The following is a 40,732-nucleotide window of genomic DNA, read 5'->3' as shown; positions in this document are numbered from 1 at the left end:
CACGATCTGGCCCTTGCAGGAGCCGCACGCGCCGTTCTTGCAGCCGTACGGCAGATGGACGTTCTGGCGCAGCGCGGCCGCCAGCACGGTTTCATCCGACTCGACCTGGAATTGCCGGCCGCTTTGCGTCAGTGCGACTTTGAATGTCATGGTGTGTTTGACGGCGGTGTGCGGACACCGGTGTCGCCCGATCACACCGCGCGTCCGCACGTCAGAAGAAGGTATCAGGCGGTGCGGACGACCGCTTGCGCGCGGATCCGCCAGCCGAGCGCTGCCGCAATCGCGGCGAACCCCGCCAGCGCCCACATCGGCAACGACAGCCCGAGAATCGGCGGATACAACGTTTCGCACAACCCGCCGACCTTGAAGACCAACGGCAGCCAGTGTGCCGGCGGCAGGCCGTCGACCACCGGCTGCAATGCATCGAAGCCGCAACTGAATCCCGGGTGAGCCTGCACGTAGATGTGCCGTATGGCGACCGCCGCGCCGGCCAGTGCGGAGGCCAGCGAGAGTCCGCGCAGCAACGCAACGCGGCGCCCGCCTGCTGCCCCTACGAGCGCGAACAGTGCGATCAGCAGGAACAGATAGCGCTGGATGATGCACAGCGGGCACGGATCCTCCTGCCACGCCAGCTGGATCCACAGTGCGCCGGCGACGAGCGCGAGGCTGCCTGCGCCGATTGCCAGCAGCGTCCACCGTTCCGCGCGCGTGGCGTCGATCGGGGCGCTCATCGCACGGCTCCGAGTGCGCTGACGAGCGACTCGAACACGCGGTCGACATCGCGCGTGTCGGTCCGCCAGTTGCAGAACGCGGCGCGCAAGCCCCACGTGCCCGCATGGACCGTCGTCGTGATGAAGACGTCGCCGAGATCGCGCACCGCGCGCATGTATGCGTTGACGCGTGCCTCGTCGGGCTGCTCGGCGAGCGTGAAGCAGACGACGTTGACGCGGGTCGGCGCCAGCAACGCCAGGCCCGGCTGCTCGGCGATCTGCCTGCCGAGCCGATGCGCGAGCGCGATGTTGCGCCGGACGATTTCCGCATGGCCGTCGCGGCCGTACGCGGCAAGCGCGAACCAGGTCGACAGTGCGCGCAGCCGGCGCGAATTCTCCGGCGTGAGGTGGACGAAGTCCGGATTGTCGGTCGGCACGCCCAGGTACGCGGAGCTGTTCTGGAAGACCCGCACCTGCAGGTCGCGCCGGCGGCTGAACTGCACCGCGGCGTCGTACGGCACGTTCAGCCACTTGTGCAGGTCGATGCAGATCGAATCGGCGTCGTCGAGGCCACGCACGAGCGCGGCGTGGTCGGGCGACAGCGCGGCGAACGCGCCGAACGCCGCGTCGACGTGCAGCCAAAACGGATAGCGCGACCGGAGCGCGGCGATCGCCTGCAACGCGTCGTAGTCGACGGTATTGACGGTGCCGGCGTTCGCGACGACGATCACCGGCTCGCCCGCGAAACGCTGCAGCGCGGCCTCGAGCGCGTCGACGTCGATCGCCTCGCGGTCCTTCAGCGTCGGGATCTTCTGTACCGCGCGACGCCCGATGCCGAGCACGGAGAGCGCCTTGTAGATGCTCGAGTGCGGGGTGCCGGACAGCACGCGGATCGGCGGCAGCATGCCCACGCCATCCTCCGCGATGTCGACATGCTCCGGGCATCGTTCGCCCAGCCATTCGCGGCCGATGGCGAGCCCGACCAGGTTCGACATCGTCGCGCCGCTGACGAGCACACCCTGCTGCGCATCCGACAATCCGAACAGCTCGCGCAGCCGTGCGACGGTTTCGCGCTCGAGATCGGGGGCCGAGCTGTCGATGCCCGCCGTCGGGTTCTGGTCATACACGCTGGTCAGCCAGTCGCCGGCGAGCGCGGCGGGCGTGGCGCCCCCTGTCACGAAGCCGAGGTAGCGCGCGCCGGCGCTCCCGGAGAAGCCGGGTGCCCAGCGCGCCAGGAAATCGTCCAGTGCCGCGTCGAAGCCGGGGCCCTGGGCCGGTAGCGGGTGCGGCACGGCAGCGGGCGGCGCGAGCGCGGCCGGGCGCTCGTCGATGCGGTCCAGCACGTCGAGCGCGTGATCGAGGGTACGCTGCAGAACCGCTTCGATGCGGACGAGGTCGTGTGAGAGTTTGGCGTCCATGCTGTCAGTGGAGGTGGGTGGAGGAAAGAGACGGACGTCACGCACGCGGGCGCAGCGTCGCATACCAGAACAGCAGCGCGAGCGCGCTGAACGCGGCGCCGAGCGTACAGACGCCGTCCCAGCCGAAGCGCGCATACACGTAGGTCGACGCGATCGAGCCGGACGCGCAGCCGGCGGCGTAGAGCAACATGTAGCCGGCCGTCAGGCGGCTGCGTGCGTCGGGGCGCACGCCGTAGATCAGGCTCTGGTTGGTCACGTGCACCGCCTGCAGGCCGAGGTCGAATGCGACGACGCCCACGACGAGCGCCACGAGCGAATGCGTCATGAGCGCGGTGGGCAGCCATGACACGAGCATCAGCGCGAGCCCGATGCCGGACGTCCATTGCGCCAGGCCGCGATCGGCGAGACGGCCGGCGCGTGCGGCGCCGAGCGCGCCCGCCGCGCCCGCGAGCCCGAACAGCCCGATTTCCGTATGCGACAGCGACAGCGGCGGCGCGCTGAGCGGCAGCACCATCGGCGTCCACAGCGTCATCGCGGCCGCGAAATGCAGGAAGGCGATGAATGCGCGCACGCGCAGCACGCGCTCCTGCGCGAAGAGGGCGAATACCGACGCGATCAGGCGCGGATACGGTTCGGCGACACCCGGAAGGCGATGGTGCGGGAGGACACGCGACAGCACGACGGCGAGCAGCAGCATGACGCTGGCCGACGTGAAATACACCGCGCGCCATCCCGCAAGGTCGGCGATCGCGCCCGAGAACGTGCGCGCGAGCAGGATGCCGAGCACGATGCCGCTCGTCACGGTGCCGACCACCTGCCCGCGTTCCGCCGGTTCGGCGAGCCCCGCCGCGAACGACACGAGCACCTGGGTGACGACGCTCAGGAAGCCGATCAGCGCCATGCCGGCGAACAGCACGGAGGCGCGCGTGGCGGTGGCGATCGACAGCAGCGCGAGCGCGCAGACGACCGACTGGATCAGGATCATCCGGCGCCGATCCCACAGATCGCCGAGCGGAACGAGGAGCAGGAGGCCGAGCCCGTAGCAGATGCTCGTGATCGTCATGATGCCGCCGATGGCGGCGCGCGAGATGTCGAACTGGTGCGCGAGCGTGTCGAGCAACGGCTGCGCATAGTAGACGTTGGCGACGGCGAATCCCGCCGTCGTCGCGAACAGCAGCGTGACAGGGCGCGTCAGCGTGGCATGGGCGGGCGCCGCGTGGGCTTGCGGGGCGCGCGGTAGCGGAGACAGTTGTTCGAGGCTCATGATGGTGACGGGGTGCGAACCGGCATGAAGAAAGCAGGCGGGGCGGCGCACGCGGGTTGCGCGGACCGCCCCGGGAAACGGCTCGGCGCGTGGGGTAGCCCGCGCCGCCGCGTTACTGCAGCGACTGGCGCATGTTCTCCATCACCTGGCCCGCGCCTGCGTAGTAATCCTTCTCGACGTTGAAGCGGATCAGGCAACCGATGCAGATGTCCCGGATCGCGGCCGGGTTTTGTGTCGCGAGCGGCAGCAGCACGCGCTTCACCAGGCTATTGCCGTGCACCACGTCGATCTTCGTGTGCAGCACGTGGTAGGCGATGACTTCCTCGGGCACCTGGTGGCGGCGCATGCCCTTCACCATCTTCGAGAAGCGGTACGGCACCGTGTCCTCGAGCAGCGTCAGCGTGCCGAGCAGGCGGACCACGTACCAGCGACGCAGCGCGTACATCGACAGCAGGTTGCCGTTCTTCAGCGCGAGGGCCGACGACAGGATCGACGGGTCGAAGCGCTGCAGGTACTGCCGGAAATGCGGCTCGGCCTTTCCGAACAGCAGCGTGTGCATGCCTTCCAGCTCGCCGAGCCCCATTTCGTCCCAGAAGTTCTCTGCGACCGCGAGCTTCATGTCGCCCAGCATGCCGATCTGCGACAGCGCGATCGTGTCGTCGAAGCGTCCGTCGACCTGGGCTTCGAGGCAGACGTAGAACGCGAGCTGCTCGAGCGACGCTTCCTCTGCGAGAAAGCGGAAGAACGGCGCGACGGCTTCGCGATTCGTGCGACGCAGCGTGTAGTACCACTCCTCGAGTTGTTCGGCGTTCTCGGGCAGCCCGGACAGGTCGAGGCGCGATTCCTCGTGGAGATTCCACTCGCTTTCCAGCGCCAGGATCTCGTCGTATTCCGCCGGTTGCGGAATCGTGTCGTATGCACTCGGCGGCGCGAGTTCGCGCAGGTAGAACGCGTTCAGGCGCTTCTGTGCGTCCAGCGTATTGCAGCGCGGAACGTCGGCCGTTTCGGGGCCGGGTGCCGCGTGGATCAGGTGATGTGCTGCTGCTTGAATCGCTTGCGTTGACATGCTTGTCGCTCCAGTCTCGGGATGGGAGGGATTGCGGACCATACGACTCCGCTGATGGCGGATACCGGCGCCAGGGCCGCGCTGCGAAGCCGACGATGATGGGAAATGTACTGAACGCGATGCGCGGCGGTTAGCCGGCGCGTCTCAATGGATTGACAGTGCGTCCCATCCCGCACGGCATTCGGTGCGGGCGGATGCACAGAAACGAATCGTCGGTTTGTTGGGACAAAAACGCTAACGGTGACGGCCGCGCTTTTCATACATTACGTGCACCGGGCTCGCTGCTGCGTTCGCAGGTGACGGCGGCCCGGATGGACACGGAGGATGAAGCGATGCACAGACTGACGTTGCTGCCGCAGGGTATCGAAGTGTGGCTTCCGGATCGCGCTGCGTTGACGGAGCTCGACTTCGAGCTGCACGGACAGGAATCGATTCCGTTCGGCTGCCGGGCGGGTGCGTGCGGTGCCTGTGTCATCGAAGTGCTGGACGGCCTGCCCAATCTCGGCAGCCGGCAGGTGGAGGAAACGGCCTTTCTCCGCAGGCTCGGATATCCGGACGAGCGCTTCAGGCTCGCGTGTCAATGCCGGCTGACCGGCGCGGCGACCGTGCAGGTCGTCACGTCAGACGGCTGAATCCATCAACGTTGCGTTCCATGCCTGTCTCCACGTCATTTATATAGGATTTCTTATGAGTAATCGTGTGAAAAACGCCGGTCTCGAGCACCGTACGCCGTTCCTGAATGCAGCCGCATCCGCACAGTTGCGCGGCGAGATCGATGCACTGATCGATCGTCAGATCGACACGTGGTACGACACCGTGCCGTACGCCGCGCACCTCGAAGGCAAGACCGTCGACAGCGAGTACTACCGTCGCCACCTGATCGAAACGGCGTGGCGTATCCGGCTGCTGCGCGTGTCCGAATCGAAGGCGCTCGCCGAGATCGCGAAGCGCAGCCCGGAAGCGGCGCAGATCTGGGCGAACTACGAGCGCGAGGAAATGCTGCACGACGACCTGTTCATCCAGGATCTCGAGCGCGCCGGCGTCACGCGCGACGCGTTTCTTGCGACGGAGCCGTACCTGTCGACGAAGCTGCTGACCGGCTATTTCTCGTATCTGCTCGATCACGAAGGCCCGCTCGGCGTCGTCGCGTACTCGTATCTGGTCGAGTACGTGAACGTGAAACTCGAGCCGCGCAAGATCGAGGCGCTGAAGGATTCGGTCGGCGAGCAGAACATCGGCGGGCAGATCGCGCATTCGCACACCGACATCAACGACGACCATCCGGGCGAAGTGTGGGCGGCGATCCGCTACCTGCTGCGCGACGACGATGACATCGCGGCGCTGAAGCGCTATCTGGGCGAACACCAGACGGTTCTCGCGCTGTATTTCAAGGAACTGTACGACGACAAGATCGCGTCGACGCTGAAGGCGGCAGCCTGACGGGAGAGCCGACATGCTGGCTGATGGCGTTCTGATTCTGAGTCACTGCGGTTATTCGTTCGTCGAGGATCTGGTCGCGGCGATCGGCCAGCGGCAATTGCACGCATACGTCGTGTCTTCCCGGCCGCTGCCGGAGCACGCGGGGCGCCTCGACGCGCTGCGCGCGCTGGCGGCCGGCGTCCATGCGGGCGACGCGCACGAGCTGTCGGAGGAGGATGTCGACCGCACGCTCGACGCGTTACAGGCGCGCGGCGTGCGGGTACGCGCCTGCATTTCGGTGTGGGAAGGCTACCGCGGGCTGATGGCTCATGCGAATGCGCGCCTGGGTGTCGCGGATCTCGCACCGGCGCAGGTCGAATCGCTGCGCGACAAGCTCCAGGTCCGCAACGCGCTGCATGCGGTGGGCCTCTCCAGCCGAATCGCGCACACGCTCACGCCGGACGTGCTGCGCGCGCTGCAGGCGACGGGCGGCGACTATTTCGTGAAGCCGGTGCAGGGCATCGCGTCGTACGGCGCCTTCCGGCTCACGCACGACACGACCTGGGCGACGCTCGAGGCGATCGCGGCCGAAGCGCGGGCGGACACGGTCTATGCGTCGGTGCTCGGCGACGGTGTCCGGTTCATCGCGGAAGAGTACGTGAGCGGGACCGAGTGCAGCTTCGAGGTGCTGGTGGTCGACGGACGTCTGCATGTGGTCGCGATCCACGAGAAATGCGAGCTGACCGAAGCGAACGGCACCGTGCTGGAAGACAGCTGCACCAGCCCGCCCGTCTCGATCGCCGCGCACGAATGCGCGGCCGGCATCGCGTGGCTCGGCAAGGTGTTCGCGCACCTTGCGCTCGACTGGGGCTGCTTCCATGTCGAGGCCCGTTTCGACGGTGCACGCTGGGATCTGATCGAGATCAATCCGCGCGTGGGCGGCAGCCTGATTTCGCCGAGCGTGAAGGCGCTTACGGGCGCGGCGAACCTGCTCGACATGTGGCTTGCGGTGCTGCTGCTGGATGCCGATGCCGCGCGCGCGTCGCTCGCGCACCTCGCCTATGGCGCCGACGGCCGGGCACCGGGGCCGAACGCGACGGTCTTCCGCGTCTACTTTGCGTCACCGGGCCGGATCGAGTCGATCGAACTCAATCCGCTGCCGCGCGCACCCGTGGTGACGCAGGTGCTGCTGAAGTCCGGTGACGAAGTCGATCCGGCATCACGCGAAGTCTTTCTCGGTCAGCTGTTGTGGTCGATGAGCCGCGCGGAACGCGACGCCGAACTCGACACGCTGCTCGCGGCTTCCGCGGATGCCATCACTGTGCACTACCGGGTCGCCGAACCCGCGCTGGGAGCCTGATCATGACTGCTCGTTCCGCATCGACGCTGTTGATCGTCGACTACAACCTGAGCCGGGTGGAAGACGTCGCGCACCTGGCGCGCTACGCGCGCGAGCGCTACGGCGCCCGGACGGTGCTGATCCGTTCGGGCCCGAGCGAACGTGACTGGCGTATCTGCGACGACGTGATCGATCTCGACCCGCTCGCGGACGGCTTCGTCGACGCCGCCGTTGCGCAGCTCGCGGGTATCGCGGGCGACCTGCGGGCGGGTATCGTGTTTTCGGACAACGCAGTCCAGCAGGGCGCCGCGCTGCTGGAACGGCTCGGCCTGGCGGTCGATTCCGCGTCGCTGGCGGCCGGTGCGTTCAGCAAGCACGCGTATCGGGTCGCGGAACACCGCGTGCGCGCCCTGCTCGAAGCGCAGCGCGTGATGGTGCCGGACTATGCGGAGGCAGCGTCGGTCGACGATCTGCGACGCTTCGCCGCCGCGCATCCGGGCGGCTTCGTCGTCAAGCCGTCGTGCGAGGGCAATAACCGCGGCGTGGTGGTCGTGCGTGACGGCGACAGCCTGGAAGCCGCGTTCAGCGAGGTCGCGCCGTACGTGTCGCGCGGCGTGATCTGCGAAGCGTTCATTCCGTTCGCGCGCGAATTCTCGTTCGACGGCCTGGGTGCGCTGGCGTTTACGACCGAGAAGGTCAGCGCGACAGGCCGCTATCCGGTCGAGGTCGCGCAGATCCTGCCGTCGCGGCTCGCCGATCACGAAGCGGACACGCTCACGCGCGCGGGCCGCCTCGCCAATCTGCTGGTCGGGCAACGCGACGGCCCGTTTCACAACGAGATCAAGCTCAGCGACGACGGGTTGCAGGCCGCCGTCGTCGAACCGAACCGGCGCCCGGCGGGCATGAAGATCTGGTGGCTCGCGCGCTGGGCTTATGGCGTCGACCTGTTCCACGCGTGGATCGACACGGTCTGGGGCGTCGCGCCGCCCGTGACGCTCCCGGCGCCCGCGCGCTTCGCGGCCGCGGTGATGCTGGGGGTCGCATACGACCGGCAGTTTTCGCCGCAGGACGTGCGAGCCGACGCGGACCCGCTCGGCGACGCAATCGCCGACACCGTGCGCACGCTCGGCTTGCGCGACGGCGCGCTGCAATCACAGGGCTTCGAATGGCTGCATGCGGACCGGCGCTTCGTTCACGCGATCGCGCGCGACAACGCCGATTTCGTCGCGCTCGCCTGCATCACGCTCGAACCGGGTGACGCCGATATTCGCGACGTCGTCGCGACGCTGCGCGCGCGCTGGCCGGCTGCGCTCGATGCGGCCTGCGAAGTGCGCGCGGCGGCGTGACGCCACCGTCAATCCATTGGTCCGGAGACCGCGATGAACATTCTCGTATTGCACCGCGTGCCCTATCTGCGCATCGACTATGCGCGCGGTATCGATCACGATCGGCATGACGTCACGTATTTCGGCAAGCGCGACATTCTCGACACGATTCCGGCGGAGCTGCGCTGCTCGCGTGTCGAGCGGGCCGGCCTCGCCTCCGCGTTCGATGAGGCGAGTGCGTGGCTCGAAGCCCGTCCGCAACGATTCGACGCCGTGATTTCCTTGTCGGAGTACGAATTGATCGACGCGGCAAAGCTGCGGGCACGATTCGGCATCGCCGGCAAATCGGTCGAAGACGTGATGCTGGTGCGCGACAAGGTGAAAATGAAGGCGGCGGTGCACGACGCCGGTGTGCGCGTGCCGCGCTTCCTGCCGTTGCGCGCATGGATCGACGCGCAGGGGCACACGCCGTGGCACGGCAAGACGGTGCTGAAGCCGCACAGCGGCGCGTCGAGTGCCGACGTCGTCGTGTTCGATACGCCCGCCGCGCTGTTCGATGCGTTGGCGGCGCGTCGCACGGGCGTCGCCGCGCTCGATTCGGACGCACCGGGTATCGAGGATTTTCAGCTGGAGGAATTCGTCGACGGCCCGATTCTGCATTTCGACGGCGTCGTCGCGGACGGCACGCCACGCGCGGTCACCGCGAGCCGCTATGTGGGCACCTGCCTCGGCTATGCGGCGGGCCAGCCGCTCGGCTCGTTCCATTTCGCGCTGAGCGACACGGCCCGGCGCTGGGTCGAGCGCGTACTGGCCGCGGTGCGCATCGACACGGGCAGCTTCCACCTGGAAGCGATCGAGCAGGATGGCGAACTGGTGTTTCTCGAAGTCGGCAACCGGGTCGGCGGCGCGGACGTGGTCGCGACGTTCGAACTTGCCACCGGCATCCACCTGCCGTCGGTCGAACTGCGGCTGCTGATCGGCGAGCCGGCCAGCCTGCCGGCGCGCACCGCGTTCGCGCAGCAGCTCTGGCATGGCTGGTTCGTGTTTCCGGGCCATCACGTGCAAGGCGGCCGCTTCCACGGGTTCTCCGGCATCGAGCCGTTCCGCACGAGCCCCGCGGTACTCGCGTGGGCCGAACTCGAGACGGGTCGCGCATTCGCATCGAATGTCACGTACTCGGCGCGCGAAACCCCGCTTGCGGGAATTATCGGCACGCCGAGCCCGGACGAGACGCGCGAGTGGATCGAGCGGCTGTTCGCCTCCGCGTCGCTGTGCGTTTCCGTGCCGGCGTCGTCCTGACGCAAGGGCCTTTCGACAGGAGCCGAACATGGCACACGTGATCACGGAGAACTGCATCAAATGCCGCTACACCGATTGCGTCGAGGTGTGTCCGGTCGATTGCTTTCACGAAGGCGCGAATTTTCTGGTCATCGATCCGGACGAGTGCATCGATTGCGGCGTGTGCCGTGCCGAATGCCCGGTCGGCGCGATCTTTCCCGCCGACGAAGTGCCGGCGGTGCAGTACGCGTTCGTCGCGTTGAACGCGACGCTGTCGAAGACGTGGCCGAGCATCACGCGCAGCCAGCTGCCGCCGGTCGACGCGGCCCGCTGGGCGAATGTCGACGGCAAGATCGCGCTGCTCGAATCCTAGCCGTCGACACGACGATATACCGGCATCGCGGCGGGAGCCGGTCTCGACAATCCCGCTTTGCCATTCACCATTCATGGAGGTTTGTATGGCACTCAATCCGCTGCAACAGTTCTTCTCGAAGGTCGGCGCCGGTGACGTACCGGGCGCGCTCGCAGTGATCGACGACGCGACGGTGTTCGAGCCGCAGGGCCCCGAGAGCCTGCCGATCTACGGGCGCTTCGTCGGCAAGGCCGGTGTCGAACGCCTGCTGGGCACGCTGGTCGAGCAGTTCGAGACCGAGCAGTTCGAGATCCGCAAATGGGCCGAAGCCGACGACTATGTGTTCGCGTACGGCTACATGCAGCATCGCGTGCGCAAGACGGGCCGCACCTTCAAGAGCGAATTCGCGGTCGTTGCACGTATCGAGGGCGACGTGATCCGCCACTATCGGATCTTCGAGGACACGGCTGCCGCCGTCGAAGCGTTCGCCTGATTGTTCGGCCGCATGCGCATACGGCCCGGTGCACCGCACGCCGGGCCGTCGTGCGCTGTGTGCGCCACGACGTTCAGCGAATCTGCGCGAGCCAGCCGTTGTAGTCGGTATCCGTGTGTCGTTGCAGGCGATGCTGCGGGCTTCCTGCGACGACGCGTGTCTCGCTCGGCGCGTGACCGAACTCCAGTTTGAACGCGCGACTGAGCTGCGTGTTGCTGTTGAAGCCGTATCGGTATGCGAGATCGCCGATCCGGTGACGCGGGCTCTCGGGCGACATCAGCGCGCGGTGAATCGCGAGCAGACGGCGTTTGCGGATGTAATTCGCGACCCCGCCATCCTGCTCGAACAATCGGTACAGACTCGAGCGCGAGATGCCGATTTCCTTGCAGATTCGATCCGGCGACAGGTCCGGCGATTCGAGGTTCTGCCGGATGTACTCCTTGATTTTCACGTACAGGGCCGACAGCAACTCGTTGCGCGCATTCGAGATCTCTTGCGCGGTCGGGCTGAGCATCGCCTTCACCAGGCTCAGCGTCGCCTGCTCGGCATGCAGCGCTTCCGACTGCGACAGCGTGCCGATCTTGTCGAGCAGGCTCCTCAGGTAGCTGTCGAGGAGCTGGCTGATTCCGCCGCTGAAGATGGTGCCGTGGACGCTCGACGGCAGGCTCGGCAGCATGTCGCGCGCGACCAGCAGCGTGACCGCGTCGCCTGCCTGGATTTCACGGTGATAAGGACGCGCCTGGTCGACGACGAGGATATCCCCGGGCTGCACGAACACCGGCCGTCCGTCGATCTCCCCGCGCACGCTTCCCGCGTCACGCAGGTTGAACGAATAGTTGTCCATCCCGTCCCGCCGAATGAACGCCGCCGAACGGTTGAGCGCGTACGAGAGCGGAACGGCCGGGTTCCCCGGATGATGGTAGGTCCATTTGCCGACCGAGATGTTGCCGAGCGTGTAGCCGATAAACTGATAGTCGATTATCGGGTCAATCGGCGTGGTTAAAGCGAACTCCGCAATCGAATACTGGGTCTGCCATGCCTCGAGACGTTCGGCAGGTGAATAATCCTGTAGAGAGAAACGGAAAGGCGGATTGGTCGAGCTGCTCATCTTGTGGCCCTCAATATCGTATTTTGGTTTGCTAAATTATAGAGGGGTTTCTTAAGGGAATGGGATGGGCGGAGGGGCACGTTGCTAGATAGATTTTCTTCTATCTATATAAATTATTTGGAGGTTTGGATTGCGTCTGGATTGAGGGGGGTTCTGTAATTTTTAGTGGGACTCAATCGTATGGAATGCCTGGTGGGCAGCCGTGCTCTTCAAGAGAGCCTGATAGTGAAACGATGATTGCAATTTTTTGAAATTTTATCGGCTATTGGGTGTTGATATTTCTTTCGATTATCTTTCGTCGGACGTGTTTCTCGCTTCTCGGACGCCGCACCTAGATGATTCGGTTCCATGAACCGTTTTCAGCTTTCTCGGGCTCGACGAATGCCCAGATCGCGCGGCAGCAGGTGCAGCGACAGTACATCGCGGAGCCTGCCGAATCGGCGCCTTCGGAAGAGAAATGAGGTTGCGGAATGTCGGAGAGGACGCCGTTTGCGATGGCTGCGTCACGACGGTGGGTGTACTGCTGATACTCATGATGTGACGCGAATGCTTTGGGCTCGCCGACACTGAGACAGCGTATGCACGCGGGAAGCAGACGCGCGATCGCACCGTTGCTTTGCGCTTCACTGCCTCGCCTCAGTTTCAGCCATTCACCGCGGGGGATGTGTGCGTCCACACGCGTTCTTTCGCCGTCAAGCCACACGCGCAACTGATGCAGGTCGATCTCTCGTTCGCGATAGCGGCGGAGCATGTTCTGAATATCGGGGTCCATCAGTCGCGCCGCCTCACGCCCCGTCACGCATAGCCATCGCGAGCGGCATCATCGCCGGCCCGATCGAGGCGAGCAGGCGCTCTTTCGATACCCCGTCGCGGGATTGAACGGAAATGCCGTGCAGCTGCGTCGCATAGAAATCGGCCAGCGCCTTGATGTCGGTGTCCCGCGCGAGCTGCCCCTGTTCGGCTGCGCGCTGCAGGCGCTCGGCGATCGACTGCGTGCGGGCGCGCCGATGGGCGGCCAGCCATTCCATGACCCCTTCGTTTTCGGCCGAGTAATTGGTGGCGGCGGACACCACCATGCAGCCGTGCGGCTGGCCGCGCCGGGTATAGGCGGCGACCGCATCGCGCAGCATCCGTTCGACCGCCGCGCGGACATCCGTTTCCTCGGCGAGCGCACGATCGGCGAAACCGCCTTCGCCTTGCTCGTAGAGCGCCACGGCTTCCTGGAACAGGGCTTCCTTGCTGCCGAAGGCGGCATAGATGCGCGCTGACGCGATCCCCATCACTTCGACCAGATCGGACATCGACGTGCCTTCGTAGCCGTGTCGCCAGAACGCCAGCATCGCGCGTTTCAGCGCCATGCCGCGATCAAATTCTCTCGGTCGTCCCGCCATTTCCCTTTCGTCCGTCGTCACATCGTGCGCCGATTCTATCGCGCGCCGTGTTGACACGCGCCGTTCCCGTATCCTATTCTTTGTCGATCAACCAACAATAGGAGTTGATGATCATGCGTACCCTCAAGGGCCCCAGTCTCCATCTCGCGCAGTTCGCCGACGATGCGGCACCGTTCAACAGCTTGCCGAGCATCGCGCAATGGGCGGCCGGCGTCGGCTTCAAGGCGCTGCAGATTCCCGCATGGGATGGCCGGCTGTTCGACGTGGAGACGGCCGCGGAAAGCCAGGCCTATTGCGATGACATGAAGGGCATGCTGGCCGATCACGGGCTGGCGATCAGCGAACTGACCACGCACATCTTCGGGCAACTGGTCGCCGTGCATCCGGCGTACGACGCGATGTGCGACAACTTCGCGCCCGCAGCCGTGCGCGGCAATCCGGCCGCGCGCACCGCATGGGCGCTGGATCGGCTCACGCTCGCGGCGCGGGCTTCACGCCGCCTGGGGCTGGCCGACATGGGCACTTTTTCGGGTTCGTTCGCGTGGCCCTACCTGTTTCCGTTCCCGCAACGGCCCGCCGGCCTCATCGAGACGGCTTTCGATGAACTGGCGCGCCGCTGGCGGCCGATTCTCGATGTCTGCGATGAAAACGGCGTCAACCTCTGCTACGAGATCCATCCCAGCGAGGACCTGCACGACGGCGTCAGCTTCGAGCGCTTCCATGCGCGGGTCGGCGAGCACGCGCGCTGCAAGATGCTGTTCGATCCGAGCCATTTCGTGCTGCAGCAGCTGGACTATCTCGCGTACATCGATATCTACCGCGACCACATCCGCATGTTCCATGTGAAGGATGCCGAGTTTCTGCCTTCGGGGCGTCAGGGCATCTACGGCGGCTACAGTTCGTGGCTCGAGCGTGCCGGCCGTTTCCGTTCGCTCGGCGACGGTCAGGTCGACTTCAAGGCGATTTTTTCGAAATTTGCTCAGTATGACTACGCAGGATGGGCCACCCTCGAGTGGGAGTGCTGCCTCAAGGACCAGGAAGACGGCGCGCGCGAAGGGGTTGCGTTCATCAACGACCACATCATCCGGGTGACGGAGCGCATCTTCGACGACTTCGCCGGTGCCGCGGTCAATCAACAGCAAATCCACGACATGCTCGGCATCGCCTGAGCCGGCCCCGTTGCGAGGAACCATCGATATGTCCGCTCAACTTCAGTCGTCGTCAGCCGACGCTCAACGCTTCGATCATCAATATGTGCGCGTCGACGGCCAGCGCATTCATTGCGTCACGGCCGGCGCGGGCACCCCGGTCTTGCTGATTCCGGGATGGCCGCAAACCTGGTACGCATGGCGTCATGTGATGCAGGCGCTCGCCGCGCGCGGCTTCATGGCCGTCGCGGTCGATCCGCCCGGCACCGGCTATTCCGACCGGCCGCTTGCGGGTTACGACACGGGCCACACGGCGGCCACGTTGCATCGCGTGATGGTGCAGCTTGGCTTCGATGTGTACCAGGTGGCCGGCCACGACGTCGGTATGTGGGTGGCCTATGCGCTCGCGAGCGATCGGCCCGAGGCGGTGAAGTCGCTGGCGCTCACGGAGGCGGTGATCCCCGGGCTGGCGCCCGCGCCGTCGATCTTCGCTCCGCCGGAAGAGAACATCTTCCTGTGGCATTTCATGTTCAACCAGCTGGCCGATCTGCCCGAGACGCTGATTGCGGGACGTGAACGGGCCTATCTGGAATTCATGTTCAACCGCTGGTCGTTCCGGCGCGATTGCGTGGCCGTCGATGTGTATATCGACGCGTATTCGGCACCGGGCGGCTTGCGCGGCGGCTTCGCCTATTACCGCGCGATTCCGGAGACGATCCGGCAGAATGAGGCGCGGGCGAAGCACCCGCTGACGATGCCCGTGCTCGCCATCGGTGCCGAACATGCGACCGGCGATGCACCGCTGGTCACGATGCGCGACAACGCGAGGGATCTGCAGGGCGCGGTCGTGCCTGATTGCGGCCACTTCATCATGGAAGAGGCGCCCGACGCATTCATCGGCCATCTGCTGCCGTTCCTGGAACGGAGCCGCTGACCATGCCGATCGATTGCGTCGTGCTGCTGGGGATGATCCATGCGTGCATCCATATGGCCGGCGTGACGCCGGCAGCCCGCCAGGTGTTCGACGTGGCCGGCGCGCAGATGCGCAGGGCGTTCCAGCGGTGAGCGCATGGCCGGAGCGGGACGTACGGTCCGGCGGCCGCACGGGATCAGAAAGACCGACGCGTTTTCCGTGACATCGATGAACTTCCTGTCCGACCGGCGACGCAGTCGACGTATTGACGCCCGACAGCAGGTTGACTAGATTCCTCACATGAACGCACTTTTCGTCACGACCACGACTACCACCACGACCGCCAATGGCGGGCCGGGAGGAGGTCGCGCGTCGTAGGTCAGTGTATCGAACCCACCCCAAGCCCCGCCGGAAACGGACGGGGCTTTTTTCATGCTCCGTCTGGCCGGCATCGAACGTCAGTGGAGAACATGATGGATGATTGCGATCGCCGAGTGTCCGGCGACAGAGTCGACCCGTTGCGCCAGAAGCACAACAACCCGGCCGCCTGGCTCACCGGAATCGCGCAAGGCGTGCCGACGTCGACGCGGATGCTGCTGATCCTCCAGTTCCTGGTGAATCTGTCGGTGTTCGGATCGCTGCCGCAGCTTGCCGCGTTCCTCGACATGGAGCGCCATCTGGACGCGGGCAGCGTTGCCAGCGTGCTGCCGCTGGTGCTGGGGGCGTCGACGGATCGCTTCAGCAGCCGCGTGCTGACCACGCTCGGCCTGCTTTGCCGTGCGGCGGGGTTCGTCGGATTCGCATTTGCGCGGTCGCTTCCGGGCCTGTTGACGTGGGCGTGCCTGTCCGGGCTCGGGGCCGCGCTTGACGAAACGACCGCGTATTCGATCTTCGGCTCGCTCGACGGCGCCGTGCGTCCCCTGCTCGCATTCTGCCGGCAGCGGCCGGCATAGCCGGGGCTACCTGTGCCGCTGAACCCGCGCCTTCGCACACTTGAACCAGAGCCGCATCGCACCGACGCCGCCCGCGACCGCAATCCGCGGCAACAGGAACCGATCGTCGTACACGTCGGCGCAGCCGCGCCGGGTCGTCGTCGCGTTGTGGTAACCCGCGGCGGCGACCTGGTCGCGCACGCGCGGGTCCAGATCGCCGTACGGGTAGCAGAACGATTCGACGAGCTGGCCGCTCAACGCTTCGAGCCGCTGCTTCGATTCGGTAATCTGAACCTCCGACACGTGCGCCGGCACGTGCGACAGCGCGACGTGATCGAGCGTATGCGAGCCGATTTCATGACCGTGATCGCGCCATGCGAGCATGTCCGCGTACGTCATCAGCGGGGAGCGTGCGGTATCGGCGGCCGCATCCCAGTCGTTCTCGCCGCCGAACCGGCCGGCGACGAAGTAGCAGGTCGCGGTGAAGCCGAGCGCGTCGAGCACGGGCATCGCATGCGTCAGCACGTTGAGAAAGCCGTCGTCGAACGTAATGCCGAAGACCTTCCCGCTGCGCTCGCCGCGCAGGTACGGCTGCAGTTCGCGCACGCTCAGGCCGCGGTAGCCGAGCCGCTTGAACAGCGTCATCTGGCGGCGGAACGCATCGGGCGCGACGCTCAGGCTGCGCAGCCGGTCGGGCGGTGGCGGCGGCGTGCGGACCTGGTGATACATCAGGATCGGGTAGCGCGTGGCGGGCAGCAGCATGAGCGGGTCGCGAGAACGGGGAATTACGCGGCCTTGCGGAAAATCCGCAGGGTCTTGAAGTCGCCGATTTCGACGAAATCGGCATTCGCCGCCCATTGCTCGATGATCGGCTCGGCCTTCCGGTATGCCGACGAGCCCTTGTAGAACAGCAGGTGGCCGTTGCGCGCGGTATGGCGGGCGAACAGGTCGAGCACGTCGGCGTCGGTCTTCGCACCGTAGCGGCTGTTCGTCTCGTCGCGGAATTCGCACAGATGGAACAGCGTGACGACGTCGAACGCCGGCAGCAGGTCCGAATTGCTCGTATAGATGTCGCCGAAATAGGCCAGATAGGTCTTGCTCACCTCCGGTTGCCGCGTGACGAGATCGACGTACGACTTGTATTCCTTCGGCGACGCCGTCACGCCGAAGACGGTGTTGTTCAGGTGCGGCCGCGCGCATTCCACGCCGACATGATGATGGCCGCCGGTGCCGAAGTGATAGATGCGGATGCCTTTGAGGCGCGCGGCTTCCAGCCATTCGACGAAGTGCACGTCACACGGGCACTCCTGCGTGCGCAGGTCCCAGTACTTCTTCCAGATATTCATTGCCATTAAACGGACCTCATGGATGTCACCCGACGATACGGGTTGTGGCGAATCGAGTTCTGATAGACGGACAGCGTCGCGTCGATGAATCGTTCGAACGAGAATTCACGCTTGCCCTTCAGCCGCGCGCTGCGCCCCATCGCGCGCACGCACCCGGGCTCGCGCATGATCGCGCGCAGGATGGCCTCGATCGCAGCGGGTTCGCGCGGCGGGACGACCCAGCCGTCCACGCCCGGCTCGACGTTCTCGGGCAGCCCGCCCACGCGCGTCACGATCGCGGGGCAGCCGAGCGCCATCGCTTCACGGCACGCATACGACAGGCTCTCGTGGTACGACAGCACGAACGACACGTCGATGATCGAGAACGGTGTCCGCACGTCGTCGAGCCGGCCGGTGAAAGCGGTGCGCGCGGCCATGCGGTGCAGCGCGATCTGCTCGCGTTGCTCGGCGGTCGGCTCCGCGCCGACCAGCAGCACGCGAAACCGCTCGCGCTCGTGTTCGGGCAGGCGGCCCAGCGCCGCGATCAGGTCCATCCAGCCTTTTTCCGGCGCGGTGCCGGCACTGCTGCCCAGCACGATCGCGTCCGCGCCGGACGGCCCGAACAGCGCGATCTTGCGGCGGCGGATTTCATCGCTCGCGAGTCGTTCCGCGGCCTGCCAGCGCACGCCGTGCTTGACGACCGTGACGTTCCCGTACGGCGACCGGAGCGCGAGCATGCCCGCCACGTAGTCGCTGACCGCGATGGTGTGGTCGGTGGCGAGGCGTGCGCGCAGCAGGTTGCCGAAGCTGTCGGCGCGGTAGGTGTTGTGCTTGGTGAGCACGACCGCGGGCCGATACCGGCAGCCGAGCAGCGCGAGCATCACCTGCCGGTGATCGGCGGACCCGTTCACATGGATGACGTCGAAGCGCTCGGCGACGATCAACTGGCGCAGCCGGAGGATTTCCTGGCACAGCCGGTTCCAGCGCGGCTTGAATTCCATGTCGAAGATGGCCACGTTGGGACTGTCCTTCAACAGTCGCGACAGGCGGCTACCCTCCGGTGACGCGACGGTCACGCGATGGTGCCGGCTCATCGCGGCGGCAAGATCACGGACGTAGGTGTCCTGGCCGCCGCCGTAGTCGCCGTGGAAGTTGGTATACAGAATGTTCATCACGATGCCGCCTTTCCTCGATCATTCATTAGGCAGGACTACTGAGAAAACAAGCGCGTCCGCCTAGTGAAAGCAATGACTCGAACCGGGGCCCGCGTTGTCGATGCGTGATCGCGCATCGACGCCCCGGCGGGGCGCCACCGCGAATCGTTTCCAAATATTACAGAAGCATTACGTACCGTAGTGTCAAGGTCTGCGCATCTTTGTGAACAAGTGTCACGATCGTTCACCGTGTCGTCACGCGGTGCGATGCCGCCGGGGAGGAGGGGGAGTTTGGCGATACGGTTCCTGTCGCCGGCGCGTGAACCGTGGCGAGCCTGCGCGATGGGAGACGCGGCCCGATTACCCCCGCCGACCGGGCAGGAACCAGGCAGGAACCAGGCAGGAACCAGGCAGGAAGCGGGCTGGATCGCGACAAAACCCGACTTTTCGACGGCATCCGGACGCAGATCAACCCGTTTGACTTTCAGATTTGAAAGCCGGACGGCCATTTGCGTTAGAATGCCCCCCCTGTCCGCCATGGCGACTGCCAAAGGCGGACTCGTCGCACCCAGAGAGACGTGGGTTTCGATTTGTAGCCGGGCGCGAAAGATGTGCCAGCCGTTAGCAACATACGATTTGTGATTTGGATTACTAATGAAGAAGAAGCACAACATCACCAAGTACATCGTTGTCGCGATGATTCTTGGTATCGCAGTGGGTTACGCCTGTCATAGCGCGTTTCCCGACCCGAACATGGCGAAGGAGGTCGCCGGCTACGTGTCGTTGCTGTCCGACGTATTCCTGCGCCTGATCAAGATGATCATCGCGCCGCTGGTATTCGCGACGCTGACCGTCGGCATTGCGCAAATGGGCGACGGCAGCGCCGTGGGCCGCGTCGGCGTCAAGGCGTTCGGCTGGTTTTTCATCGCGTCGTTCACGTCGTTGCTGCTCGGCCTGCTGACCGCAACGATCCTGCAACCGGGCAGCCATCTGAGCCTGCCGCTGCCGGCGTCCGATGCATCCCTCGGCCTGAAGACGGGCGCCTTCACGCTGAAGGACTTCGTGGTCCACCTGGTGCCGAAGTCGATCGCGGAAGCGATGGCGAACAACGAAATCCTGCAGATCGTCGTGTTCTCGATCTTCTTCGGCACGGCGCTGTCCGCGCTCGGCGAGTCGGGCAAGCGCCTGACCGGCGTGATCGACGATCTCGCGCAGGTGATGCTGAAGGTGACGGGCGCAGTGATGTGGTTCGCGCCGGTCGCGGTGTTCGCGGCGCTGGCGTCGACGATTACCACCCAGGGGCTCGGCATCCTGCTCACGTTCGCGAAGTTCATGGCGAGCTTCTATCTGGCACTGGCGCTGCTGTGGGGCGTGCTGACGCTCGCCGGCGTGACGTTCCTCGGCAAGCGTGCGTTCACGCTGATCCGGCTGATCCGTGAGCCGTTCCTGCTGTCGTTCGCGACGGCGAGCTCCGAAGCCGCGTACCCGAAGCTGCTGGACGCGCTCGACCGTTTCGGCGTGAACCGCAAAATCTCGAGCTTCGTGCTGCCGATCGGCTATTCGTTCAACCTCGACGGCTCGATGATGTACTGCACGTTCGCGGTGCTGTTCATCGCGCAGGTGTACGGCATTCATCTGCCGCTGGGCACGCAGATCACGATGCTGCTGATGCTGATGGTCACGTCGAAGGGGATGGCGGGCGTGCCGCGCGCGTCGCTGGTCGTGATCGCGGCGACGCTCAACCAGTTCAACCTGCCCGAAGCCGGGTTGCTGCTGATCATGGGCGTCGACATGTTCCTCGACATGGGGCGCTCGGCCACCAACGCGGTCGGCAACTCGATCGCGGCGGCCGTGGTCGCGAAGTGGGAAGGGCAGCTCGACGCCCCGCGCGACGACAACGATCCGGACAATGGCCGTGCGATGAAGGTGAAGGTGCCGGAGACCTCGGCATCGGCATGACGTGCAGCAATGCGGCAGCGCAGCGATAGGGGTGCGTTGCCTGCTTTCCGGTAGTGGATAATCGCCGGCCTGGATTCGAAACGGATTCAGGCCGGCGATTTGTTTTGGGACGATGATGCCGTCTTGAATGCGGTCGTTTTCCCTGATTCCATGATTGATACTTGGCGCTCGCCGTTTCAATCCGTCGTCGTTGAATACACGGCGATATTCCCGCGGACACGCGCAAGCCTGATTTTCCCGATCCCCGATTCGACGTGTAAGTGACCATTCACTGTCGCGCAGTCGCGCTCGCCGTCGGCGCGCCTAGGTGTCACGGGCAATGCCATCAAAGCCGAACCCGTGAAAATCGCAATGACGCGAGCGATTCGCAATTTTTTTCGATTTATATAACGCTATTCTCGCGCTGCGCATTATCGAACGCATGCTGCACGTAATACCGACTGCGCCGGATGATTCAGGGGAAGAATTTACGCATTACGGTTTTCAAGCCATCCGGCCTGCCCTTCATGTGAATGTTCCACCATTCAGGAGCACATCCGTCATGGTCGCCAGACAACGATTTCAGGCTGCGCTTCTCGCCGCAGCGATCGCCGCGATGACCCCCGCCGTTCACGCAGGCAACACCACCGACTGGCTGGCGAATACGTACGGCACGCTCGCGGCCCACGTCGGCAACGTCGCGCGCGCGATGTGGGTCGCGCCCGAAGGCGTGATCTATACGGCGTCGATGTGGGACGAGGACGAAGGCGGTGTCGCGATCTACCAGAACGGCAAGAGCATCGGCTCGATCGGCACGCACTCGGAGTTCCAGGGCAGCGCGATCACCGGTAACGCGACGTCGCTGTTCGCCGCGCTGCAGCCCGGCAAGACGTACGGCAGCGGCGCGGTGGGGCGCTACAACCGCGCGACGAAGTATCGCGACCGCGTCATCCAGGTCAGCGCGGCGACCAACCAGCCGCGCATCGATGTTGTCACCGGGCTCGCAACGGCCGGCTCGCTGCTCTATGCGAGCGACTTCTACGGCAATCGCGTGCGCGTATTCACCACCGACGGCGCGTGGCAGCGGGACATCAGCGTGTCAGCACCGGGCGCGCTCGCGGTGGACGGCGCGGGCAACGTGTGGGTCGCGCAGAAGAGTGCGGGCGCGATCGCCGGCTTCAGCCCGGCCGGTGCGCTGCTGAACACGATCCGGATGCCGGCCGGGTCGCAGCCGTCGGCGCTGGTTTTCGATGCCACGGCCGGCCAGTTGCTGGTGGGCGACGAAGGCCCCGACCAGAACATCAAGCGCTATACGGTGTCGGGACGGCCCGCGCTGGCCGGCACGTTCGGCGTGCGCGGCGGCTATCTCGACACGACGACGGGCATCAAGGGGCAGGTCGGTGCGCAGCGCTTCACGCGCATCGTCGGGCTCGGCAAGGACACCGGCGGCAATCTCTACGTGCTCAACAATCCATGGGGCGGCAGCTGGGACCTCGGCCGCAACGGCGCGACCGACATTCATGCGTACAGCAGCACCGGCAGCCTGCGGTGGACGCTGCAGTCGCTGAACTTCGAAGGGATCGCCGCGCCGGACCCCGTCACGGACGGCGCGCTGTTCTATGGCGGCACGCATGTGTACAGCGGCAGCGCGGGCGGCAAGTTCGTCGCGAACACGGTCGACCCGTTCACGTATCCAGCCGATCCGCGCATCAACATGAGCGACACGCAGCGCGACGAGCATTTCGGGCTGCTCACGTCGGTGGGGGCGAACCGGATTCTCGTCGCGGCGGGTCAGAACCCGCCGATTTTCTACTTCTTCCACTTCAACGCGGCGAACGGCTATATCGCGATTCCGGACGGCTCGATCCCGGGCCCCGCGTTCAACACCACGCGGCGCGTGACGAGCGGCTTCAGCATCGACAGCAAGGGCGATGTGTGGGCCGGCCTCGACAAGACCGGCGCGATTACCCACTACCCGCTGACCGGTTTCGACGCGAGCGGCAAGCCGTCGTGGGGGCCGGGCGTCGCGACCCGCGTGCCCGACAGCATCCAGCCGCTCACGCGCATCGTCTATCTCGCGGACAGCGACACGATGGTGCTCGCGCAGGGCGCCATCGGGAGCAACGACTGGACGTCGATCGGCACGCGCATCGAGGTGTATCACGGCTGGAGCGCGGGCAACACGACGAAGCCCGACCCGGTGATCACGCTGCCGCACAGCGGCGCGAAATCGATCGACGCGGTGGGCAACCATCTGTTCGTCGGCTACTGGTTCAGCAGCAGCGGGCCGCTGTGGCCGAACGTCGACGCATTCAACCTCACCACCGGCAATCTCGACACCACGCTGGTCAACGCGAGCCCCGCGACCGTGGATACCAGCAGCGCGATCGATGCGATGTACAGCATCCGCGCCTACCGCCGATCGAACGGCGAGTACGTGGTGATGAAGAACAACGTGAAAGGGAACAGCATCACCGTGTACCGCTGGACGCCCTGACTTTGACGACGCACGCGCGACCGCCTCGACCTCGGTCGGCGGCCGGGCTCGCGACGCCATGACGTGATTCATCGCGGTTTCGCGGGATTTCCATGCCGCTTCCACAGAATTTCCACATCACGCGTTCGTAATGACCGGCGTGCGCAACGCGCGCCTCGCCGCCCGCCGGGCGGCTGTCCCCAACCACACGACGCGGAAAATCGGTTACGGGCACAATGACTGCGGCACCGGCAGGCACTGCGCGTGCTCATGACGATGACCCGAATCGACTGACTGGTTGCGCCGGCGCATTGCAGTGCCGGGGCATTTGCGCGGCTTCCCATGCCGCGTTTTTTGAGCCGAAGTGACGAAAAGATGAAGACGAAACCCACACCGAACCGCCTGTTGCTGATTGCTGCGCTGGCCGGCGCACTGAGCGGTACTGTCCATGCAGAGACGGCGGCGACCACGGCGACCGTTGCGACGGTCAATGGCACGCCGATCACGCAGGCCGACGTCGATACGCTGCTGCGCGCGTCCGGGCAACCCGACTCGCCGCAGATCCGCCAGGCGATCAAGAATCAGCTGATCACGCGCGTGCTGGTTCAGCAGGCCGCCGAGAAGGCGAACTATGCCGACAAGCCCGAGGTCAAGGCGGCGGTGCAGCAGGCGAAAACGAATGCCGAAGTGCAGCTTTACCTGCGCGACAACGTGAAGCCCGAGCCGGTGACAGAAGAACAGGTCAAGGCGCGCTACGACGAACTCGTGGCCGCGCTCGGCAAGAACGAGTACAAGCCGCGCCTGATCATCGTCAAGGATCCGGTGACGGCCGCGACGGTGCTCAGCGAACTGAAGGCGGGCAAGTCGTTCGAAGGGCTGGCGCGTCAGTACAGCATGGCGCCGAGCCGCGATGCCGGCGGCGAGCTGCCGTGGGTGAGCTTCCACACGCCGGCGACGGAAGGCAAGACGTCCGGCCTGCCGCTGCCGGTCGCGCAGGCGCTCGAGAAACTGAAGGTCGGTGCCGCGACGAGCGATTCGATTCCGGTCGATGGCGTGCGAGCGATCGTGAAGCTGGATGCGAAGCGGCCGACGCAGGTGCCGGGTTTCGCGACCGCGAAGCCGGGGCTTCAGCAGCAACTGCAGGCGGCTGCGGTGGAGAAGGCGAGTGCGCAGATGATCGGCAACCTGCTGAAGGACGCGAAGATCACGCAGTAATGCGGCGGTATCGGAACGCGGGACGTCACGCGCGCCAGATCATGCTCGCGCTCGTTTCGGTTTCCGATTCGCTGCGGAAGCCGAGCCGTTCGTAGAGCCGCCGCGCCGGGTTGCCGTGCAGCACGCTGAGTGACACCGGCACGTGCGCGCGTGCCGCGTCGTTCAGGAGTGCGCTCAGCACGGCTTCGCCGATGCCCTGGCCCTGGTGCGCCGGGAGGATCTGGATCTGGTGCACGTGCCACTCGTCGGCGGCGCGTGTCACCTTCAGCAAGCCGATGGTTTCATCGCCTTCGCAGACGATCATCGCATCGTCGAAATGCGCGCGGATGCGCCGGTCGTGCGCGTCGTCGTCGGACGGCATGCCAGCGCGTTGCAGGTGCTCCGTCATCGTGAGCTTGCGCAGCGTCAGCAGGAACGGCAGGTCGGCGGCAGACGCCGGGCGCAGGCGGATTGCGTGTGTCATCGGGCGGACTCGTTCGTTCGGGAAGGCGGGAGCGTCGACGGGAAGGTCGAACCCCAGCGAATGATTGCCGAATGAGGAGGGCCGGTCAAAGCCCCGGCAACTGAATCTGCAGGCCGGCCGGGCGATGTTCGAGCACATCCGTCACTTCGTATTCGGTTTTTGCTCCGTCCGAGGTTTGCCACTGCTGCATGCGGACTTTGCACACGAGCACGTCACCCTTGCTGAAGCTGATCTGACTGTTGTTCACGCGCGACAGGAAGCCGGCATCCGAGATCGCCGCGTGAATCGTCGACGTGCCGTCGTACAGCCGCCACTTGTTGTCGTCCTTGAATGCGAGCGACACGATCGAGAACGCCATCTTGCAATGCTCGTCGAGGATGAGCGAGTCGGCGGGTTCGGGCGCGTGAAACCACGCGATTTCGCTCCGGGCGACCGTTTCGACTATCTCCGTATCGGTGCCGACCGCAAACACCACGATGCCTTCGCGCGCGAGCGGTGCAAGCACTTGCTCGGTAGCGCGGCGCACGCCGACGTCGCGCAGCAGGGTGAGGACGGGCAGGTCGATTTCGAGGATGTCGCCTTCGACGTGCAGGATGGCGGTGTGGTCCTGCATTTGCACCTGCCGGATCTCGCGCCCGCGCAGCCATTTGAGGACGGCGAAGAGCCCCTTTCCCGCCTTCGGCGCGGCGATGCCGAGCGCGGTCAGGATCGTGACCGCATTGGCGAGCGCCGTGCCTTCGTTGCCGCTCAGCATGTCGCGCATGCGGCCGAGCAGTGAGGTCGCGAGCGTGAAGTCGATGCCGAAGCTGCCGGTCTTGAAGCTGCCGCGCACGTTCACCTGCGGGCGCACCTGATTGCCGCACAGCGCGCGGGTCGATGCGTCGAGCAGATCCCCGATGGCAAGCAGCGCGGGCGCGAGTTCGCGCACGTCCATTTCCGACGATTCGAGCGCGGGCCCGTCGTATGTGGCGCGAAAGCGGCTCATGGCGCAGAGGGGGCCGGGATCGGCCGGGCCGGTACGGTTTTCATGGCGTATGGTCATGCGGAAAGTGGGCGGATGACGTGGACGATACCGGAAGCGCATGCTTTCGGATGTCTTTCATGCTAGATGCGATCCACCGGCCGCGGGCGATTTTGGCCGTCCGGCCAAGACGACGTTCTGACGTGTCCCGACCGTACCCGGCACACGCCGAACTTTTCCGATCCTTGCCCGGTCACAACCGCCAGCGCGCGGGCGCCCGCACGCGCTTCCGGCCCCGGTATTCCCCGGCCCGCCCCGTCCGCATATCATTCGCACATCGCGCACCTGCCGACCGCAGGCGCAGCACACAGGGATTCTCGATGGACACCAAACGATCGCGGCCTGGCCTCGTCGCCGCGCTGCTCTGGGCGGCGCTTTATCTCGCGACCGGCTACATCTCGCACCAGTTCAACGGCCCCGTCCGGCTGACGGGCTATATCTGGCTGCCGGCCGGCGTGACGGTCGGCGCGTTCATGCTGCGGCCGATGCGCGAATGGCTGACGCTGGCCGGCGCGTTCCTGGTCGGGCAGCTCGCGCTGAGCGGCATCGAACACGGCAACCTGCTCAACGCAGTGCTGTTCACCGTCGACGAGGTCGGCGCGGCCGCGCTCGCGGTGTGGCTCGTCCAGCGCGTGCGCTTCTCGCTCCAGGGGCTGTATTTCCTGCGCTCGGTGATCCTCGCCGGCCTGATCGCGGGCGTGGTCGGCGCGATCGGCGGCGCGGCCTGGTACACGGTGGTCAAGGGCGCGCCGTTCTTCGACGTGTGGTCGGTGTGGGCCGCGTCCGATTTCGTCGGCGTGCTGCTGGTCACGCCGGTGCTCGCGTCATGGTCGCGCTTTCGCGCGCACCGCTCGGGCGATCACGAGCGCTTCGACCTCGTGCTCGGCATGGTCTCGTTCGTGCTGGTCGTGGGCGTCGCGCTCGTGATCTTCGACGGCGACACGTCGCAGAAATTCGGCACCGGCGCCGGCTTCGCGCTGACGTATATCCCGCTATTCCTCACCGTCGCGGTGACGCTGCTGCTCGGCGGCCGCGCGGGCTCGTCGTCGGTGCTGGTGCTCGCGCTGATCGTGATCGAGCAGACCGCGCAGGGCGACGGCCCGTTCGCGTCGTTTCACGAGCATTACGGCAGTGCGTTGCTCGAGGCGCAGCTCTATCTGGCGGTCGCGTCGCTGCTGGTGCTGGCGGTGAGCACGCTGAAGACGACCCGCGAACGCGTGCATGAACATGCGGCAGTCCTGCAGAACAACATGGAGCTCGCGCTCGCGAGCGCCGGCCAGATCGCATACGTGCTCGACCCGGAATCGGGGCGGATCGAGTGGAGCGGCGACGTCGAGCGTGTGTTCGGCGTCGGCGTCGATGCTGCACAGATCGCGAGCGTGCCGCTCGTGCTCGAACGCGTGCAGCCGGGCGACCGCGATGCGCTGCGCGACTACTGGGATGCGGAGATCGCGGGCGAGGATCGCGCATCGCTGTCGCTGCGCATCGTGCAGCGCGACGGCGGCACGCAGACGGTCACCGATCATGGCGCGCCACTGCTCGATTCGAATGTCGACGTGACGGTGGTGGCGGGCGTCTGGCAACTCGAGCGCGTGTGGCCGGCGGCGGACGAATGAGCGGACGCACGTCATGACGGGCCGCACGGGCGTCCTGCTGATCCATGGACTCGGCGGCACGCAATACGATCTCGGTTCGCTGCACAAGGCGATGCGGCGCGCGGGCGCCAACACGCACATGATCACGCTGCCGGGGCACGGCACGCGCCCCGAGGATCTGGTCGGCGTGCGCGCGGAGGCGTGGCTCGATGCGGTGACCGAGCAGTATCGTGCGCTGGAAAACGAGTACGACACGCTGCATGTCGCGGGCATGTGCATGGGTGCGCTGGTCGCGCTGCTGCTGTGCCATCGCGTGCAGCATGCGCGCGGCCGGCTCGCGTTGCTGGCCACGCCGGTGTTCATCGACGGCTGGTCGACGCCGTGGTACCGCGCGCTGCGGCACGTGCTGTACCGCGTGCCGGGTGTGGCGGAGCGGATGCGTGTGGAGGAAGGCGATCCGTTCGGCATCAAGAACGCGACGATCCGCGCGATCGTGAAGAAGAAGTTCGAGCGCGAGGACAATTTCCACTATGCGTGGGTGCCGCTCGCGTGCGTGCGACAGGTCGACCGGATGCGCGACTGGGTGCTCGAGGCCGCGGCCGGCACGCCGTGCCCGACGCTCGTGCTGCATGCGCGCGAGGACGAACTGACGAGCCTGCGCTCGGCCGATTTCCTGCTGGAAACGATGCCCGACGCGCGCGGGATCGTGCTGGAGAACAGCTATCACATGATCTGCGCGGACAACGATCGAGACGACGTCGCGCGCCACGTGCTCGACTTCTTCGGGTTCGATCCGGTGCATGCGGTCAGCCCGGCGATGGCGCGCCGGATGGGACGGCTGGAATCCTGACGGCGACCTGCCCGGCCCGGGATGCCTTATATCCGCTGCCCCCGGTCCGCATCGGGTAACGCATGCGTACCGGGGCTTGGCGAATTCATGCCGTTTCCGTCGCGCGTCGCGCCAGCAGGGGCGATGCGGCCAACTGACCGCGTACCGCATCGATGGCTGCGTCGCTCGGCGCAATGCCTTCGAGGTAGATGAAATCGACCGTCGACAGGCCGATGACGGCCAGCACCTGCTTCAGGTACGGGGTCAGGAAATCGGGCTGCCGTGCCGCTGCGCCGGTGCAGATGCCGCCCGAGCGTACCAGCACGAGCACGGGTCGATCGGTGAGCAGGCCGAACTTGCCTTCCGGCGTGGCCGTGAACGTGCGGCCGATACGTAGCACGAAATCGATCCACAACTTCAGCGCGGCAGGCACCGTGAAATTGTGCATCGGTGTGCTGATCAACACGCCGTCGCTGTGTTCCACTTCCGCGATCAGTTGTTCGGAGTACGCCAGTGCGGGATCGGAATCCGGCTGCCTCGCGACCACCGCATGCGCATAGTCGGCCGATAGCGAAGGCAATCCGGGTTGACCGAGGCTGCGCGACACGACCCGCGCATCGGGGCGGGCCGCCTGCCATTGCGCGATGGCTTCGTGCGCAATGCGTGCGCCCAGCGAATGACTGCCATGCGGACTGGCATCGACAAAAAGAAGGTTGTTCATCAGAGCGCCTGTAGAGACTGACTGAAATGCATGCCGCGGGACAGCAGCCCCTGGCGGAAATAGAAACGCTGCGCGAGCGCGTTGGAGAGCCCGGTATCGAGTACCAGATGCGGGCAGCCGTGTTGCCGCGCGTCGTCGCGCACCGCATCGAGCAACCGCTCGCCCAGCCGTTGACCGCGCGCGTGTTCGGTCGCGACCAGATCGTCGACATAGACGAAGCGCCCGTACAGCGTGTTTTCGAGGTGACGGTATCCCGCCAGCGCGACGACCGCGCCGTCCGGGTTGCCGTGCCGTGCGGTCAGCAGCACATAGCCTTGTTCGGCCTGGCGGCGCATCTGCCGCACGAACGCATCGGCATCGGCCAGGTGCGGGCGCAGCTCGCGCATCACGTCGAACGTCGACCGGTAATCCGCGTCCGTCTCGGCACGTTTCAAATGGATCTCTGGCATCACGATTGCTCCACGGTAACGTACGTTACTGTACGAATCGGATGGCGTATCCTGAAGGTCCAAAAAGTGACTATTTGACTGGGACATGAAAATCGACGATCTGATGCCGGACCGTCATCTCGACATGCCGGTCTATCGGCAACTGGTCCGGCGTTTCCGCGATGCGATCGAGACGGGCAAGCTTGCGCCGGGCAAGCGCGTGCCGTCGGTACGGAGCCTGGCCAGCGAACTCAATCTGGCACGCGGCACCGTCGAAGCGGCCTATCAGATCCTCATCGGCGAAGGGTACCTGGTCGCACACGGGCCGGCCGGCACCGTCGTGTCACCCCAACTGCCGGATGGCCGGCAGCCGCGCGCCGCGGCGCCCAGGCCGGACGAACCGCCGCGCGGCGATTCGACGGCGAGCGGGCCGAAGCCGTTCCAGATGGGCATTCCCGCGCTCGATGCGTTTCCGCGCATGCCGTGGATACGGCTCACCGGGCGTCATGTGCGGGCGATGGCGACCCCGTCGCTGGACTACGCGCCGCCTCAAGGGCACGACGGGCTCAGGTGCGCGCTGTCCGCCTATCTCGGCGTGTCGCGCGGCATCGACTGCTCGGCCGGGCAGATTTTCATCACCGCGGGGTATCGCGGCGCGCTGGACCTGATTTGCCGGACCTTGCTGCGTCCCGGCGACACCGGCTGGTTCGAGGATCCCGGTTATATCCACGCCCGCCGCCTGCTCGAGCACGCGGGGATGCGGCTCGTGTCCGTGCCGGTCGACGACGACGGCCTGTGCGTGGAAGCGGGGCAGCGCCGGGCGGCCGATGCACGTTTTGCCGTGGTGACGCCGACCCATCAAAGCCCGCTCGGTGTCGCGCTGTCGCTGCCGAGACGCCTCGCCTTGCTCGACTGGGCCCGTCAGCAGCGGGCCTGGATCGTCGAGGACGATTACGACAGCGAGTTTCGTTACCACGGCCGCCCGCTGCCCGCGCTCAAGAGCCTGGATCGCCACCACCGCGTGCTTTACACCGGATCGTTCAGCAAGGTGCTGTATCCGGGCTTGCGGCTGGGGTATCTCGTCGTTCCGGAGGAGCTGGTCGCGGCCTTTCGCGACACCGCCGGCTGGTTCGGCGGCAGCGGCCAGATGCTGATGCAATCCGTCGTCGCCGATTTCATGGAGCAAGGGCACTTCGCGCGCCATCTGAAGAAAATGCGTGCGCTGTACGCCACTCGCCGAGCGTGGTTGATCGATGCGTTGGGCAAGGTGTTCGGCGATACGCTGCACATTCCGCCCCGCGCGGGCGGCCTGCATGTGGTGGCCTATTGGCGCACGGCAGTCGACGATCGCGCCGTCGCTCGCATGGCCGGGCTGCAGGGGTTTTCCATCCAGCCGCTGAATGAGTGGAGCCAGGGCCGCCGGATGCCGCCCGGCATGTTGCTCGGGTTCACGAACCTGATGTCGGCGCAGCAGGCGTTGACGCTGGTGCGGCGCCTGTATCGGCTCATGCGTGCGTGAACCGTGTGTGGTGGATTGCGCACCCGTGGAGCGCCGAAGTGTGTGCGACTGGTGCCACGGCTTTGCGATTGTTTGACTGAGTTACTGCGACTGTCCTGCGCATTGTCGATATCACCCGGTGACGTCGCTGTCCGGATTCATACCTCATAGGTCAGTCAGATCCGTCACGATCTAGGCCCCGTATACGGCAGGCTTGGGATGTTGCTTCAGTCATCGGTTTGGCTTGGGCAAGCAGACGCACGTACCCCAGCGAAAATCACATAATCCCGCTACGATTGCGTGTCCGAATAAAAACGGGGTGCGTACATGTCGCGTGGAATGTTTGAATTCATCAAGAATGAACCTTCGTACAAAAATGCCGATAAAAAGTGGCAAGTCGAACTTTCAAAATCAGATCGGTTTTGGTATGACCTGGTAATTGACCCGCCTGATGGCTTTGATGTAAAAAAACAGATAACGGATTATTTTAAGAACTTGCAGGCAGTATTGAAGTCGCAAATCGACAAGAGATTTGTATATTTTCTTGGTGCGCGGAAAAGGGTTAGATTTTCCATGAAACGAAAACCTCGATATTCGTTTTTTGGAAGTCGATTGAATTTTTACGTAACGATCGGCCGAAGCGATAAGCCAATAAAGGTCACAACAAAGATACGTGATTATCAGAGCGGCAAGGCGATCAAGCCACGCGTCGAAGTTTCCGAACGACTGATAACGATCTTTGTTTCGGATGTTGAAAAAGTTTCGATGCCCATACACGATTTTCTGCTTCAGTGCGGTATCGATCTCGGCATAGATACCGAGGTACATTACGTCGGTTCAACACAAAATCCAGCGACGAGGCCGTTAAATCGCATTCACCGTGGATTTTCGGACATGGTGTATCGAGTTCCCAATGAAGAGTACGATTACTTCGTTTATTATAATTTGTTTAAGGTAACGTCTATAACCGAGGCTAGCGATAGTCCGCTTCGCTACGCTGTCGCAAATTCTATGATCGACGAGATTGGCGTAAAGGAGGAAGGTAAAATTATCGAAAATGTTATAATAAAATATTTCGGAGCAAAATCTCAAGAAGAGAACAAGGAGGCGGAGGAGGGGGGGCTGAGAAACACGCTGCTACTTCTTGCCAATAAACACAAGATAAAATCTATTTCCGTTCTATTGGAGATGGAAGAACCGACAGAACATTTTCGATTTTTCTCTCGCTCAGTGCCGCCGTCGGATCGACACAAATTTGTATGTCGAATCCAAGATAGCACAGTGGAACTAACGGCGGAGGATTGAACGTTATAGAAGCAATGACCGGAGATCGGCCACCGCGTAATCTGCCGTCAGTGGTTCTGGGCTATCCAGGGACGATTGCCGACAATCGATGCCGTGAAATAGCCGCGGTAGCCGACATGTTCGAGTAGGCTGAACGTTCGCTTCGGGGCGGCAGCAGTCAATCGCGCACAACGAAATGCCACTCGTTAGGCGCCGCAGTAGACCAATTGCACTAACTCTGACGCCCCGCCCCCGTCCCGGCACCGGCGGCGCGACTGGACGTAAGTCGCTGATTTTCTGCACACACTGCTGCCCATACTCTGTCGCCCTACGGCATCGGCTGCCCGAGCCGCACACGCCGGCCATCGTCGACCGTGACGCCAATCCGCAGCGATGCCGCTACCCCGCCTCCGGCAGCCGCGCGATCCGTTCGCGGGTGGCAGGCGACGCAAGACAGGTGGCCACCGCTTCGTAGCCCGGTGCGCCGGGGTACGGTGCGACGCGGGCCGGCGGGCTATGGTTCGCGGGACACAGAATGATCGCTTCGTCGGGTCCGACGGCCGACAGGTCCAGCATCGCCGACGAGCGGGTCAGCATGAACAGCGGCCGCATGCCGTCGGCTCTGGCACGCTGGCGAAGGCACGCAATCAGCGCCGCCTGCGTCGGCTGGTCGAGATCCTGTTCGATCATGTCCACGACCCGGGCGCCGGCGCCATCCGCCTCGAGGCCGGCAAGCAGCACGGTCAGCGCCGCAGACGCCGTGGCACCTTCGTCAGCGAGCCATGCCGACGTGCGTTCGACCCGCGCCTTCAGCGCCGGATCGGCCCGCAACGCGGCGAAGGCAGCTGCGCCGCCGTCTTCCAGCCGGTCCAGCCCGATGAACGCGGCACCGGGCAATGCGTCGGCCAGCCGATGCGCGAGACGGGTCTTGCCGCTGCCCAGCGAACCGATGATGTAGTTCAGCGGACGGATATCGCGAAATTCGAACCATTCGCCGTCCCACGGCCAGGGAAGGCTGAACGCAACGCCCGCGGCGGCCGGAGCGAGCAGACGCGTCAATTCGCCGTCGTCGGGCATGCGGCCGCGTGCGAGATCGGCGCGGATCGCGCGAACCTTGTCGACCTTGCCGACCAGATCCTGAATGTCGCGCCCGAGCGCCGCTTCATGCGTCGCCAGGGCGTCGCTCAGGCTGCGGGCGTCGCCTCCCAGCACGTTCGCGGCCTGAGCCAGGCTCAAGCCGAGCGCGCGAAGCGCCGCGACTTCGGCCGCACGCGCCAGATCGTCCGGGCCGTAGGCGCGATATCCGGCCAGCGTTCGCCCGGGCGTGACCAGTCCTTGCCGCTCATACAGCCGCAGCGCCTTCACCGATACGCCGAGCCGCGTAGCGGCTTCCGATGCGCTCAGGCCGCGTGTGACATCGCTCATGGGTCACCTTCGGGTCGTCGATTCGTGACGACCAGCATAAAGGCGATCCCAAGGGCCGGGTCAAGCGCGATCGCGCGCGAATTGATGAAGACACAGGCCGCGCCGCGCGTCAGTCGGCGGCCGCGAACTCGTCGCGCAGCGCGTGATACAGCCGCCGATAGCGCGCCAGCCGCCCCGCCAGCAGATCGGCCGTCGCAGCATCAGGCGCGACCGTCTCCGTGACGGGCGGCGCGACGCAGACTTCCGCGAGCGTGTCGTCCGTCGCGGCGAGGCGTGCAAGCCGCGCGGCACCCAGTGCAGCCCCGACCGCGCCGTCCGCATGGCGCTGCATCGCGAGCCCGGTCGCATTCGCGCACAGCCGCGCCCAGAACGCGCTCTTCGAACCACCGCCGATGAACGACACCGCGTCGAGCGTCGTGCCGGCCGCGCGCAGCGCGTCGTAGCCGTCGGCCATCGCGAACGCGACGCCTTCCATCACCGCATACGCGAGGTCGTCCGCGGCGTGCTCGTTGGACAGCCCGAAGAACACGCCGCGCGCATGCGCGTCGTTGTGCGGCGTGCGTTCGCCACCGAGATACGGCAGGAACAGCGGCGCACGCACCGGCGCCGCGCGTTCGGCGCGCGCGGCCAGCTCGCCCGCGGTGGTGCCGTGCGCGCGGGCGAGCCAGTCGAGGCTCGCCGCAGCGGACAGGATCACGCTCATCTGGTGCCAGCGCCCTTCGACGCAGTGGCAGAACGCGTGCACGGCCGCATCCGGGTTCGGCGCGAAGCGGTCGTTGCCGGCGAACAGCACGCCCGACGTGCCGAGCGACAGGAAGCCGCTGCCGGCACCCGTGACGCCCATGCCGATCGCCGACGCCGCGTTGTCGCCGGCGTCGCCGGCGATCGTCACGGGCCCCGCGATGCCCCATTCGCGCCGCAGCGTGTCGCGCAGCTGCGCGGCCGGAGCATTGCCTTCGACGAGGCGCGGCATTTGCGCACGCGACAGCTCGGTCGCGGCGAGCATCCGGTCGGACCAGTCGCGGCGCGCGCAGTCGAGCCACAGCGTGCCCGACGCATCGGACATGTCGGACACGAATTCGCCGGACAGGCGCCAGATCAGGTAGTCCTTCGGCAGCAGCACCTTGTGCACCGCGCGGAACACGGCGGGCTCGTATTTCGCGAGCCACAGCAGCTTCGGCGCGGTGAAGCCGGGCATCGCCATGTTGCCGGTGATCGCACGCGATTCCGGCACCAGCGCTTCGAGTTCGACGCATTCGGTGCCGGCGCGCGTGTCGTTCCACAGGATCGCGGGGCGCAGTACCTGGTCCGCGCGATCGATCAGCGTCGCGCCGTGCATCTGCCCCGAGAGCGCGATGCCGCGCAGCGCGGCGAAGCCGGCAGGATGCGCGGCGCGCACCGCCGCGATCGCATCGAGCATCGCGTGCCACCACGCCTGCGGGCTTTGTTCCGACCAGTGCGGATGCGGGCGGCTGATCGACAGCGCGGCCGAGCCGGTCGCGAGCGGGACCGAACGGGAATCGGTGAGGAGTACCTTGACCTCGGACGTACCGAGATCGATGCCGAGAAATGTCACGTGTGAAGCATCCTGTCTGGGGCGCGCGGCGGCGCACGCCGAAGCGGCGGCGCGTCGTCGCGGCCGTGCGGTTCGTTGAGCCGGTGCAGCGCGCGGAACCTCGACGGCGGCACCTGCTTCATCGCGAGAAACTGACGGTTGAAATTCGACAGGTTGTTGAAGCCAACCCGGTAGCAGATGTCGGTCACCGTCAGGTCGGAAAACATCAGCAGCTCGCAGGCCTCGTTGATGCGCAGCCGGTTCAGGTAGCGCACGAACGACGAGCCGGTATGGCGGCGGAAAAACCGCGTGAAGGTGCTGACGCTCATCCCGGCGAACGCGGCGACATCGGTCTCGCGCAGCATGCCGGGCAGGTTCTGCTGCAGGTACGACAGCACCTGGTTGATGGTCGACGACATGTAGTGCTGCGCGTCGCTGCGGTAGCCGGGGCCGGCGAGCACGCGCCGCTCGCGGCACGACGACAGCCGGTCGAACAGCGACATCAGGATCTCGACGCGCCGGCAGCCGTGCGCGTTCGCGAGTTCGAGCATCAGCGGCGCGACGTCGCGGCCGACGCGGTCGGGAAACTGCACGCCGCGCGCCGCATCGTCGATCAGCTCGATCACAGGCTGCAGCTCGCTGAACGCGCCGACCATCTTCTCGATCGCGTCGCGCGAGAACTGCAGCACGACGTCGCGCGACGGCACGCGTTCGCCGTCGGCGAGTTCGCTGACCCAGTTGTGCGGCAGGTTCGGCCCGGTGACGATCAGGTTGCCGGGGCCGAAATCGCCGATGTGATCGCCCACGAACATCTTGCCGTGCGACGACTGGATCAGATGGATCTCGTACTCGGGATGAAAGTGCCACTTCGCGACCGAGTGCGGATAGTCGTGGATCCACGCGCGGAACGATTCGTCGCGGTGGGTGGGAACGATCTCGAGATCCGGGTTCATCGTGTGCTCCGTCGGGGGCGTGCCGGCGTGCTACGAACGGGACATCGACCAGCCCGTCGCGGCGGGCGGCGTGGTGCGCGTCGCGGCCGCCGGCGGCGCCGCGTGCGCGATCGGGTTCGCGTCCGGCAGCGTGACGTTGCGCTCGGTGCCGGCGTCGAACAGATGCAGGGCTTCTTCGTCGAAGCGGAACGCTACCACGGCCCCCGGCGCCGGGGCCATCGGGGCCGGCACGAGGGCCGCGCACGGCTGGCCGCTCCAGTCCAGCGTGACGAGCGCCTCGGCGCCGAGCAGCTCGACGAGTTCGACCGTGCCGGTCAGCGCGAGCGTGCCCGGGGTCGGATCCGGTTCGGTGACGAGCCGCAGGTGGTTCGGGCGGATCGCGACTTTCACCTGCTGGCCGTCGTGCAGCCGGGCGAAGCGCGGCGACGCGAGCGGCCAGCGCGCGCCGTTGCAGTCGAGCAGCACGTTCGCGCCGAGGCGCTCGATCGTGCCGTCCGCGAAGTTCATCGCCGGAGTGCCGACGAAGCCGGCGGCGAACACCGTGTGCGGTTGCCCGTACAGCTCGGCCGGCGTGCCGATCTGCTCGATGTGGCCGCCGCGCATCAGCACGACGCGGTCGGCCAGCGTCATCGCCTCGAGCTGGTCGTGCGTGACGTACAGCGTGGTCGTTTTCAGCCGCCGATGCAGCCGCTTGATGTCGCCGCGCAACTGCGTGCGCAGCTTCGCGTCGAGGTTCGACAGCGGCTCGTCGAACAGGAACACGGCCGGCGTCTTGATCATCGCGCGCGCGATCGCCGCGCGCTGCTGCTGGCCGCCCGACATCGCGCGCGGGCGGCGGTCGAGCAGCGCGTCGAGGCTCAGGATGCGTGCGACGTCGCGCACGCGGCGGTCGATCTCGTCGGCCGGCACCTTCAGGCGCCGCAGGCCGAACGCGATGTTGTCGTACACCGTCATGTGCGGATACAACGCGTAGTTCTGGAACACCATTGCGACATTGCGCTCGCGCGACGGCAGGTCGTTGACGACCGCGTCGCCGATCACGAGCTCGCCGCCGGTGATCGCCTCGAGGCCGGCGATCATTCGCAGCATCGTCGACTTGCCGCAGCCGGACGGGCCGAGCAGCACGATGAATTCGCCGTCGGCGATCTCGAGGTCGAGCGGGTGCAGCACGGCGGGGCCGCCGTCGTAGTGCTTCGACAAAGCCTTGCAGGTGATCTGGGCCATGGCTCAATCCATTTCGATCTGAATCTTGACGTCGCGCGGGTGGCCGCTCGCCGCTTCCTCGAACGCGCGCACGCCTTCGGAAAACGGGAACGTGCGCGAGATGAACGGCTTCACGTCGATTGCGCCGGACGCGATCAGCGCGAGCGCGCGCGGAAAGATGTTCGCGTAGCGGAACACCGATTCGATGCGGCCTTCCTTCGCCTGCAGCGCGACCACGTCGAGCGGCACCGGGGCGACCGGCATCCCGATCAGCACCGCGCAGCCGCCCGGGCACATCAGGTCGACGAGGCCCGCATACGCGTTCGCGCTGCCGCTCGCCTCGAACACGACGTCCGCGCCCCAGCCGCCGGAGGCTTCGGCCACCGCGTCGGCCAGCGGCCGCGTCCGCACGTCGACGGTCGTGACGGCCGGGTTGCCGGCGAACAGCGCGAGCTTGTCGGGCACGACGTCCGCGAGGATCACGCGCGCGGCGCCGCCGGCGAGCGCGGCAAGTGCCGTCATCGCGCCGATCGTGCCGGCGCCGATCACGACCGCGAGGTCGCCCGGCTTCATCGCGGCCTTCTTCGCGGCCTGCAGGCCGATCGACAGCGGCTCGACGATCGCGCCTTCGGCGAACGACACGTTGTCCGGTAGCCGATACGTGAACGCGGCCGGATGCACGACGAACGGCGTCAGGCAGCCGTGGATGGGCGGTGTCGCCCAGAAGCGCACGTCGGGATCGAGGTTGTAGAGCCCGCGCAGCGTCGCGGGCGAATCGAGGCGCGGCACGCCGGGCTCCATGCACACGCGGTCGCCGACGCGCAGGTGCGTGACGCCGGCGCCGGTCTCGACGACGGTGCCGGATGCTTCATGGCCGAGCACCATCGGCGCGTCGACGCGGAACGGGCCGATCCCGCCGTGAACGTAGTAATGCACGTCGCTGCCGCAGACGCCGACGGTATGCACCTTGATCCGGACGTCGCCGGGGCCGACCGCTTGCGGCAGGTCGATATCGCGCAGCGCGAGCTCGCGCGTGCGTTCGAGTACGAGTGCTTTCAACGTGTTCTCCTTATTTTCCCTTGACCATCGAATTGAGCAGGCGGCTCAGCATGCCGACGAAGACGAGCGGCGGCAGCGCGAGCAGCACCGTCGACGCGTTGATCACGCCCCACGGCACTTCCTGGCCGAGCGACGTGAACGCGGACGCGACCACCGGCAGCGTCGCGCTGCGCGACGACGTGAGCGCGAGCGCGATCATCAGTTCGTTCCACACCAGCACGAAGCTGAACACGATGCCGCCGAGCAGCGTGCTCGCGCACACCGGCAGCGCTATATGCCAGAACACCGCGTACGGGCCGTAGCCATCGAGCGCGGCGGCTTCCTCGATCTCGCGCGGCAGCCGGCGGAACACGGGGATCGACAGCCACGTGATGGTCGACAGCGTGACGAGCAGGTACGTGACGATCATCGACAGCTTCGTGTCGTACAGCCCGAGATCGACCCAGATCGCGATCAGCGGCAGCGCGACCGCGACCGGCGGCAGGAAGCGCAGCGACAGCAGGAAGAACTGGATGTCGCGCTTGCCGCGTATCGGGTAACGCGCGATCGCATACGCGGCCGGCACGCCGAGCACCGCGCCGATCAGCACGGCCGCGCCGACGATCGCGATGCTGTTGCCGAGCCCGATCAGCACCTCGAGGCTCGACAGCACCTGCTCGTAGTTCGCGAGCGTCGGCGTGAAGATGAAGCGCGGCGTGGGCGTGACGATGTCGAGCAGGTGCTTGAGCGAATTGAGCACGGCCCAGAACAGCGGGAACGCGGCGACGAGCAGGATCGCGCCGGCGATCATGACGGTCGACAGGTTCGAAACGGTCGCGGCGGTGCCGCGGCGGGCCATCAGTCGTCCCATTTGTTGACCCTCTTCCAGATGAGCGTGAAGACGAGCGTGGTCGCGACCATCATCAGCACGGCCATGCCCGACGCATAGGACACCTTGCCGGCGAGGCCGATGCCCTGCTGGTACGCGTACAGGTCGAGCGTCTCGGTCGCGATGCCGGGGCCGCCCTTGGTCATCACGTAGATCAGGTCGAACGAGCGCAGCGACTCGACCATCTTGATGAACACGAGGCTCACGAGCGGCGCCTTCAGCATCGGCAGCGCGATGTATGCATGCACTTGCCACGTCGTCGCGTAGTCGAGCCGCGCGGCTTCGAGCGGCTCGGGCGGCAGCGTCTCCAGCAGCTTCAGGATCACGACCGCGAAGAACAGCCCCCATTGCCACACGTCGACCAGCGCGACCGCGTACAGCGCGAGATGCGGATCGGCGAGGAACGCGGTGTTCTCGATCCCGAGCATGCCGAGCAACCAGCTCAGGATGCCGGTGAGCGGCGCGTACATGAACTTCCAGATGAACGCGGCCGATACGCGCGGCAGCAGCACCGGCATGATCAGCACCAGCGATGCGAGGCGGCGCCAGCGGCCGTGCACACGCTCGAACAGGAATACGGCCAGCGCGATCCCGACCAGCACCGCGCCGGCCACCGTGACGACTTCCCACAGCACCGACACTTCGATCGCGTTCAGGAAGCGCCGGTCGGAGGCGAGCCGGATGAAGTTGCGCAGGCCGACGTATTCGCTGTCCGGATAGCGCAGCACGCGGTTGCGCAGCGCGAGGTTGATCGCGGCGACCGTCGGGACGAGGCTCAGGACCGCGAGCAGCGCGAGCGTCGGCGCGAGGAACACCCACGGCAGGCTCGTGCGGTCGCGGCGCGCGCGGCCGCGCCGGGCGGAAGATGGGGAAGGGGCCGGACGGACGCCGAGCGCGCGTCCGCCGGCGCCGTCATTTGCGAGCGACATGTTCGAGCGCGTCCTTCGCGTACTGGTCTGCGTCGTCGAGCGTGCCGCGCACGTCCGTCTGCGTGCCGGTGAACACCTGCTCGAGCGCGATGCCGAGGTTGTCGCCGATATCCGGCCACTGCGGCGTGCGCCAGATCGTCACCTGCGTGACCGGGTTGGTGTCGTTCAGCCCGGCCTGGATCTGCGGCGCGACGTGCTGCTTGAAATACGGGCTCGCGATCGTGCTCGACCGGTTGTAGTCGCTGAACACGCCGTTGCGCAGCCGCGCCTGCTCCTGGTCCTTGCTGGTCGCCCACGCGATGAAGCGGCCGGCGGCCAGCCGCGTGCAGTTGTCCTTCGCGCCGACCGCCGAGATCGCGAAGCCGTGGCCGTACGCGGCCGACGGCAGCGGCGCGGGCGGGCGCGTGTAGCCGACCTTGCCGGCCACGCTCGACTTGCTCGCATCCTCCATCCAGTCCGCGAACGGCGTCGATTCGATCATGAACGCGACCTTGCCCGAGCGGAACGCTTCGAGCGCGTTGCTCCAGTCGTAGGTCGCCGCGCCCGGCGGCGCGAACTTGAACAGGTCGCTGTAGAGCTGCGTGGCCTTCACGGCGGCCGGCGAATTGAACGCGGGCTGGCCGCCCTTGTCGGTCCA

41 protein-coding genes (1 of these 41 running past the window's edge) are annotated in these 40,732 nt (G+C 65.8%); 18 read left to right on the top strand and 23 right to left on the bottom strand.

Features of this window, described 5'->3' with window-relative positions:
- From CFB82_RS33110 to CFB82_RS33090, 5 genes are all read right to left on the bottom strand, one after another.
- Positions 1-150: 2Fe-2S iron-sulfur cluster-binding protein (locus CFB82_RS33110; protein ID WP_143750999.1), on the bottom strand; the 150-nt coding region annotated here is incomplete at its 3' end.
- Positions 151-224: 74 nt separating this feature from the next.
- Entirely contained in the window at positions 225-731 is a 507-nt protein-coding gene (locus tag CFB82_RS33105; protein WP_069250436.1) for a disulfide bond formation protein B, read from the bottom strand.
- A complete protein-coding gene (locus CFB82_RS33100) occupies positions 728-2,128 on the bottom strand; it encodes a pyridoxal phosphate-dependent decarboxylase family protein (RefSeq protein WP_069250437.1) in 1,401 nt (466 codons plus the stop codon). Before CFB82_RS33100 ends, CFB82_RS33105 begins: the two co-directional genes overlap by 4 nt.
- 37 nt (positions 2,129-2,165) lie before the next feature.
- The gene (locus CFB82_RS33095) at positions 2,166-3,392 is read right to left on the bottom strand and encodes an MFS transporter (protein ID WP_156814594.1); all 1,227 of its coding nucleotides are present in this window, start codon (positions 3,390-3,392) and stop codon (positions 2,166-2,168) included.
- Between the two features lie 112 nt (positions 3,393-3,504).
- The gene (locus tag CFB82_RS33090) at positions 3,505-4,458 is read right to left on the bottom strand and encodes an iron-containing redox enzyme family protein (protein WP_083266027.1); all 954 of its coding nucleotides are present in this window, start codon (positions 4,456-4,458) and stop codon (positions 3,505-3,507) included.
- A gap of 194 nt (positions 4,459-4,652) precedes the next feature.
- Here CFB82_RS33090 and CFB82_RS33085 point away from each other — a divergent pair, with 194 nt between their 5' ends.
- From CFB82_RS33085 to CFB82_RS33055, 7 genes are all read left to right on the top strand, one after another.
- Entirely contained in the window at positions 4,653-5,090 is a 438-nt protein-coding gene (locus CFB82_RS33085; RefSeq protein WP_231937874.1) for a 2Fe-2S iron-sulfur cluster-binding protein, read from the top strand.
- Positions 5,091-5,145: 55 nt separating this feature from the next.
- Positions 5,146-5,898, top strand: a complete 753-nt coding sequence (locus CFB82_RS33080; RefSeq protein ID WP_069250438.1) for a hypothetical protein — start codon at positions 5,146-5,148, stop codon at positions 5,896-5,898.
- Between the two features lie 13 nt (positions 5,899-5,911).
- Positions 5,912-7,237, top strand: a complete 1,326-nt coding sequence (locus CFB82_RS33075; protein ID WP_069250439.1) for an ATP-grasp domain-containing protein — start codon at positions 5,912-5,914, stop codon at positions 7,235-7,237.
- Positions 7,238-7,239: 2 nt separating this feature from the next.
- A complete protein-coding gene (locus tag CFB82_RS33070) occupies positions 7,240-8,562 on the top strand; it encodes an ATP-grasp domain-containing protein (RefSeq protein ID WP_069250440.1) in 1,323 nt (440 codons plus the stop codon).
- 33 nt (positions 8,563-8,595) lie between these two features.
- Positions 8,596-9,840: an ATP-grasp domain-containing protein gene (locus CFB82_RS33065; RefSeq protein WP_069250441.1), complete on the top strand. Its 1,245-nt coding sequence runs from the start codon at positions 8,596-8,598 to the stop codon at positions 9,838-9,840.
- A gap of 28 nt (positions 9,841-9,868) precedes the next feature.
- Positions 9,869-10,192: a ferredoxin FdxA gene (gene fdxA, locus CFB82_RS33060; protein ID WP_069250442.1), complete on the top strand. Its 324-nt coding sequence runs from the start codon at positions 9,869-9,871 to the stop codon at positions 10,190-10,192.
- A gap of 85 nt (positions 10,193-10,277) precedes the next feature.
- Positions 10,278-10,664 carry a nuclear transport factor 2 family protein gene (locus CFB82_RS33055; protein ID WP_069250443.1) on the top strand — a complete coding sequence of 129 codons (387 nt, stop codon included), beginning with the start codon at positions 10,278-10,280 and terminating at the stop codon, positions 10,662-10,664.
- A gap of 73 nt (positions 10,665-10,737) precedes the next feature.
- On the opposite strand, the gene CFB82_RS33050 is transcribed toward CFB82_RS33055, so the two are convergent.
- The 3 genes from CFB82_RS33050 to CFB82_RS33040 all read right to left on the bottom strand — a co-directional run bounded on the left by CFB82_RS33050 (position 10,738) and on the right by CFB82_RS33040 (position 13,163).
- Positions 10,738-11,772, bottom strand: a complete 1,035-nt coding sequence (locus CFB82_RS33050) for a helix-turn-helix domain-containing protein (RefSeq protein WP_069250444.1) — start codon at positions 11,770-11,772, stop codon at positions 10,738-10,740.
- A gap of 331 nt (positions 11,773-12,103) precedes the next feature.
- The gene (locus tag CFB82_RS33045) at positions 12,104-12,544 is read right to left on the bottom strand and encodes a hypothetical protein (protein WP_083266196.1); all 441 of its coding nucleotides are present in this window, start codon (positions 12,542-12,544) and stop codon (positions 12,104-12,106) included.
- 13 nt (positions 12,545-12,557) lie between these two features.
- Positions 12,558-13,163 carry a TetR/AcrR family transcriptional regulator gene (locus CFB82_RS33040; RefSeq protein ID WP_069250445.1) on the bottom strand — a complete coding sequence of 202 codons (606 nt, stop codon included), beginning with the start codon at positions 13,161-13,163 and terminating at the stop codon, positions 12,558-12,560.
- A gap of 113 nt (positions 13,164-13,276) precedes the next feature.
- On the opposite strand from CFB82_RS33040, the gene CFB82_RS33035 reads away from it, so the two are divergent.
- The 4 genes from CFB82_RS33035 to CFB82_RS33025 all read left to right on the top strand — a co-directional run bounded on the left by CFB82_RS33035 (position 13,277) and on the right by CFB82_RS33025 (position 16,177).
- Positions 13,277-14,332, top strand: coding sequence for a sugar phosphate isomerase/epimerase family protein (locus CFB82_RS33035; RefSeq protein ID WP_069252814.1), 1,056 nt, complete (start codon positions 13,277-13,279; stop codon positions 14,330-14,332).
- 28 nt (positions 14,333-14,360) lie between these two features.
- Complete coding sequence (locus tag CFB82_RS33030; protein WP_069250446.1) at positions 14,361-15,245, top strand: alpha/beta fold hydrolase; 885 nt, start codon at positions 14,361-14,363, stop codon at positions 15,243-15,245.
- 2 nt (positions 15,246-15,247) lie between these two features.
- Positions 15,248-15,376, top strand: coding sequence for a hypothetical protein (locus CFB82_RS44215; RefSeq protein ID WP_256979140.1), 129 nt, complete (start codon positions 15,248-15,250; stop codon positions 15,374-15,376).
- A gap of 342 nt (positions 15,377-15,718) precedes the next feature.
- Entirely contained in the window at positions 15,719-16,177 is a 459-nt protein-coding gene (locus CFB82_RS33025; protein WP_143750998.1) for an MFS transporter, read from the top strand.
- Between the two features lie 6 nt (positions 16,178-16,183).
- On the opposite strand, the gene CFB82_RS33020 is transcribed toward CFB82_RS33025, so the two are convergent.
- The 3 genes from CFB82_RS33020 to CFB82_RS33010 are packed head-to-tail and all read right to left on the bottom strand — an operon-like array spanning position 16,184 to position 18,653.
- Positions 16,184-16,918: a polysaccharide deacetylase family protein gene (locus CFB82_RS33020; RefSeq protein WP_069250448.1), complete on the bottom strand. Its 735-nt coding sequence runs from the start codon at positions 16,916-16,918 to the stop codon at positions 16,184-16,186.
- Positions 16,919-16,941: 23 nt separating this feature from the next.
- Positions 16,942-17,502 (bottom strand): hypothetical protein, encoded by a 561-nt coding sequence (locus tag CFB82_RS33015; RefSeq protein ID WP_069252815.1) that lies wholly within the window; start codon positions 17,500-17,502, stop codon positions 16,942-16,944.
- 5 nt (positions 17,503-17,507) lie between these two features.
- Positions 17,508-18,653: a glycosyltransferase gene (locus tag CFB82_RS33010; protein WP_089486732.1), complete on the bottom strand. Its 1,146-nt coding sequence runs from the start codon at positions 18,651-18,653 to the stop codon at positions 17,508-17,510.
- A 636-nt stretch (positions 18,654-19,289) separates the two neighbouring features.
- Here CFB82_RS33010 and CFB82_RS33005 point away from each other — a divergent pair.
- The 3 genes from CFB82_RS33005 (at position 19,290) to CFB82_RS32995 (ending at position 24,264) form a co-directional block, all read left to right on the top strand.
- The gene (locus CFB82_RS33005) at positions 19,290-20,594 is read left to right on the top strand and encodes a dicarboxylate/amino acid:cation symporter (protein ID WP_089446816.1); all 1,305 of its coding nucleotides are present in this window, start codon (positions 19,290-19,292) and stop codon (positions 20,592-20,594) included.
- 541 nt (positions 20,595-21,135) lie between these two features.
- Positions 21,136-23,070 (top strand): SMP-30/gluconolactonase/LRE family protein, encoded by a 1,935-nt coding sequence (locus CFB82_RS33000; protein WP_089486731.1) that lies wholly within the window; start codon positions 21,136-21,138, stop codon positions 23,068-23,070.
- 354 nt (positions 23,071-23,424) lie between these two features.
- Positions 23,425-24,264, top strand: a complete 840-nt coding sequence (locus CFB82_RS32995; protein WP_089446818.1) for a peptidylprolyl isomerase — start codon at positions 23,425-23,427, stop codon at positions 24,262-24,264.
- 25 nt (positions 24,265-24,289) lie between these two features.
- Here CFB82_RS32995 and CFB82_RS32990 read toward each other — a convergent pair whose 3' ends face one another.
- Together CFB82_RS32990 and CFB82_RS32985 are read right to left on the bottom strand one after the other, a co-directional pair.
- Complete coding sequence (locus CFB82_RS32990) at positions 24,290-24,727, bottom strand: GNAT family N-acetyltransferase (protein WP_089486730.1); 438 nt, start codon at positions 24,725-24,727, stop codon at positions 24,290-24,292.
- 85 nt (positions 24,728-24,812) lie between these two features.
- The gene (locus tag CFB82_RS32985) at positions 24,813-25,769 is read right to left on the bottom strand and encodes a hypothetical protein (RefSeq protein ID WP_089486729.1); all 957 of its coding nucleotides are present in this window, start codon (positions 25,767-25,769) and stop codon (positions 24,813-24,815) included.
- A gap of 299 nt (positions 25,770-26,068) precedes the next feature.
- Here CFB82_RS32985 and CFB82_RS32980 point away from each other — a divergent pair, with 299 nt between their 5' ends.
- Positions 26,069-27,364, top strand: coding sequence for an MASE1 domain-containing protein (locus tag CFB82_RS32980; RefSeq protein WP_089446821.1), 1,296 nt, complete (start codon positions 26,069-26,071; stop codon positions 27,362-27,364).
- A gap of 13 nt (positions 27,365-27,377) precedes the next feature.
- Positions 27,378-28,193, top strand: a complete 816-nt coding sequence (locus CFB82_RS32975; RefSeq protein WP_089446822.1) for an alpha/beta hydrolase — start codon at positions 27,378-27,380, stop codon at positions 28,191-28,193.
- Between the two features lie 85 nt (positions 28,194-28,278).
- Here the strand turns inward: CFB82_RS32975 and CFB82_RS32970 are convergent, their stop codons facing one another.
- Complete coding sequence (locus tag CFB82_RS32970; RefSeq protein ID WP_089486728.1) at positions 28,279-28,893, bottom strand: FMN-dependent NADH-azoreductase; 615 nt, start codon at positions 28,891-28,893, stop codon at positions 28,279-28,281.
- On the bottom strand, positions 28,893-29,342 hold the full coding sequence (locus CFB82_RS32965; protein ID WP_089446824.1) for a GNAT family N-acetyltransferase: 450 nt from the start codon (positions 29,340-29,342) through the stop codon (positions 28,893-28,895). Before CFB82_RS32965 ends, CFB82_RS32970 begins: the two co-directional genes overlap by 1 nt.
- A gap of 85 nt (positions 29,343-29,427) precedes the next feature.
- Between CFB82_RS32965 and pdxR the strand changes: the two genes are divergently transcribed.
- Both pdxR and CFB82_RS42585 read left to right on the top strand, forming a co-directional pair.
- Positions 29,428-30,840: a MocR-like pyridoxine biosynthesis transcription factor PdxR gene (pdxR, locus tag CFB82_RS32960; protein WP_089446825.1), complete on the top strand. Its 1,413-nt coding sequence runs from the start codon at positions 29,428-29,430 to the stop codon at positions 30,838-30,840.
- A gap of 318 nt (positions 30,841-31,158) precedes the next feature.
- Positions 31,159-32,124: a hypothetical protein gene (locus CFB82_RS42585; RefSeq protein ID WP_143750997.1), complete on the top strand. Its 966-nt coding sequence runs from the start codon at positions 31,159-31,161 to the stop codon at positions 32,122-32,124.
- Positions 32,125-32,502: 378 nt separating this feature from the next.
- Here CFB82_RS42585 and CFB82_RS32955 read toward each other — a convergent pair whose 3' ends face one another.
- From CFB82_RS32955 to CFB82_RS32920, 8 genes are all read right to left on the bottom strand, one after another.
- Positions 32,503-33,528: a MerR family transcriptional regulator gene (locus CFB82_RS32955; RefSeq protein WP_089446826.1), complete on the bottom strand. Its 1,026-nt coding sequence runs from the start codon at positions 33,526-33,528 to the stop codon at positions 32,503-32,505.
- A 109-nt stretch (positions 33,529-33,637) separates the two neighbouring features.
- The gene (gene xylB / locus CFB82_RS32950; protein ID WP_089486727.1) at positions 33,638-35,104 is read right to left on the bottom strand and encodes a xylulokinase; all 1,467 of its coding nucleotides are present in this window, start codon (positions 35,102-35,104) and stop codon (positions 33,638-33,640) included.
- Positions 35,101-36,036: an AraC family transcriptional regulator gene (locus CFB82_RS32945; RefSeq protein ID WP_069250467.1), complete on the bottom strand. Its 936-nt coding sequence runs from the start codon at positions 36,034-36,036 to the stop codon at positions 35,101-35,103. Before CFB82_RS32945 ends, xylB begins: the two co-directional genes overlap by 4 nt.
- A gap of 30 nt (positions 36,037-36,066) precedes the next feature.
- Positions 36,067-37,260 carry an ABC transporter ATP-binding protein gene (locus tag CFB82_RS32940; RefSeq protein ID WP_089446828.1) on the bottom strand — a complete coding sequence of 398 codons (1,194 nt, stop codon included), beginning with the start codon at positions 37,258-37,260 and terminating at the stop codon, positions 36,067-36,069.
- Positions 37,261-37,263: 3 nt separating this feature from the next.
- The gene (locus CFB82_RS32935) at positions 37,264-38,298 is read right to left on the bottom strand and encodes an NAD(P)-dependent alcohol dehydrogenase (protein WP_006480069.1); all 1,035 of its coding nucleotides are present in this window, start codon (positions 38,296-38,298) and stop codon (positions 37,264-37,266) included.
- A gap of 10 nt (positions 38,299-38,308) precedes the next feature.
- The gene (locus CFB82_RS32930) at positions 38,309-39,148 is read right to left on the bottom strand and encodes a carbohydrate ABC transporter permease (protein WP_089446829.1); all 840 of its coding nucleotides are present in this window, start codon (positions 39,146-39,148) and stop codon (positions 38,309-38,311) included.
- Positions 39,136-40,095 carry a carbohydrate ABC transporter permease gene (locus CFB82_RS32925; RefSeq protein ID WP_235986607.1) on the bottom strand — a complete coding sequence of 320 codons (960 nt, stop codon included), beginning with the start codon at positions 40,093-40,095 and terminating at the stop codon, positions 39,136-39,138. Before CFB82_RS32925 ends, CFB82_RS32930 begins: the two co-directional genes overlap by 13 nt.
- Positions 40,079-40,732 carry the 3' portion of an ABC transporter substrate-binding protein gene (locus CFB82_RS32920; RefSeq protein WP_373452979.1) on the bottom strand. 612 nt of this gene lie beyond the right edge of the window, so the window shows 654 of its 1,266 coding nt (coding positions 613-1,266); its start codon lies beyond the right edge, outside the window — the gene reads right to left on this strand; the stop codon is at positions 40,079-40,081. The genes CFB82_RS32925 and CFB82_RS32920 overlap by 17 nt, the downstream gene beginning before the upstream one ends.

This window comes from Burkholderia sp. HI2714 (assembly GCF_002223085.1).
GTDB classification, from domain to species: Bacteria; Pseudomonadota; Gammaproteobacteria; order Burkholderiales; family Burkholderiaceae; genus Burkholderia; species Burkholderia lata_D.
Note: the sequence above shows the minus strand (reverse complement) of the source record. Positions and strands in the feature narration are given on the sequence as shown.

Bases quoted from the DNA above. Each gene is read 5' to 3' on its own strand.
- CFB82_RS33105 (WP_069250436.1), bottom strand. From the start codon at position 731: ATGAGCGCCCCGATCGACGCCACGCGCGCGGAACGGTGGACGCTGCTG.
- CFB82_RS33100 (WP_069250437.1), bottom strand. From the start codon at position 2,128: ATGGACGCCAAACTCTCACACGACCTCGTCCGCATCGAAGCGGTTCTG.
- CFB82_RS33095 (WP_156814594.1), bottom strand. From the start codon at position 3,392: ATGAGCCTCGAACAACTGTCTCCGCTACCGCGCGCCCCGCAAGCCCAC.
- CFB82_RS33090 (WP_083266027.1), bottom strand. From the start codon at position 4,458: ATGTCAACGCAAGCGATTCAAGCAGCAGCACATCACCTGATCCACGCG.
- CFB82_RS33085 (WP_231937874.1), top strand. From the start codon at position 4,653: ATGCACAGAAACGAATCGTCGGTTTGTTGGGACAAAAACGCTAACGGT.
- CFB82_RS33080 (WP_069250438.1), top strand. From the start codon at position 5,146: ATGAGTAATCGTGTGAAAAACGCCGGTCTCGAGCACCGTACGCCGTTC.
- CFB82_RS33075 (WP_069250439.1), top strand. From the start codon at position 5,912: ATGCTGGCTGATGGCGTTCTGATTCTGAGTCACTGCGGTTATTCGTTC.
- CFB82_RS33070 (WP_069250440.1), top strand. From the start codon at position 7,240: ATGACTGCTCGTTCCGCATCGACGCTGTTGATCGTCGACTACAACCTG.
- CFB82_RS33065 (WP_069250441.1), top strand. From the start codon at position 8,596: ATGAACATTCTCGTATTGCACCGCGTGCCCTATCTGCGCATCGACTAT.
- fdxA (WP_069250442.1), top strand. From the start codon at position 9,869: ATGGCACACGTGATCACGGAGAACTGCATCAAATGCCGCTACACCGAT.
- CFB82_RS33055 (WP_069250443.1), top strand. From the start codon at position 10,278: ATGGCACTCAATCCGCTGCAACAGTTCTTCTCGAAGGTCGGCGCCGGT.
- CFB82_RS33050 (WP_069250444.1), bottom strand. From the start codon at position 11,772: ATGAGCAGCTCGACCAATCCGCCTTTCCGTTTCTCTCTACAGGATTAT.
- CFB82_RS33045 (WP_083266196.1), bottom strand. From the start codon at position 12,544: ATGGACCCCGATATTCAGAACATGCTCCGCCGCTATCGCGAACGAGAG.
- CFB82_RS33040 (WP_069250445.1), bottom strand. From the start codon at position 13,163: ATGGCGGGACGACCGAGAGAATTTGATCGCGGCATGGCGCTGAAACGC.
- CFB82_RS33035 (WP_069252814.1), top strand. From the start codon at position 13,277: ATGCGTACCCTCAAGGGCCCCAGTCTCCATCTCGCGCAGTTCGCCGAC.
- CFB82_RS33030 (WP_069250446.1), top strand. From the start codon at position 14,361: ATGTCCGCTCAACTTCAGTCGTCGTCAGCCGACGCTCAACGCTTCGAT.
- CFB82_RS44215 (WP_256979140.1), top strand. From the start codon at position 15,248: ATGCCGATCGATTGCGTCGTGCTGCTGGGGATGATCCATGCGTGCATC.
- CFB82_RS33020 (WP_069250448.1), bottom strand. From the start codon at position 16,918: ATGCTGCTGCCCGCCACGCGCTACCCGATCCTGATGTATCACCAGGTC.
- CFB82_RS33015 (WP_069252815.1), bottom strand. From the start codon at position 17,502: ATGAATATCTGGAAGAAGTACTGGGACCTGCGCACGCAGGAGTGCCCG.
- CFB82_RS33010 (WP_089486732.1), bottom strand. From the start codon at position 18,653: ATGAACATTCTGTATACCAACTTCCACGGCGACTACGGCGGCGGCCAG.
- CFB82_RS33005 (WP_089446816.1), top strand. From the start codon at position 19,290: ATGAAGAAGAAGCACAACATCACCAAGTACATCGTTGTCGCGATGATT.
- CFB82_RS33000 (WP_089486731.1), top strand. From the start codon at position 21,136: ATGGTCGCCAGACAACGATTTCAGGCTGCGCTTCTCGCCGCAGCGATC.
- CFB82_RS32995 (WP_089446818.1), top strand. From the start codon at position 23,425: ATGAAGACGAAACCCACACCGAACCGCCTGTTGCTGATTGCTGCGCTG.
- CFB82_RS32990 (WP_089486730.1), bottom strand. From the start codon at position 24,727: ATGACACACGCAATCCGCCTGCGCCCGGCGTCTGCCGCCGACCTGCCG.
- CFB82_RS32985 (WP_089486729.1), bottom strand. From the start codon at position 25,769: ATGACCATACGCCATGAAAACCGTACCGGCCCGGCCGATCCCGGCCCC.
- CFB82_RS32980 (WP_089446821.1), top strand. From the start codon at position 26,069: ATGGACACCAAACGATCGCGGCCTGGCCTCGTCGCCGCGCTGCTCTGG.
- CFB82_RS32975 (WP_089446822.1), top strand. From the start codon at position 27,378: ATGACGGGCCGCACGGGCGTCCTGCTGATCCATGGACTCGGCGGCACG.
- CFB82_RS32970 (WP_089486728.1), bottom strand. From the start codon at position 28,893: ATGAACAACCTTCTTTTTGTCGATGCCAGTCCGCATGGCAGTCATTCG.
- CFB82_RS32965 (WP_089446824.1), bottom strand. From the start codon at position 29,342: ATGCCAGAGATCCATTTGAAACGTGCCGAGACGGACGCGGATTACCGG.
- pdxR (WP_089446825.1), top strand. From the start codon at position 29,428: ATGAAAATCGACGATCTGATGCCGGACCGTCATCTCGACATGCCGGTC.
- CFB82_RS42585 (WP_143750997.1), top strand. From the start codon at position 31,159: ATGTTTGAATTCATCAAGAATGAACCTTCGTACAAAAATGCCGATAAA.
- CFB82_RS32955 (WP_089446826.1), bottom strand. From the start codon at position 33,528: ATGAGCGATGTCACACGCGGCCTGAGCGCATCGGAAGCCGCTACGCGG.
- CFB82_RS32945 (WP_069250467.1), bottom strand. From the start codon at position 36,036: ATGAACCCGGATCTCGAGATCGTTCCCACCCACCGCGACGAATCGTTC.
- CFB82_RS32940 (WP_089446828.1), bottom strand. From the start codon at position 37,260: ATGGCCCAGATCACCTGCAAGGCTTTGTCGAAGCACTACGACGGCGGC.
- CFB82_RS32930 (WP_089446829.1), bottom strand. From the start codon at position 39,148: ATGGGACGACTGATGGCCCGCCGCGGCACCGCCGCGACCGTTTCGAAC.
- CFB82_RS32925 (WP_235986607.1), bottom strand. From the start codon at position 40,095: ATGTCGCTCGCAAATGACGGCGCCGGCGGACGCGCGCTCGGCGTCCGT.